Below are 56,534 nucleotides of genomic sequence, written 5' to 3'. Positions count from 1 at the left end.
AGTTGCCTTAGCATTTCCAGCTCCAACCAAGGATCCAGCACGGGTGTCGAGTCCCCATTCTGGGCCCTAAGTTCAGCTTTAACCCATCTTCGGAGCTGCCGTTCGGGAATCTCCAGCTCACGGGCCACGAGCTCGATGGACCGACTAGTGCCAATCACCAACTGCGCCGCCAAGCGACGGCTCTCCGGGGTAAATACTCCCCTGTCCACACCCATCCACATGTCCTTCCGCAGGACCCGAACTCCATGACAAGGAAAGCCTAACCGCGTGGACATGGACCAGGCCGGACAGAGTGGCTTGAAGGAACCACTCTCCCAGAGAAGGCGAAGATGACCGAACAAAGGGCGTCGTACACCGCACGATCGTCGGCCAGCTCAGGGAGGTCCGGAAAGCAACCGGTTGACCCTTGCCGACCTGCTCCCTTGGAGGTCACCAAGTGCGTATCGCTGGGATGGGTGAGCTGCGGTCGGGGAAGAGAGAGCTAGTGACGAAGCCCGAGAGGGCTACTCGGGGATAATTACGGTTTGGCATGATGAGATTCGGTCCGGGTTGGGCGGGGAGGGCCGAACCGGCGATGAGGCTTGTTAGCCCCGAAAGGGGTAATCCCGGGGCGTTGTCCCATTTGATGGACGGTGTCAGATCGGGTCCGGGGTCTGGATGGGCAGGTTTGTCCGCGTCCTCGTTTCTTAGCCGCTCCGGTTCCCAGTCAAGGATGTGGTTTCCCCGTGCTCGACCGTTGGTGTGGATGAAACTGTTAATGCTTACTTCAACGAGATCGGCGATAAGGGCCTGGTCTTCGTTTTCAGCGGCCATTTTCAGAACCCTGGACATCGTTCGCTGGATGGTGGTTTCCCACATGGATCGTTCTGCGACAGTGGCAAACTGGGACCGGCTCTGGTTCAGGTATCGAAATGCCGGGACGGCGAGTTCAAGTGCGACCCTGTAATGGTCTTTTATCCTTGTTTCTTCGCGTCCCATGCGAGTTATTTCGATTGCTGAGCTAATCGCAAACCGGGCTGCGTCCTCGTGTCTCTGAAACTGGATTAGGGCGGTCAGGGATTCGTTGATCAGAGCCAGGCCCTCGTTCGCACGGTCGAGCGCTATCAGGACGCTGGCGTGATTGGATCTGGAAATCGTCTGCAACAAAGAGCCCGGGTTTGCGTCCCCGCCGGATGCAGATACGAATCTTCTTAGAGCCTCGTCAAAGTTCTTATCGCGATACTCGACCAAGCCCATGTTGTTCGTCGTCATTTGACAAAGAGTGCGGAGTTCGGGATTGGACGCCGCTATTCCCTCGGCACGATTCAGGGTTTCCCGGGCCGCATCGGATCTACCGAGTTCAAGGTAAGTAAGGGCCAAAGCGTTCAAGGTTATGCCTTGCCGTCCGAAGTCGGCGCGCTCGATGGCGAGTTTGAGTCCCTGCCTGAGAGTGGATTCAGCGTCTAAGTAGTCGCCGGCATCGAATTGGACACGGGCAAGCCCAAGAGATGAGTCAAAAAGGCAATTTGCTGATACGTCCTCCGAAGCGAACTGTGTGACAGACTCCGCTGTGATCAATGCTTCATCATGCTGTCCAGCCTTCGAAAGAGCAAACGAAAGCAAGAAGGATGTTCCACGTAGGAGAGTGTCATTAGTTCCTTCAGAGGCTAATCTTTGCGCTTGGCTGCCAGCGGCAATCGCCTCTGGCCAGTCCTGGCGACTTATGCTGAAAGCTACAGAATGCATCAGGGAGAGCAGTCCCTCGTCCGGGTCGTTTTCCCGTTTCGCGAGATCGAACGCTTCCCGAAGGTCTTGCTCGCAGCGGTTTAGGTCTCCTACCGCAAAAAGGATCATAAAACGCACCTGCAGCGCCAAGCACAGCCCGGACGCGGAGTCGTCCGCTCGCGCAAGGTCCACAAGTTCATCAGCGTTCTCCAGTGCGTCGTCAATGTGGCCCGACGCAAGGTCCGTGAAAGCCAATCCTTGGTAGGAAACGGCTTTGAGCTCCGCAGAATCAAGCACAATACCTGCTGTACGTAAACACCGTGCAACCTGGCGCCGTGACGCCCTATCCTGAAGCGCTGAAGCTTTCAGACCCGATTCAAGGGCGTCCGCAGTAAGTTCAAGACCTTTGGCCCGGACTAAATCAACGACCTCTGCATGGCTTTCACCCAAGGAAGGATTGAGGAGCATAGGTTCGAAGTCTGCGACCCAGTCGACTGATACTGTGCCGGCCTCTTCCAGGCCGCGAAGAGCCTGAAGTGACTCTTCAACTTTCATGATTGCCCCGTGGAGAGCCACCCCGCTTAGATCCAGCAACTGCAAGGCTTCATGGAGTGTGTCCACGGGACGATTGTGAGCCTTCGAGAGCCAATATAGTTCCTTGTGCGCTCGCTTCTCGCCGGCGTAGTTACCGCTCCTGCGCCACAAATCCGCTGATCTCTGCAGCTGGGACCGGGCAACAGCGCCGCCCTTGGAATACTTGTTTGTCATCGCAAGTTCCAGATAACAGTCCGCCGCAGACCCAAGTTCTCCGGCTTTCTCAAACAATTCACCTGCCCTGTGCAAGCATTGACGAAGCGTTCTCCGCTGGTCGACGCGGAGGAAGATGTCGGCAAGCCTACGGTGGATCCGTGCTTGTTCGACGAGTAAGCTGTCCCGATCCACAATGCTAAGAACCTGCTCCCATCTACCGATTTCCTCCTTCGTGTCTTGACGGATTCGCAGCAACTCGTCCAATCCCCTGCAGGCCTCGCTAACCGCATCGGCGTCGTCGAGTTTGGCCCATATCTCCAACGCAGAGACCAGATAATCCAAGTTAGAAGGACTTTCTGATGAGTCAGCCAGAATCTCGAAGACCCTCCCTTGGCGCCTGTAGTCCTGCGCCTGACCGAACAACAAGCTCGCAGACTCCAGCGCGGCCGTGGACCGGGCACCTGGCCCGTAGAGGCGAGCCAGCCGACACTGTATTTCTGCCGCATCAAGCTGCCGGTCTTTGTCAACCAGGATGGACAGCGAGGACTCCAGCAAAAGGACGGCGGCCGAGCTATCGCCGCTTTGCTCCATCAGAGACGCTTGGCGAGACTGAATATCAGCGGTCTTAAGTCCATGGCCCAAGGCCCGGGTCCATTTCAACGCGGATCCCAGGTCTGCGAGGGCAGCCGACCGGTTTCCGTCGTTACAGTGAACCTCAGATGAGGCCATAGCCGAAGCGATTCGCCGATTTCCCATGTGTTGGACCAACGGCAAAGCAGTAATCCAGCTTTTCATCTACAACCCCGATTCCCTCATGACCTAAATCCTTCAAGTCGTCTTGAGGACCGCCTGCAGCAATACGGTCACCATCCTCCGCCCATGAAATCAGCAGCTCTGATAACGGAACCGCAATCGCATCCTAACTTTCCTTCACCATCCCTCGGTGAATGCCACAGGGAGCTACAACGAGAACGACGGCCGCAGCCTTAGCTCGGGACCGTCGCCAACATCGTTAGAGGTTCACGTGCCAGATCCAGCGGACAGCAGGATAGTCCTTGTGATTTCCCCAGAACCGTAGTAGCCGGTGTGGGCGTATGGGCGTCAGGAACCGGGAAAGAGGATCCAAGGAAGTTCCCACCCCTCCCGCACCGGGGCTTGGCTGAAAGGCAAATCCCCAAGGCCCTCGTTTACACCCGAGTCTCGAGGTGCCGGTCAACTTGTCATTGCAATTCGGGCAGCCTCCGAAGAGGTAACGCCTTGATCGAACAGGCTGGCAAAGTCGCAATCGGCATATTGTTCCCGGGCCAGTCCGGTGGTTTCCAAGCACTCACGATCCACCTGGGCCATCCACCAGGCGAACTCTATGCTGTTGCCCTTCGTGATGTCACGAGCTTCACTGACAAGCTGCTGGATCCGAGGCGTGGAAAGTCCGAGCGCCATTGAGGCCTCAGCTTGGCTGTACCCCTCCTCGTCAACAAGGCGCAGGGCAGCGAGTCTGCGGAAAGTTGCGCCGGCTACCGCCCAGGACAGGCTGGTCTTCATCATCATCTGAGATGCCACCCATCCTTCATAGATGGCATCGGGGAGCTGAACATCAAGATCCAGCTCAAAGTCGTCATCCTCAAGGTTGTAGGCGCCCATGACCAGCTCAATCGCTGCGTCCCGGATGTCAAGCTCGGTGACCGATTTCTTCCTTGGGAAAACGGTGACCTCTTTGTCGCCCAGGCTGACAATCCACGCTGGTCCACGCCTGGACACACTGACTTCATATCGTTCAACCGATCTAGCCGGCAGGATTTCTTCTTTCATGACTCAAAACTAGCCCCCCTTTTCCCAATAAACAAGGGGGGCTAGTTTACAATTCGAGACTCCAGGCATGCGCCTCTCGCCGACCTCGTGTCTATACAACCCGCGGCCGTCACCAGGTGGGGCCGCGGGTCTTTCTCCTGATCGCCTATTTCAGACCGCTGATGTGCAGGCAGCTCATTTCGCTGCCACAACGGCGGCTGCCTCTTTCAGTGGCAGACGGCCTCGGGGCCGGCAATGCCCTGGCGGGATTCACGTCGTCGCCACTCAGGCGTGCCTTGAACTATCCACAGCGTGCTCGCGAACGAACTCCTGGAAATCGGAGTCGGGATGGTACATGACGAATTTGCGCGCCTGAGCGACTTGGAGACGGTTCCACGCTTCGACTTCTTCGCTCATGAGAAGCCTGCGAAGAGCGGTATCACCTTGCCCGTCACGACAAATCTGAATCATGTAGCGCGGTGAAACTGGCATTGCCATCGACAGCAGCCCGAATAGCGCTAAATCCGGTGTATGTTGCCCGTCCATATCGTGAACTACGACGGGGTGGTCGCTCACGATGAAGCTGGTGGACTCAGGTGCTTCAAGTAGGTGGAAGCGGCCTAGCTGGGATGCCTGTAAGGCAACGCGGAATAGCCGGTCCAAGCTCAAGCGGAATAGAACACCCTCGTCGTATAGGTTCACAATCAGGTCGAGTCCCGAACGGACGGACTCGACTGTGTTACCAGCCGTTGGGATGCCCATGGCAGCGGCGACGTTCAGGATTCCCTCAATTGATTCCGGCTTTCTCGCCTCCTCCAGCGCCTCAAGGAAAGCATCCTTTGAGAGGTCCCGGGTACCTAGACGCCGCACCCAATGGAGAGCAACAGCGGCGCGCAGAACCCGCTCCGAATCCTTGTCAGGCAGTCCACTTTCGAGGCCGTGCATAGCCGCTGGAATCAAGTCCTCGACAACAGCCCAGAGCTTCTCCGCCCCGAGGGGATCGTACGTCACATAGTCATCGACTCTTCCCGCACCCTTGATGGCGTTCAAACTTGGCGAGTACCCATCTCTCGACACGTTATCCAGATCGACGCTGGCGAGCTTAACACCCTCCGCAGTGGTTCCAGTGAAGTTCTTCAAAACGCACCGAGAAACAACGTGCTGCCTTGAAGGCCCGCCCGCAGGGACACCACTTTCACGACTCTCGGCTATTTCCGACGAGATCTCTTCAATAACGGCCAGTAATGCCTTTGGATCCGGGGGTTGGTCCTCCGACAGTAGTGGCACCGGCGGTGCATTCAGTAGAGCTTCAAATTCCTCACGTGACCCCATGCCGGAAACCCTATACCTCGATGTCTGCACCCAAAGCACTTTCCCGGACCGCCCAGTCACCCGTGGGGATCCGGAACCAAAAACCAGACAGGAACCGTCAAATAGAATGTCTGTTCTAAGCTCTACTATCGAAGTAGAACAAAAATTCTATAGAAGGCGTGTCATGAGTCTTGCTTTGGACCCTCGCATGATAAATGCGGGGGCGCCTCCGGGGCACATCCTGGTGGCCCCGGGGGCCGTCCCCGCGGGCTACCCTTCTCCGAGCCAAGACTATTTTTTCTCCGAACTCGACCTGAACGAGCACCTGATCAAGGACAAGACCAGCACCTTCATCGTGAGGGTGTGCGGGGATTCCATGGAGCCGGGAGGCATCAGCGACGGCGACGAACTCATCGTGAACAGGGCATTGGAGCCCAAGGACGGGTCCGTGGTGGTGGCGATCCTCGACGGCGAAATGACCATCAAGCGGCTGCGGATCACCGTGGCCGGCGTGATCCTGCAGGCCGACAACCCCAAGTACCCGCCGATCCGCGTTCCCGAACTTTCGGATCTTCGGATCTGGGGCGTTGCGATCAGGTGCCTTCACTATGTCTAGGACCGCGGTGATGCGCCGCATGCAGGAAATCGCACACATCGACGTCAACTGCTTCTACGCCTCAGCCGAAAGGATCTTCGATCCTTCCCTGGAAAACCGCCCGCTGATCGTCCTTTCCAACAACGACGGCTGCGCGGTGACGCGCTCCGATGAGGCCAAGAAGCTCGGGATCGCGCTGGGAGAGCCCTGGTTCAAACTCGCCCCCAGGGCCAAGGAATGGGGACTCGTGGCGAGATCCAGCAACTACGAGCTTTACGGATCGATCAGCGCCCGTGTCATGGAGCTCCTGGCCCGGTACTCCGCCTGGCAAGAGATCTACAGCATCGATGAATGCTTCCTCGGGGTCAAGGGCTCCGGAGAGGATCTGCTCGCCCTGGGCCGGGCCATGAAAGACGCCTGCCGGACGCACGTCGGCGTGCCCGTCTGCGTGGGCATCGCCCCCACTAAGACCTTGGCCAAGCTCAGCAATAAATGGGCCAAACACAACCCTGTCTTCGAGGGCGTGTGCCGGTGGGAATCCGTGCCCGCGGCCGAACGCGAAGCACTCATGTCCCGACTGTCCGTGAGCGAGATCTGGGGCGTCGCCACCAGACTCACGAAACGCTTGGCGGGGATGGGGATCTACTCGATTCTTGACCTGTCCAAGACGAATCCCGTGGCCATCCGGGACAAGTTCTCGGTGGTAATGATGCGCACCGTCCTCGAGCTGCAGGGAACCCCCTGCATCCCCATGGAGGAAGAACGGATAGGCCGTGACCAGCTGATCTTCTCCCGGTCCTTCTCCAAACCGATCACGATGGCGGCAGACATGCGCCAAGTCATGAGCGTCTACGCGCAACAAGCCAGCGCCCGCCTGGCCAAACACGATCTGCAAGCCAAAGTGCTCACCGCCTTCGCCGGCACCTCCCACTACAGCCCCGGCGACACCTCATACCCCTCCGTATGCATCGCGCTGCCTATGCCCACCGCTGACCCGGTAATACTCACCAAAGCCGCCCACGCCCTCATTCCCAGAATCCACGATGGCGTGAAATACGTCCGGGCCGGAATCATGGTCACCGACCTAAGACCCAGTGGCAACCAAAAACCCCTGGAAATCTTCGAGAACGTTCACGAAGAACGCGGCATCGGCCCGCTATTGGAACAAGTGGCCGGCAGATACGGCAGAGGCTCCATCGGGCTCGGTCACGCCGGCATCAAGGGCGGCCCGGACTGGACCATGAAACGAGACATGCTCAGCCCGCGCTACACCACCCACTGGGACGAACTGCCCCTCGTGAAGGCCGCATAAGATGCTCTGGTGGAAGTTACATTGACAGTCGAAGACGGCGACGGCGCACAGAGCAAAGTCAGCGGCACCGCCGACACCTACGAAGATGCTTTTGCCATGGCCCGGACCCAGATTCCGCAGGGCAGCAGGGCGATCGTGATCCGGACAGACCACTACTAAACCAGGCTCATTCCTAAGCAAGCCGGGAGTTCGGAGCAATCCTCAGCATAGGCCTGGAAATTCTTTGGTTCCGCAGCCTCCTTTAATTCCGCGCGGACGTATCTGCGCGTACGAGGCCCGGGGCACGGAATCCGGAGACGCGCCCGGGTCCGGCGGCGCGCCGGGACTTTTCTGTGGACGCCCGGGCGCCGGTTGTACACAGTCAGCGGCAAGGTGGCCGAAGCGGTTGTGGTTATCAGGTGTACAACGCAGCTGGGCTGCGAACACGGGCCGGCTGGCCGTCCCTCCTGGCTTCTAGGATGGTTTCCCCACACTGATCGAGGGGAAGGGGAAGCATGGATGATCAACGTCGGCCGCGAGCCAGTGTCTGGCAGATTGCCGGGGTCTGGATCGCGGCTGCGGCGCTGGTACTGACGGCGGCGCGGATGGGTCTGGATCTATGGCAACTGTCCGGACATTGACCTGAAGCCATCGAACGGGGAGCCCGGCCTAGAACAGCGAGTGGGTCGGCTTCTCGTTCAGACCACAGCGGCAACCAACCTCTCGTGACTGTGAAATGTCATTCGCAGCTGATAGGGATCACTTATGGAAGAAAAGCGGCCCAACCTCGATCTGGAGCATTTCACCCCGCCCGCCCAGGAACTCGCCAAAGTGGTGATGAACAGCCCGTACCTGACCCTGGAGCTGTTCTTCGGGCTGGAGGGATTCATTGCCAGGGATCCCGAGGGCGTCCGCATTCTCACCACCGACGTCGGCGTGCGGACCAACAAAGAAACCGGGCAGCGCACCGGAGCACTGGAACGGCTGCGCTCAAAACGCACACATAGGGAATTGCCCCGGCCGTTGTCGGTGTTGGCAGCCAAGCATCTGGTTCGGGCCTATGACCGGGAACGGGCAGGACTGAACCTGGAGCCGTACTTCTTCGCCGAACGCCCTCGCCCGGAATAACAGGCACCCTGCAATTTGTCAGCGTGCCTTGTTATCGTTGGAGCGTCCCGTCTGGTCCCCCATCAGGCGGGACCTTCCTTTCAATTGGAGCCGTAAAGCTGCCAAAGGATCGGTGCAACGAAGTCCCTCCAGGAGGATCTGCATGTGCCGTCGCTACTCAAACGTCAATTTGAACCAGCTGGGCATCGAGTTCGGCGCGCAGCTGCGCGCCGGGGTCCGGGAGCCGGCGCCGAATCTGGACGTGCGCCCCACAACGCAGGTGCCTTTCCTGCAGGGCCGGCTCGGTGAGGATGGCACGGTGCGTCGGGAGTTGTCTGTTGGCCGCTGGGGCCTCATTCCCACCTTCGCGAAGGCTTTTGAATCCAAGTTCGCCACCTTCAACGCCCGCGGCGAGGATGTCACCGACAAACCGACATTCCGCGCCTCTGTTCCGCGGTGGCGTGCGGCTGTGCCGGCGGCCAGCTATGCGGAGTGGAAGAAGTCCGGGCCAAAAAAGTCCGACCCAAAGCAGCGCTACGAGATCGTTCCGGACGACGGCAGCACCATCGCGTTTGCCGGGCTGTATGCGCCCCGGCGCAACCCTGCCGTGGACGATGAGTCGCGCCCGGATGCTTGGTTTTTGTCCTGCACTATTCTGACCATGCCTGCTCCTCCGATGGATTCCGGGCAGGCCGCCCTGGCGCAGTTGGGAGCGCTGCATGACCGGCTGCCGATCCCTCTTGCCGCCGGCACGATCGACGCCTGGCTGGATCCGCGGGACAAAGACGGCCTTGGCCTGCTGGACCTGGTGCGCGGCGAGGCTTACGACGTCGCCGCAGACTGGGACCTCCGGCCCGTCGAGCTCGTCAAAGACGACGACGGCCGGCAACGCCTGGAAACAGTGGCCAATCCCGTCGTCTGAACTAGGAGCGAAGCAGCTGCACCAGGCAATCCTCGTAGGAAGCCATCACTTCATCGAAAAGACGGCGGCTTCTTCCAAGGCATCCGGGAGTTCCTCGTCGACCGAACACAGCAGGGGCTCGCAGCGCAGTCCGTCCCATTCAAGGGTGGCGACACCCCATGGATGCGCCGGGGCAGAGACCCTGATGCCGGCTGACTCCAAGGTGTCCGCGAGTAGGTTGCGTGTCACGGCCCGCCATCCCATCAGGAAAGGCTCCCGGAGCTTCTCGATCAGCTCGTCGTCTTTGCCGCCATAGGCCCGGAACAGCTCAAACGAGAGCGTGTCCCACTTCCGGCGAAACTGACGCTGATCCACAGGCCCGTCGCCTGGTCTTCAGTCAGCGGAAGCAGCCAATCTTCCAACTTTGCTTATGGCACGGAGTATGGCTTGGCTTATGGCACTATCTATCCGGTGTGATCCCGCTCGAAATCCAAAGACGGACCAGGGTCGAACAACCAGAAGGGGTATTCGTCGCCTTCACTGGCCAACGTTGCCGGCTTCGGAGTCAGCTTGGCCAGCCAACACCGCCAATCCGCCCGTTGGGCCTTGTGCAGCCGGTGTTGCTCTGCAGCTGCCTGATCCGCTCCAACCAGGACGGCCACCCTCACCAGAGACTGAGTTCCTTGTCTCCACCCTTTCCCAGGAGTGTGCGAGGCAAGTCCCCAGTTCGCGAGAGTCTCCAGTGCCTCGTGCGCGGATGTCCTGCTGATCCGGGCACGCAGGCTGACCTGCAGGACGCCGAGGCTCTCCCCCCGTAGTTCCTCGAGGACTTCGTATACAAGGGCCGCAGGGATGCCCAGTTCCCTGAAGGCCGGCCGTACTGCGAAGACGCGACGTGGCCGGAGCATGGTACTTCTGTGATCTTGTGATTCCGTGAGGGTCCAAGTGTCAGCCTCGGTACCGCGTCCGCGTTTTGTCCGGACGATCAGGGGATCCGGCATCGCCGCGAGGGTGATCAAATGATTGGCCACGGTGGAAGGGTGCATACCCGTGGACAGGGCAAGAGAACGTACACCGAAGCTGATCTCTGGGGAATCTTTCTTGGTGGCAGCTTCCTCAATCGCCCGCAGGACCATTCTTAGTACTTGAGACTCACGGGTAGTGGGGAGTTGCTCTTCCAGAGCGACCCTTCGCTGATACCAGGATTCCAGCCAGGAGGGCGCCCCCCGCTGTGACTTAATAAGGCTTGTGTCGGAATTACGAACACTTCTTGACCCCGTCGAATCCGGGGTCTTCTGAATGAGCTCACAGGCCTTGGCCCACTCTCTTGTGAGGGTCTTCTTCCTGGATCCTGGGGAGTACTTGGCATACAGGCCTGCAAGGCCCGCCCATGCTCCCGTGAGCATTCGCTCTTGGATTTGGGTCATACTGAACCCCGATCGGGCAGCGGCAACGATGACGGCCATACGGGCCTCAGATGCAGTGGGGTACCTCGAGGAATCCCACAGCCCTTCCCTGGCGATCAGGAGCATTCGAGCTCCCAACCCGCCCTTCACATCAGCGACGGCCGTCGCGTCTGGATCCACAGCAGTTACAGCTGACTCAGCCGCCTCAATCACAGCCCGGGTCTCTTCAGTAGAAGTCCACAACGCATCCCACACCCGGGGGGCGTTTCGAAGAGTGACCGCTTCGATGGCCTCGCCGAGAACCTGGGTTAAGGATTGGACGCCGCCGCTCTTGTGACGGCTACCAGGGACACGGCAACAACCGGAAGCGACGCTGCGGTGAGGGCTAGGGTCCAGGGAACGGCAGTGCGTGGCAATGGCCTCGACCAAGGCCCGGGCTTCAGTGAATGGAACAGGCTGAGTAAGAGGTACGTAAATGTGGCGGCCTCCCGAGGGTGAGACGTCCTCTACCCACACAGCGCTGTGCTTGTTGAGCCACTGGACAAGCCAGAGGTGGTCCTCCAAAACCTGGTCGCCTCCCCCGCGGGAAACGTCAAGGTCAAAGAAGATCGTTCGGGCCGTGCCGTCATACCCATAGACCATCACCGCGGCCGGTTTGACCGGACGGGATGCCGTCAACGAGGCTTCGACGCGGGAAGGGTAAGACTTGCCTCTATCCCTCGACACTCGGACCCTCGGGCGCCCCGCCAAGCCCTCGGCCAGGGCAGCCCAAACAGTGTCATCACGGGCGCCAGAAACCGTCGTATCGTCGACACGGTACGTCCCCACTGGCGGGGGGCAAGATGATTTGCCTATAATCAACGCAGGTCATCCTTCAATGGCATGACAAAAGGCACCTTTCGCGAGGGTCTGAAAAGCTGAATATTTGGCTGGGACCGACTGGTAATCGGTTCAGGCACCAGGAAACAAGTGCTGGTAACACTTCGGATCCTGAAGATTTCTCGAGGGACGCGCGCAAACGCGTCCCTCAGTTTTTAAGTGCCGGTGATGGGCAACGCCTCCTGGTGGCGGATGTCGGAGCCAGCATTGCGGTGCGTCCACGAAACAGGCACACCGTCGGGGGAAAGTTTGATCCTGCGGATATAGAAATCAACGACCTGGGCCATGCTCGTTCCTGCGCCGTTGAGCTTCTTCAGCCGGACGACTTTAGCCTTGGCACCCTCAGAGATGTTATTTGCCAGAGGAATCGGCTTCCCTCTGGTCTCACGGAACGACCGGGGGGATCCAAGCTCACCGACGCTGACCACATCAGGCAGATCGGCTAGGATTCTTTCCTCAACCATCGCTTGAGACATGCCCGTGGCATCAGAGATGATGTCCACTTTCCTTTTGACGGCTGGATCGAGCTCAACCAGGAACGGCACCAGGGTGCCGTTAGACCCACGCGCTCTCCGTTGCTTTTTTCCATCCATGGAGACAGCCTAGTATTCAAGCTCTCAGTTTTTAGTACTAAAGGTGTGGCGTGTCGCTAGCTCGCAGTTTCGCTGTTGCCGGCGCTGGGATCGTATCTCCGGTGGCGAAGTCAGAGTGAGTCTGTAGTGTCGCGCGTGATGCGAGGGAATAGGTATGGGGTGCGGAAGGCCTTTCGGCAGTTCCTGGCCCATGTAATCGGGTCTTCTTGGAAGAGGATCGTGCCGCCTGGGTGCACCCGGTCGAGAATGGGCGTGTCCAGAATGGCCTCGGTGAGTTGGCCGGCGAAGGTGTGGCGGCCGTCGTCATGGACGACGAGGACTGCCGCGGTTTCGGTTCCGTGCCTGTCCGCCGTCGGTTTCATGAATTGAACCTCGATCATTTCTGCACCTCCTTCGACTGGATAAAAATATGTTCATTCAATATTAACATATTAGACCTTGTAATCCAGGAGCCGTCCGGAGGCCAGCATCCGTGAGGCCCGTGACCTGAAGGCCTCGGACCGGGCCGACTCAAGAACACGCGAGAGTCCCAACAGATCCTTGGAGCGGAGAACGTTGCGCAGCGCCTTTGTCTCATAAGGCTTCAACACCATTCCTCCTCGCTGGATACGGAAGTACATCAGCATCGAAGCGTTGAGGTCATCGCCGGGCCTTGCGAAGGTGAATCCGTGGTCGATGAGGTGCAGTCTGCCTGAAGGGTTGTCGATGAGGAGATTACCGAGATGCCGGTCCTGCTGGCCGATCAGGCAGTCGAAGAAGGCCGCGTCGTCAGCTTCTTCGCGCAGATTCTTTACTGTCGGGTCTCCTAGCTCACCAGGCACACCCTGTGAGAGGGATCCCATTCGACCCTCTACAACGCGGATCACGCAGGGCGGCACAAGTTTCTCGTACCTTTGGCCGAGGCTGTTGGCCAGGTGCCATGCGGTGGCCTCGTGTACGGGTTGAAGGGCCGATGTGTGTCCGTAGTCTTCGGCACAGCTGTCATCCAACCCCGAGAAAGGTTTGTGGAACGCGATGTCTCCGTTCGCGAAGCAGGTTATCCGGGTTTCATTCACCGGCCCATCGATCCCTGAGTAGTCGGATCCGTCGCTGTGACCATCCAACCGCATTGTTCCTGTGAGTTCCCCTTCCAGAAGCGAGGATTCAGCTGCATGGCCGCCCTGTAACCCCTGCAGCGCCTCTATGCTCCGCGTTAGATCCTGACCGGCCCAGAACCGGTCTGTGAGAGCCAACTGCTCAAGGACAGGACCGCCTTCGTGCGGATTGATTTCGGGTGGGTTCAGCAACTCTGCGGGGGCGCCTTGCTGGCGTGCCCATTCCTGGGCCCTTTCAGGAGCGAGTCCTTTGAGCCACCCGACGAACTCCTGGTGGGCGGGCTGGCCAGCTGCCCAGGCAAGGATCTGCTTTTTGACTGCCCGGTTGTCTCGACGTCGTGCGTTGTGGGCGTTCCGTGCTTTCGAACCGTTGCACCCTGGACACCGGCGTGCACCGGTCCCCTTAGCTCGACACATGCCTTTCGCTCCCTTTCTGCCCAGGACCCCTGATCCGAAGGGCCTCTCAGGGTGTAGGTAAGACGAAGTGAGAATTTGCGATCGCGACGTTCCGGGCACACGGAAGGGCACCGGTGGCCACCAACTGCAGCCGCCGATGCCCTCGGTATGTCCCCCGGTTTACTCTGGGCGATCTCCTCTCCGGCGAACGATGAAGACGACACCTGCCATGATGCCGACGACGGCAGCGACAGCGATGACGATCCGTGGCAGGTCAAGGCCTGCGCCTGTGCCAGGGATTTCAATCATCGCCTGGGCAGCCGGTACCAGGACATGGCTGGAAAGCAGCCACGCCTTGACCGGTTCAAACATCGCCCCGAACGGGATGATTCCCATAGCAAGCGCGAGGAAGCCCAGACCAATAAGGGTCATCTGGTCCGGGGTCAGTTCGTCGCTGCTTCCGTTGTTGCTCATGTTTGTGCTCCTTAGTCGATCGGGGACGGACGTCGTGCGGTCAGGGCGGAATCGGAGCTCAGCATGATTGTTTCGGGTTCGCCGGATTCAAAGTCTCGGTAGTCGATGGTCATGACGGAGTCGTCTCTGTAGTCGGGCTCAACCGATTCGACGACACCCCACTGGCCGAGAGTCTCGTCAATGAGGAACAGATCCCCCGGGTTCAGGTCTTCGGGGCCGGTGTATGCCTCAGGGCCATATCCGTTGAAGGGATCCTCGGCATCGGATTCCTCTTCGGTTTCTGGTTCGGTTTCGTCGACCGCCAGGGCGAGAGGCTGAACCGTTGCCCTGGCACTTGGGCCCTTGCGGTTGTGGTCAGCGGACGGGATGTGCGCGTGGAGCTTCTCATACTCTGCGTCGTACTCAATGATTTCGGCCGCTGCGTAGTCGTCAAAGGTCAACGGTACGGTTTCGCCGTCGAGGTCTTCCTTGGGTTCGAGAACTTCAACCATCTTCCGGGAGTAGAAGGTGGTGTGCGGTCGTACGGAATCGACGAAGTCTTGGTCGAAGCCTGGTGAATTGGGGTCAGGGTTGGGAGAGAAGAATGTTTGTGCTTCCACCGGCCGCGATTTGTTGTCCAGACAGATGGCACGTCCCCTGGCGGTGCGCGGGATGGAAACGCCGATGGCTGCCGAGTCCCACATCATCATGGCGCCTTGTGGCGAGAGCCGGCCCATCGATACGCGGGCGCCGAAGTTGTCGCGCATTTCACCTCCGACGAATTCAACGTCCGGTCGTTGGAGGCCCACGATCATGTGGATCTTTGCGGATCGGCCAAGCCGGGCGATGTCCGCGATGAGCTCCAAGATCGGGGGCTTAACCGGGGCACCCTTTGGCTTGACCTTCTTCCACCACCGTTCAGTTCTCTTCAGGAACGTGGTCAGTTCGTCGATGACCAGAAGGAGAGGCTCGAAATCGGCAAGGCTGGCCTGCCCGACTTCAACCAGGCTGTACCGCTCTTCCATGAGCTCGTGAGCAGCAAGGATGGCCCGAACCTGATGCTCGACACGGGCTGCGACAAGCTCGACGTTCGGCCATCCGCGGAAGCCAATGAACTCAATGCGCTTGCCGTCAACGATCCATGTTCGCCATCCCGCCTGCGTTAGCCGCTGCGTAACCCCGTGAAGGAGGACGGTCTTACCCGACCCGGTACCACCGACGACCATAAGGTGGGCCTGGACTGCTACCCACCATTCGAGGAGCTCATCCTCCTCTGCCACGGCAAGAGGGACCTTGAAATCGGTGTACACCTTGTGGTCAAGGGCGAGCGGCGAGTGTTCCTCGGGCGGCCGGATCATGGTCGGCAGGGGGATACGGCGGTTGAATTCAACGCGTGAGTGTTGAAGATCCCACACTGCCTTGAGCCGTCCGGGCAGCGTTGCGGCGATGACTCGTTCGACCCCTGAACGTCGGGAGCCAATGGAAAGCTTTGCGCTGGGTATTCCGGTGACCTCGATGGACTTGATGCCTTCGTCGTCTTCAGTTGTGTCTATGCGGGTGTCTTTGCCGAAGAGTTCCTGGATGACGCTTTCGGCCCTGAGAGCGTCGGCTGTTTTGGAGGATTCCTTCTCCATTTCCGCGATGTCCAGGCGTAGCTTGAGGTGCTTGCGGTGGCGGTTGTGTGCCTCGACCTTGTAGGTTCCGTCGAAGTTCCTGTCGACAATGTCGACCAGCTTCGCGCGCCAAACCCCGTCGTGATCGTTGATGGTCCGTCCGTAGCGGATAGAGACCTTTTCCGGGTATCCGGTGAACCCTCCTTTCCATCTTGATGCTCTGACCAGGCTGCGAGACACAACCCTGACTCCAAGGTTTGGAGCGAGCGCTTCAACCGCGTTGTCGACGACGTACTGTCTGCGGGTGCACTTCATGGCCGCGACCGTTGAGGCTGCTGTCGCGAGCCCGGCAATAGCAGATGTGAGGATCGCGACGACGGTGTTTTCCTGGATCCAGAGAAGGCATGACCCAATTACGCCCAGGAGAACGCACAGGAGAATTACCGGTGTCCATGGATTGCGTGGTGCCGGCAGGTGGGCCCCGGGCGGTTCGCTCGTTTGCGGGCGCATAAATGTAGATGTCATTTGTTCCTCCCGAAGAAGGACACGGTTTTGCCTGGTCCAGCTTCGGTTCCGACAACCAACCGGTGGGGAACGGCATCAGGCCAGGTGGTGGCATCGAATTCACTCGCAAGTGCATCTACAGAACGTGTGGGCGGGATCTGTCGACGGGAGCTTTTTGCTGCGGATCGAATGGTCAAGCAGTCGCATTCCAGAAGACAGCGCGCAGCTCTTATCGGGATCCTGCTATTCCGCCTTAGCCACTGAAACGGGAGGCTCAGTTGTTCTGGGTAGAAGCTTTGCTGCCGTTGGTACTTGTACGGTGATTCAGTGTTGCCACTGGCCATGATGGCCTTCTCCTGTCGTGGTTGGTGAGTCTAGATGAGGGCGAGTGATCCACCACGTCTGGGCGTGTATCGGCTCCCGACTAGCTCCCCGAGCCATGCCTGAACGTGCTCGGGCTCGTCTGGATCGACTGTGATGGATGGCGTTGTTTGTCCCGTTTTGGGCGGGCGGAGCCTGGCAATGGTGTGACCGGTGAGGAAAAGGGTCGATCCGGGACCAGGGGTCAGTTCGTGGATACGCAGGGCACCGGTGATGAATGTTCCTGTGCCGACCGCGAGGATCTTTCCGGTACTGACTTCGTCATAAGGGAATCCGCGGTTGGGCCACGGCCCGAAATATTGCGATGCCCATCTTGCGTCGTCCAGTTGTTGAGAGTCCGGCAACGCCCGGGCAGGGGTTTGGGCCAGGGGCAGTTTGCCTTTGCAGGTGACCTTGGTGGCATTCAGCATCCACTGGATCTGGGCGAAGACGGTATGCCCCCTGGCAAAATAGCCTGCGCTCTCCAGCCGATCCACAAGACTGGGCCCAACGTCCAGAGCACGGGTTAGCTCACTCCGGGTGAGAGCCCACTCGTTGCCGGCTCCCGGCGCCTGGTGCTTGATGCTGGGCGTATTTCGCCGATGCTCCAGTTGGTCGACCAGTCCCATGATGCCTTCCCCTTGTACTCGCGGTTGCACGTGTACATGGGGTAGGTACGGACAGGAACAGGATTACAAAATAGGGGTTTGAACTACGGACGCAGACTTTCCACACATGACCAGCCCATGCTGCGCCCTGCTTCGGTGGTCACGGCTGCTTCCTTCGATTGCTGTCTGAGACGTAAGTGGCATGTTGCCCTGTAACGCGATGCACGTATCCCATGGCCCTGCATGACGGGTCGGGGCAGACGGTGACGGAGCAATGGGGCTGGGTTCCGTCGTATCCTTCTGGCTGGTTGGTTACGATCCCGGCTCGCTGGCCGTGCGGGCATGGTTCCTCATCCTCAAAGGCCAGCTGCTCACGTGTCTTGAATTTCGCGGTGCTGCTCGTGTTCATGTCCCGGTTTCCTTTCGTGCTGCAACAGCCATCTGAGGGGCGAGAGACTGATGAGGGTGTGCAAGGAAGGTAGGTGCTGGGCGAATCTGGATTGCAACCTGACGCCCGTGCGGAAAGCACGTGACAAGGTCTCCGTCCAGGATCTGTAGCCGGCCCTCAGAAGACGTTCTGCACCCAACCAGCAGGCTCCACGTGGGCCAGGTCGAAAAGCTCCTGCGCAAGGGACATACCGTCGCCGCGTGGGTAGCCGTTGGCGACCGCAGACGGCGAAAGGTGTTTCACGAGGCTTTCAGGACGTACCAGCCGGCCTTGGACGATGGCGTCGCGGACGACGTCGGCGACGAGGGATCTGTCCATCCAGGACTCCATTAGGTCAGCGATTGTGCGTTCGATGGTGAGAGTCGGGAGGGCCTCGACAAAGGTCACTTCCTCGGGAGAAAGTGACCTGATTTTGATTCTGACCCCGGGCAGCCGGGTCGCTTTGCGTGAAGGGGCGATGAGGTCGTGTCCTTCGGGAAAAAAGTCTCCGATGCCGTGCAGGATGGTCGCGTCGATGCCCGCGACAACGAGGCCTGGCGCGACTGCCGGTGTCTTCTGGGTTTTGTCCCCGCCTAGGGCAAGCCAAGTGGCGATTATGGGTTCGTGCTCGAGCTCTGGTGCTCCGGCCATCCGGTAGACACCCTGCATCACCCTGCTGAGAGCCCCGGCCGCTGCGAGGCGGGAGAGTTGCATACGTGAGATGCCTGCGTCATCGGCTTGGGCGGTCGTGACCAGGCCCCAGCGTTGCTCTGCGATTCGGCCTAGAGCGGCCATCGTTTCCGCACTCACTACAACGATTGTATCGACCGTAGATACAAATGTTGTTCTTCGTCAATCAGATCTCCCGCGCCTGTGTGTGGCCACTGCTTCAAAGAATGCCTTGTCGTTGTTTCGATATCCGGGCGATTCCATTTGGTCCCAAGTTTTACCCTCGACTGTATGACGGAGTCGTGCGGGCGAGGGTAAAACTCGAGACCCTGAATCAAGAGAAGTGATCCAGACTGTTGATCCCCACGTTTGCCTTCCAATGGGACGCCCCCGCTTTGCTTCCATCAGCTCTTCCCGTCTGATGTCAGGTCTGATTTCCTTCCAGCGATGTGGCATGGCTCCAAGCTCTGTTTCCAACCTTGCTTCCGGCATGGTCTACGGCTTGCCTTCCTGCTTACTTGTGGTTTGACGTATGGCACTAAAAAGGCGGGGCTTCAAGAGCCCCGCCTCGTCGTGCTTGTACAGATCCCCTTACGCCGTCGGTTCTCCCGAGAGGTTCGACATGGATGCGACCTTCCACTGGTCCCCGACCTTGATCAACTCGACGCTTCGCACATATGGGATGTCTGTGGCCGCGATCATCGGATCCTGGCTCTGGGTGGTGACGGTGTAGTCGACGATCATCGTGGCTTTTCCGGCGGCGTACTGGTCGGTCCGTTCAGGCTTCGTTCGCAGCACCCTCGCTTCGGTCAATGAGCGGCCCTCAACGAAACGGGTCCACTGTAATCCTCCGTCGCCGGAGAACCTCGCTTTCAGATCCCGGGCCATCTCCGGTGTGCAGTTGGTGACAGCTCCAGCCAGCCACGATGATGCGCCGGCATCCTCGAATGAACGCCGGTGGTAGGAAGCGACGAATGCCGTGGCCGCGGCGTCCAGCTCCGACACATGGGCCGGGCTCAGGCCACCGTCAGCTGCCGTGGATGGGTCTGGATCAGTGGCCGTTGTTCCTTGTGTTTCCGGTGATTCCGGCCGTCTTCCCGATGGTGAGGGGGAGGGTGTTGCCGATGGTTGTTCCAGACGGATGGAAGGCCGGTCGTGGCCGGGTTGGCTGGTCTGGATCAACCAGATACCCAACGCGGCGAGGGCCGCCGCGGCAGCGACAATGCAACCGGTGATGAGGCTGTGTTTGTTCATGGGTGGCCTTACTTGAGGAGCTTGAAGTACTCGGTGTCTTGTTCCCAGGTGGTGGTGTGCAGGAGGGTGCCGTCTCTTGGATTGAGCGCACTGTACATCTGTCCGTTGCCTGCGTAGATCCCGACGTGCTCCCAATGCTCGGGACCGCCCTTGCGCTGCACGACGAGATCGCCGGGCTGGGGGTTGGTGGTTTTGGTGCCGACGGTCCATTGGTTGACCCTGGGGAGTTTGATGCCGGCTTGGTCGTAGATCCATTGGACGTAACCGGAACAGTCCCAGGCCTTGAAAGTGGTTCCACCCCAGACGTAGCTTCCGCCGAGCCCTTGCTTGGCGGCTGCGATGATTTTGGTGCGGGTGTTGGTGTTGTCGGCGGCAGTGATGGGCTGGTCAGCCCCGGGGGTGCATTGGGTGGGGGTGGCGCCGCCGGCGGACTCCAGAAGCTGCTGTGCGGTGTTTTGCCATTTTCCGTAGGCGTCCGGGAAGGCGGAGACCTGGACCGTCTGGGCCGCTTCGGAGAGGCTCAGTTGTTCCCACCCGGGGATGTCCAGGAGGCCCCGGGGAGATCCGTTGTTGGGACCTTCCTTGCCGCCGTAGAACGCCTTTGCCGCATAGACGGGGTCCATGAGTTCTTTGACGGTCCCCCATCTTGCCTCTGGGCGTTGCTGGAAGGCGTTGATGGAGTCGTGGTCACTGCCGACTCTCATATGGGGGTAGTTCAGGGAGTCAGGGACGTTTGAGTTTGCATAGGTGTTGATGCCTGATTCCTGAAGGGCGACCATGAGCGCGATGAGGAGCCCGTTGTTCGGCACTCCGGCTTTCTTCCCTTCGGTGACGATGATGGACACCAGATTCATTTGATCTGAGCTGAACGTGATGGGCGCACCGCTGGGACCTTTGGCCGTGAGGGCGCCTACAGCCAGCGTCGCGGGCATCGTTTCGCCTGCAGTGGTGTTGCCTGAGGACCCGCCGACACCGACGGTGATGCCCCGGGCTTTCATGTAGGCGAGTGGGTCGACGGGTTTGCCGTTGACGTGGATTTCGAAATGAAGGTGGGGGGCTGTTGCGGCCCCTGTTTGTCCGACGCCGGCCAGCTCATCACCGGCTTTGACGGTCTGCCCGACTTTGACTTTGGAGGTGCCGTCGGCGGCATGCCAGTACCAGAATTCGGTGTTGTTTCCGGCATCGATGATGATGCCGTTGCCGCCGGCGCTTCCGCCGTAGTCGACCTTTCGGACGGTCCCGCCGCTGGCGGCGTAGAAGGGCGTCCGCTCGGGAACCCCGGCGATGTCCTGTCCGGCGTGGAAGGTGAGTTCGGATTCGCTCGTGAATCCGTCCGGGATGACCCCTGCACCGAAGGGGTTGGGGCGGGGGCCGAAACCTGAGGTCAGTTGCCCGACCAGAGGATTCGCGTACCCTCCGGACACGTCCGGGGATACACATTGTCCGCTACCGGTTCCGGATCCGCCTCGGGCGAGGATGGCGCCGGATCCGGACATGAAGAACGCTCCCCCGCTGAGGAAGGCAAGGCCAATGAATAGTGCGGCCGCAGCGGCTACCGCGGTCACGGCGACGGCTGCCCCTTTCACCTGCTGGGTACTGCTGTTGCCGAGCGCATCTGGGCGAGCTTTGCCGAGAGCTCGGCCGAGCGGATGCTGCGGGGTGCTGCAGGTGTCGGCGAGGCGTCGATGATGGTGCCTTCGAGAGGTCTGGTGACTGTTCCGTTGCCGCGTGAGTCCACAGCAATGCGTCGGGAACCTTTAGCCGGTTGGCCCGATGGAGCTTCGAGGGCTGCTTTGGTGCGGGCCGCTGCGGAGCCGATCTTGGCGGCTGTTCCGATGGCCTTGGCAGCCGGGTGGGGGATGAACTGGGACGCGGTGCTGATGAGATCGAGGCCTGCCGCCGTTTTCGCTGCAAAGGAACCGTTGCCGCCGGACCCGCTACCGTCTCCGCCGCCGGGCCCCGGGGGCAGAGCCGGGGGGCCTCCGGCCGGACCTGGGCCGGGACCGGCCGTCAGGGCCGGAATGACGCGGGATCCGAGCGCCGGCCTGCCGGGGACTTTCTCACCCAGGTCCGTGAACGTGCCCTGGCCCCCAGGACCCCACGGCATCCCGGACTGCGGTTGCGGCTGCGAGCCCTTGTTGAGTTTCTTGGCCAGGCGCGCGTCGCGCCAGGCATCACGGACCCATGGCTCGGCACGGTCGATGATCTTCTTGATCGGTTGGCTCCGGGGCTTTTCATCAGCGCTTCCGATGCCCAGCTTCCCGAGGCGCTGTGCCAGGCTCTCACCTGCCTTCTTGGCCCGGCGATGCATCCGCCACAAAGCGATGAGGAAAATCAGGACGGCGATATTGACGAAGGACATCTGCAGCACGATCCCGAACCGGCTCATGACGGCACTGATGTACACCAGTACTTTCAGGTAGCCGGCCAGAAGTACCAGAGCGGCGATGATCATGACAGAGCCGGTATACATTCCGATGATCGAACGCCAGAGCCCTGTTCTTGAGGTTGCGGGAAGGATCGCCCAGAGGGATCCGAACATGGCTTTGAGGCCGTTCCAGAGCGAGGAGAACACCGAGCTGATGATGTACAGGGACAGGCCAAGGATCAGTATGGTCATGAAGAAGCTGCCGGCCTGGATGTTGGCCATCACCCCGACCTTGGTGATCACCGGTGACTGGACGTATTCCTTGGCGTCCTTGTCGCACTCTCCGACCCTGTCCCGGACGTTGGTTTCGGAAACGTTGACGGGGTTGCGGTCGGCGAAGTTTTTGTCGAAGACGGTGTCACAGTTGCCGGTCAGGACGTGCCCGAAGGTCACGGTTTGAGCAGGAACCCTGACATAGGTGTCCATCAGCTGGGCGATGACGTTTTCTGCAAGCACTTTGTCCGGGGACATGGTTGTGTCGGTCTCGGGCCTTCTGCAGTTACCTCCGGGCAGGCAGGGTGGTTGATCTGTTGTGATGGCGACGGAGATCTCGCCGCCCCAGATTTTGGCTTTGTTCAGGAACCCGTCTGGGCCGGTGATGGTTGCGACGGGGTTGGCCAGGACGCCTGTGGCTGCGATGGCGATGACGACGGCCACGACACATTCGATCAGTCCTGAAGAGAATTTGCCCCTCAACATGTAGATGCCCGCGACGAAGGCGGTCACCATGAGGGCAAACGGGATCCAGTAGACCTGCGTGACCAGGGCCTGGAAGGAGACAGCTATTGCGTTCAGGGGCGTGGCGATGAAGTCGATCCATTCAAAGGCCAGCAGGAATTTCACCATGGCGAAGAGCAAGGCGATGTAGAAGATGTGCCCTACCCAGAGGGTGTCCAGGATGGAGGTGACCCACATCTTCTGAGGGGTCCAGACGTCGCCGCGGTCCAACGGCAGGGTCATGTACTTCTCGATCGGGATTCCGTGGGTGTCATGGATTCCTGTGGTGGGCATGAACAGGCCCGAAGATTGGCCGGTGCCGTCGGCCGCGAAGGCCGCGGTGGCGCCAGCATGGATGAGGACAGCCCAGAGGAAGAGCACGCTGCACGTTCGCCGGACTGCCGGGTGCTGGTAGAGCCAGAACCGGACCTCGGCACCGATCAGGACAAAGATGTTGACCCGGAACACTGCCGGGCGGTTGACGAGGGACAGGAGCCTGGTCACGCCACCATCTCCTCTTGTCGGATTACTTTCGGCGGGGTCGTCAGGACGGCTTTGGCCCGGCGCGCCTCGCGCGGCACCTGTACCTTGATCGTGGCGATCCGATTTCGGGCATCACGGAAGAGGCATTCACCCCGCCGCTCCATGGGCACCCCTTCCGCGCCCTGAGGCGAGAGATGCTTGGTGACGGTGTCGACCCACTCGTCGGTGTCCATGGAGGCAAACCATTTCAGGTTGTTCCTGGCCAGTTGCTCATCACGGTTCCTGAACACGAAGCGCTGAGGTATCAGGCCACGCAGTACTTCGGATCCGAAGTCATGGATTGCATCGTGGCTTCCCAAGCCAAGCCCCGCTTTGTGTTTGCGTCCGTAGCGGATGAAATCGATGAGCTCCCGCTCCCCTTCCGGGGACCCGGTCATGTGGTGGCATTCATCGACGATCATCAGGGCCTCGCGGGAATCGTCCGCGAAGCAGATGGTCTTGCCGATACCAGCCAGCAGCGCATACATGGCCCGCCCGAAGATCTTCTCCAGGCTCATTTCCTTCTTCAACGATTCGTTGAAGAGCTCGTCCTTGGTCGGTAAGTCCAGGCCGTGGGTGCAGAACACCACGGCCTGGGAGTCCATGGAGAGCGCCGGCAGATCCTCGTTGAAAAGGACGTCTCCCAGGTCGATGCTGGAGATGTTCTTCAGCCGCCTGGCCATCCGTTCGCACACATCCCGGTTTCGGGCGGGAATTCCCTCGTCGCCCTCCATGTGGGCCAGGAGCTTCGGGAGCGACGTAAGAGCATGTTCGATCATGTATGTGGGCTCAAGGAGGGAACCGACCAGGGATCCGTCGTCGCTCATGGTCTGGATGCCGAAAAGCTGCGCGAAGAGGGATTTCACCATACGCGATCCGACCTTGGGCCCGAAGATCCGCAGAGGATCCATGGAGTACTTTGGCGCCATCAGGTCAACGACGGAGGTCCTGTCTTGATTCAGTGACCGTGCAAACGTCGCCCATTCCTGGTTGTCTGAGCGGTCAACGACAACCAGCAGACCGTCCCGGTCAAAGGTGTGCCCGGCAACCGTTTTGAGGAACGTCGACTTGCCGGATCCGTTCTCTCCGGTGGCACCAAACGAACCGGACAGGTCACGTTCCATGTTCCCGCCGATGTTCATCAGCACCGGTGAACGACGCCCGGAAGAGATGTTGTAAGCGATCATGAATCCGTTGGCTTCGCCCACGGCGTTTGAGACGACCGGCACTCCCATGGCGAATTCCCGGCCGGTGGTGATCTGGGCGAGTTCGTTGACCAGTCTGGACGCGGGGATCCCGGGGAGCATGGCCCACCAGAGGTCCTCCTGTCCTCCGAGCGGAGCCTCGAATTTGAATTCTTTCCGCTTGTAGAAGTCCGTGATGAATTTGGCCTTCGCCTTCGCGTCGTCCGGGTTGTCCGCGCCGACGGCGATGATGGTTGTTGCCTGGACTTCGACCTCACTCTCGGACTGGTTGAGTGAGACCTGGTATTCGGCGAGTGTCCGGGCGATGTCGTCCAGGTCGTTGGTGCTGCCGGTAATCGGGTTGCTCTGTCCGCTTTGCTGGTCGTACTGGTCGTTGAGGGTCGATTCGGCCTGGGCATTGCGCTGCTTGGCTTTTTCGGCCTTCTGGATCGTCATCCGGATGGCGAAGTCGGCATCGACAGGCAGGTCATCGATGGTCTTGATGAACTCAACACCGGGGAACACGAATCCGCCCTGTGGCGTCCCCGTCATTGCCATCAGTACCTGGTAGGAGTCGGTCTCGCTTTCGAGGTGACCGACTTTCAGGTAGCGGCGTTTGAAAGGCACCACACGGGCCGCGGCCGATGCCTGGTCGGACTGCCCTCCTTCATCGATCCACGGCTCGGAGAGCAGCGTGCCGGAAACGATCCGCGGCGGTTGTGCCGCGGGCTTGGGTTCCGGGACGGCCACGTCGAGACTGAGTCCGCGACGCTGCATGTGGTCGTTGATCCAGTCCAGCTCCTCCGGTGTTGCCGGCTGTGCCTGGAATTCACGTGGGATGGCGTTCTTGATCTGCTGCGCAGCGGCGAAGGCATGAGCGATTTCCTTCCGTCGCGGGACCCTGCGTGGAAGGGCAAGCTGCCGTCGGATAGTGGCGTCGGCCGCGTGCAGTTTGGTCTCGATTGCCTGCTTGATGCCCAGATCCGCGACCGGGGCCGCAAGCCAGAAAGCGCGTGTGCCCACAGGCTCGTTTTCGAGTTCCTCCAGGGTCAGCTCCACCTCTGTGAGGTACTCAGGGCAGCGGTCCATTGGAACGCCGTCCATCATGTTCTCTATGACGACGGCAGGATCAAGGTTGGCGCTGAGTCCAAGAAGCAGTGACTCCCCGGTCAGAGACTGGTACATGGCCTGGTGTACGGCTTTGACGAGCATTTTGGAGTCGATTTTGCCGTACCCGTAGGCGAGTGGATCGAGGCGCCACATTGCCCAGATCACCCCATGCGTGGTCCACATCAGGTTGCCGGCCAGGGATGTGAATGGGATGCGGTGCATGCAGTTCCTCCTACTTGGTGTTCACCTGTGCCAGCAGCCGCTGAACGGCGGATCCACCCAGATGGAGGGGGTCCGGCTTCAGGGCATCGACGGGGGTCGAAGGTGAGGGCTCAACGGGTGAAGGTGGAATCGGATCAGCTATTCCAATGCCTTCCGTCACGGGTTTCTCACTGCGCCTTCGTGTCAAGGGGCGTGGACCGGGCTTCCTGATATCCAGCGCTTCGCCCCGGTAGCTGCCGGCGGCAGGCCTGAAGACGGCCCCGGAAGCATCAACAAGGACAAGGGCGGGGTTGCGGTTTGTCGAGGGCAGGCGTCCTGTCAGCCAGGCAACGCCCCACATGGCAAGGGCACCGAGGATGATGTCCACAATCGACATTCCGGTCGTCCAGAGCCGGTTGGTGTTGAGGATCAGGAATCCGGCAATCACCCCTACGGCACCCTGCGTCAAGGTGTAGGGGCCTCCCCAGATTTTGGACCCGTCATGGAGTCGTCCGAGCATCTTCTTGACCCTGCGGGCACGGGTGTAGAACCGCCCGACCTCGAAGATGTCAGCGGGAAGCAAGTCTCTACTCCAACGTCAGGTAGTCAGGTACCTCGGAGTCGCCGGGAAGGTGCACGCCGTGGGCCGGTCCCGACGCTGAAAGCTCGCCTTTCATTTGTCCTTCGAGCCAGCCGATGCCGCTGAAGACGCCCCATGCGAAGAGCCCGCCGGCGACAATGCCCGCAATGATGCCGGTGAGCTTGAACTTCTTAAGCAGGGCGATGGTGAAGGTAGCGGCAATGGAAACCAAAGCGGCGCCCGCCTTGAGCAAGTTGATCAGGTCCGTGATCTTCTGATTGGCCGTCCCGACTAGGCCCGTTGGGACGTGCGTGATTGCGGTCTGGTGGATGTGTGAGACGGTCCCCATGAGATCAAGGGAGACCTGAAGGTCGAGGGTCATGGTGTGGGCCTTTCTGTCGCTGTTGTGCTTGGTGAGGGTTTGCTGGGCTTCTCGATATCGGGGACCGGGTTGATCGCGCTGACTTCCCACCGGCCGGCACGGGCCATGAGGGTCATGACATATGTGGAGGTGCTGCCTTGGTCCTTGGTTGCGGTGAACGTCGCGGAAACGAGGACCCGCAGTGTTTCGTCGTCTTTCGGTGAAGCTGAAGGGGATTTGTCGGCGTTCAGGGACCGGATGGCCGCAGCGGTGAAGGGCGCCGGCGTGATGGGCGCGATCGTGCTCCCGGGGGCGGTGTATCGTTCGAGGCCCCCGCTGCCGGTGGCATAAGCGGCAAGGAATGACGTGACCGTCGTGGCCACGTCGGAGCTGGTAGAGACGGATTCCGGGTAGCGGAGGGCGACGTTCGAGCTTGCCGGGCCGGGACCGGACACCGGGGCGGGAAGGCCGACTGGGCTAAGACCGCCGTCGGTGTTGATCACTGCCCGGAAGTATCGACGCGGCCAGGAATCGACGGGCTTTCCGTTGACCGTCTTGGTTTCCTTGATGCTGGTCGCCACGGTGACGGCCGTCAGTTTGGATCCGTCCGGTGTTTCCGTATTTGCCAATGCAAGGTCCCGGTAGGTCCACCCCGTTTGGGGAAGCGCGCCGACATCTGAAGAGTCCAGGTAGGTATCCAGAGCGGCATGATCGGTGCTGGACGCCGCTAGCCAGGCCGCAACGAATCCCTCCGCGTAGGCGGCTGTTGCGTTGTCGGTTTGGGTCTGCTGCCCCGGGATGGCGCCGACTGCCGTCGGGATGTCTTTCGACAAGGCCATGACGAGCGCACTCAGGGACGTCAGCATCGTGAGAGCGATGACCAGGTAGAAGCCAACGACGAGGGCCCTCGCGCCGAGTGAATGGACCTTCGTCATAGACCCTGCGACATCGGGTGTTTCGACAACGTCCGGGTCCTTGGTGCGGGGTTGACGATTCCAAGGCAACTTCATGAGGGGCGTCCGTGATCCGGGGCGTGGAGCCGGGCAGCTGCTTGATTGGCTGCGGCCATGGCCGGCGAGGTCAGAACCTCCGCGAGCTCGCTTTGCTTGGAAGCGTCAAAGGGACGTTCCAGGAGATCCGCGATGCCCTGGAGCATCTTGTCCTCAGCGCTGATGGTGACAGCGGCGTCACCAATGAACCCGGCCAGGTTCTCGTCGGAAACGGCCTCAGGCAGTGCGGTGGAATCCTGCATCTCAGCGCCCATTGAAGCTCCTCGTGGATATCAAATCGGTGGTCCCCCACGGCTTTTGGGGGCGGTCACTGCGTGTAGGTGGCTGGATCAGCGGCTTTGCCAGAACTTTTTTCAACTTTTTTCAGCTGCACCGTTCCAGATACGCGAACACGCCTTTGACCTGCGGAAACACCCGCTCTTTCCAGAAGCCCGCAAACGACGCCCGTAGGAATTGGGGTCTCCGGGCCCGGATCTGATCCAGAAGCTCGTCCAGAGCTCCTGAGGAGCGTGGTTGGTACCCACTCGCCACCTCGTCAGGAGACGTCATGCACACGAGCGAACCCACAACCCGCCCCCGCCGGACCATCGGACTCATCGGCCAGATGAACCACGAATGGGACACAGTCATCGCACCGGCCCGTCAGAACTACGGGAGCTTCGGTTACATCACGGGAGCGGAATCTCTCTCCACGCTCACCACCGCCGGCGCCAAGGACCGGGACCGGATCTACTGGGGGATGCTCTCGGAAGTCCACGCCGGCAACAAAGACGCCGAACGGGTCCTCCTGCAGGCCATGCTCGCCAAAGCCGTGAACCTCAGCCGGAACTGCCGCGGACTCCTGGCACTGCCCAGCCAGGACGCACTGTGCGTAGCAGTCGGATCCATGTGGGAATCCATCCGCACCTTCCCCCTCCACAAGACCGAAAAGGTCGTAGGCAACCTCGCCATGAACGCCCTGCAGATCATCACGACCACACACCCGGCACCGGCCAACCTCCCCGACGCCCGCGAAGACTCAGACCTTGACCGGATCATCGCCTCGGCACGGGAAACCGACGAGCACGTCATCCAGTCCGCCACCCCCCTGGAAGAGCTCCTGAAAGTCATCCTCTGGGCTACCGAGACCGGGACCCTCACCCCGGACGAGGCAAAACTCCTGGGGCGGTTCACAGTCTCGACCCGCGAGGAAAAGTACGCGCTGGCGGATGAGCTCGGATTGGGCCGGTACAGCCTGACAACGTACGCGAGCCTCATGAAGGCCAAGCTCCGCAAGGCCTTGGCAGCGAACAACCTCGAGCGTGGATGCCTCTAGCAGGGAAAGGAACGCGAGGCGTTCTGGGCATCGAAATGACCGTGATTCGCCGGTTGTCCCCAAATCCACAGCTCGGCCCGAACCACTACATGGGGAGCTACATGTTTTTTAACCCTATATGGGGACCCCCCTGCTTCCCAGTGCTGGCGCGGCAAAACAGGGAATGCCCGTCACAAGATGCACGTGGTCAAGCGTCACAAGATGCACGTGGAAAACTCTTGGATTCATTCATCGGAGAACAACAAACCGTCACAAGATGCACGTGGCCTGACCTGCGGAAACACCCAAAAACGGTATGCCCAAGAACGCTAAAAACGGGTCAAAACACCCCCGTCACAAGATGCACGTGGATAACTCCCTCCATCCACAGCCAACTCCGCCTCTGTCCCGGTGATTGCAAAACGGTGCTCGAGGGTACCTGCTCCCGGGGAATGTCCGTCTCAGAAAGGGTTTCCAGTCCATGACAACGCCAGCGCAAGCCCCTTTGATCAGCGAACGAGAATTGAGGCTGCTCAATGTCGGGTCCGCTCTGGAGCTCTCCCCTGACGGCGCCGAACCTCTCAGCTATTCAGCACGGCTATGGGCCCAGCTCTCGCTGCCCTACAGAGACCCGGGCCCCGTCCCGGAGTGGATCCGCCGCAACAACTCGATCACCTTGAGCATCAGCCCTGGCATGGCCACGGCGCGGGACGGCTCCCGCCGGCCGGTGTATCCCTTCGGCGTCGTCCCGCGGTACCTCATGACCTGGATGACCACCGAGGCCGTCAAGACCCAAAGCCGCCAGCTGCACCTCGGCCCGTCCCTGTCGACGTTTCTGCGGGGCCTTGGCATGAATTCCTCCGGCGCATCCTCGGCCAGGGTCCTTGACCAGCTTCACCGGCTCGCCGTCGCCAACATGAACATCGAGGACATGCGGACCAGCGGCGACAGGTGGGGACTCGCCGGGGCAAACTTCAACGTGGCCAGCAGATACGAGCTGTGGTTCTCCAAAGACTCAGCCAAAAAGCCCGAAGACATTCTCGGCTCCACGATCACCCTGTCCGAGGACTTCTACCGATCGGTCCTGGAAGCACCTGTCCCCCTCCGCCCTGAAGCCCTCAGAGCCCTCTCAGGCTCTCCTATGCGCCTCGACCTCTACGCATGGCTCGTTTACCGCCTCAAGTACCTGGAACGGCCTACGACCGTGTCCTGGGGGCAGCTGGCAGGGCAATTCGGTGCCGACTACAAGGTCCGGCGCCAATTCAAGGCGGCTTTCGAGAAGAACCTCCGTGAAGTCCTGGTCCTCTACCCGCAGTCCAAGACCCTCGTCCTGGACTCCGGGCTTCGCTTGCTCCCCTCCCCCGCACACATCCCTGACAGGAAACTCCGCGCCATCTGAGCCCACAAAAAAGGGGCGGCACACGTTGGTGTGCCGCCCCCATGTTGTCTTTATTCAGGTCTCAGGAAGAGCTCAAAAACGTAGCTGACGAAAGCGCTCCGAGACGGGGCGCCGGTTTCTTCGACTTTGTTGGCAATCCACTTTTCCTGGACCTTATCCAGGCGAAGCTGGATCTGAATGGTCCCGGTCCCCCGTTTGCGGCGGACCCGCCGATGAATCCCGGACGACCCCACGTTCAGCTCGGGACGGAAGTGCTTCTCGACATCGTCAAAGTCGACCGCGTCCAAGGCATCGATCAACAAATCCGTGTAGCTGACCTCATCGCTGGTCCGGGCTTTGACGAGCTCCAGCAAGTCCGGAGGAAGGTAAGTGCCCTTGCTGCGGGCCGGCCCCGCAACCTGCTCCGAAGCAGGAGTGTCTTTCTCGACAGGCGCGGCCGTAACCGGGGCGACAACGGGTTCTACGGGGTCCTCGGCAACGCGAAGAACCGGCCCCGGTTCACGCCTGGTCCGTGGCTGCAGCAGCTTCGACTTATCGACTGATTTGGTGGGGGAAAAGATGTCCCCAAACCCCTTCTGGGCTTCCGGCATGGCTTACTCCCCCTCGGCTTCGAGCTCACTGATCCGAATCAGAATTTCCTGGGTCAGGTTTTCGTAGTCGGCAGCCAAACCCGAAGCGTTCGAGGTATGGAACTTCGCCGAGTGCTTGATTCCCCGCTTGAAGTCGGCGAAACGGGTCTTGTTCTCCAAATCGACCTCGCCCTCAAGCTCGTGAATCAACTTGCCGTGCTCCCGGGCGTCCCTGGCTGCGCCCTCGGAATGACGGATCCGGGTAGAAAACACCGGAGCCGCGGTCTCCAAAAGGTCCGACAGTTCATTCCGGAGGTTCCGTTCGATCTTCCTGCTGGTCGACCCAACATCGAACAGAACAGCGCCGGCGACGGCAAGACGCGGGTTGCGCTCACGGACCGCCTTGAATCGATCAGCCACACCCTCGACAGCGTCTGTTGATCCACCGTCCGACTTCGAAGGAATGACAACCGAAGACGCGACGGTAAAGGCACCCTGGACGATGCTTGCCTCGCCAGGGGAAGTATCGATGATGATCAGGTCGTAGTCTTCAGCGATCGGGGCCAGGCCCGCGTAGAGAAGGTCCGCGAACTCCCCGGCCTCCGGGTTGGACATCTGACGGACCAGAAGCATCCCGGCAATGTCCTGCATCGCGGCCCCACCCGGGACGACGTCCAGATTCCGGCGGACATCCTTGAGGATCGGAAGCGGCTTCAGATGCACCAGGGCGTTGAAAAGCGCCGTGCCGTCCTGCCGCTCGTAGCCCAGATCCCGGTGCAAGCTGCCGCGAGGATCCAAATCAATGACCAAGACCTTGAGTGCACCTGCCGCCTTACCGGCGACGTTGGCCGTAATTGACGTCTTACCGACTCCGCCCTTGGCACTAGCCATAACAACGACCCGGTCAAGGTACCTGGCCGTCCCCCGGGCCCCGGCCGAAACGGCCTTCGAAAGCGTGTTGGACATGGGAACTCCTACTGCTGGTTGTGCGTGAAGCACTGCTGACAATCGTGTAGGTCATCCTACGGGCCACATTGCAACAAAACACGTAGGCACGCTAGCAGGACTTACCGCGTTGCTTCCCGTAAGAAGGCTTATTGGAATCACAGTGTGAATGCACATGGGATATCAGGTGGGTAATACTGCAGCCCATCATGCAGCAAATCACGTACAAGACCACGTAGGCCGTTCAACGTGATAACACACAAGAACATCAATGGGGACGCCAATAAGAATTCAAGCGTGCCTACAGGCAGGTAAACATACGGTATGTATGGCGTGGCGTATGGCATGCATTCCTATTGGACGTATGGCATGTGTTCACGCCTTACCTCAAGAGCTGGGCAAGCGGGAGCGGAGGAGGTTCTCTCGGGCGCGTGAGCTGGTGGGGGCCTTCCACAAGTGTTGGGGAGGGCACACCCGGGGCATTGTAAAAACCGCAGCTTAGCCACCATCACTCTTCATGGACGCGAAAGTAACTGAAGGGTGGGGGGCGCGTGGGTTCGTTATGTGTTTGCCAAATGGAAGCCCAAATGGTGGATGAGCGATGCATTCTTAGGAAATATGAACGGAAGTTGCACACTTTGGCGTCACGAATGGCTGGCTCGAGTGCCAGTATTTATAGGACGCATGCACTTGGGGTGGGGCGGCGTACTTTAACGGAGAGTCCTCCGGGGGGCCAAGGTTCCTACCTCGAGCGAGATATCGAGAGGGGGGACTAGCTGATGTCCAATGCGCCACACAGCGCCTTCAGAAGCTCATCAATCCGGGATTTGTCAGCGCGGTACATGACGCGCTTCCCGTGGCGTTGGTCAATGGGGGAGTCGCCTGCGATTGCGCCAAGCTCTTCCAGGGCGAGCAGGGCTTTCGCCACCGTGACCCGCGTAAGGCTGAGATCGTCTGCTATCGCTCCGGTCTGGGCCGGGCCGTGCTGGACCAGGTGCTTCAGAATGCCTACTCGCGTGGTCGTGCCGAAGACAGCAACGGCAGCCTCGAGCTGCTCGCTAAGTCCTGCGTTGATCACCTTAACCACGCTCCCATCATGCCGTATCAACTAACTCAGTACTTGACGTATCGAGTTGGATTATGTTCAGATTACCCCATCGATTAGCTATGAGCACACCCCACCAAGGAGGCGCTCCTGTGAGCACCGTCAGTACCCGATCAAGCCGTAAGGCCAGCAGCGCCAAATCGGCGGCGTTGGAGCCCCAAGGCTTTCAAGCACCCTCAAAGCTGGCCCGCAGAAGGCCGGCTCTTATGGCGCTCTGTATCGCACTCGCCCTGGTCGGTGGACTCATCACCTATTTCGGGTTGTCCGGAAACGGCCAGCAGACCGTTCTCGTAGCGAAGGACGGCCTTGTACGGGGCCAGGAGATCACCTCCGGAAGCCTGACGACGATCAATATCGCCTCGGACGCTGGGAACGGTGCGGTGCCGGCAGAGCAGTCCGCGACAGTCATAGGGCAGAAAGCCACGGTGGACCTGCCAAAGGGCTCGCTCATCACCACAAACAACGTCGGCCCGAGCCTCGGCATCAAGGATGGGACCTCAGTCGTGGGTGTGGGACTGACCACCGCACAGGCACCTTCGCGCCAGCTCCAGGCCGGCGACAAGGTCCGCATCATCCGTACACCCACGCAGGGCGGCCAGATCGACACAAAGTCGGTACCGGTGGCCGGTGTCGTCGATTCGACCAGGCCTGATGACGTCAAGGGCTTGATCATTGTCGACATCGTCGTCCCGTCCGCTGACGCGGCCAATGTCGTGGCATGGTCAGCCTCCGGGAACGCGGGCCTGATCCTTGATCCTCTCCAAACCAGCGGGACGGGGAAGTAATGGCAGCGATATTCCTTTGCAGCGTCGCCGGATCCCCTGGAGTCACAACGACCGCCGTCGGTCTCGCCGAAGTGTGGCCCAGGCCCGTGATTGTTGTCGAGGCCGACTCTTCCAAGCCGAGCAGCATCATCCCCGGATACATGCAGGGCCAGCTCGACAACAGCCGCGGCCTGCTGCCTCTAGCCGTTCAGACCCAACGGGGTGGGCTGACCAACGAGGCCATGTGGGACCAACTCGTGCCACTGGCAGCGGACCTCGATAAGAGCGACCCGGCGTCCGGGAAGTACCTACTGTCCGCGGTTTCGAGCGCCGCAGCGGCACGTAACATGGTCGGCCTGTGGTCCGACCTGGCTGTGGTCCTATCCCAGCAATCCGACAGCGGCGTGGACGTCATCATCGACGCCGGCCGCTACACCCCTGAAGACGGACGGACCCCGCTGCTGCAAATGGCAGACACGGCCCTTGTGCTGGCGCGTCCGGTGCTCCCGGACCTTGCAGCCCTCGTGGACCCGCTCTCTTCACTCCGCGAGGTGCTCTCACGCGTCGGTCATGAGGACTACCTCGGCCTGGTGCTGATGAAGAGCGTTACCGGGAACTACGGTGCCGGTGACATTGAAAAGAACCTGAAAACCTCGGCTGTCGGAAAGATCGGCTGGGATCCGGAACACGCGGCCGTGTTCTCCCAAGGGGTGTCGAGGCCCCGGTCTTTCAAACGCTCTGAAATTTTGTCTGGCCTGGTCGCGCTTGCGGCTGCAGCTGACACCCAGATCCGTGACCGGGCCCAGCGGCTAGGAAGTCGCCCCGTCCACTCCGAGGAGGTCCGCCCGTGAATAACTTTGATGACACCAGCAGCTTTGACCCCGCAGCGATCCCGTTCTTCCAATCCAGCGCACCCACTCCGCCTGCCCCGACCCCGGGATCCTTCGGCATTTCCGACGCTGCCCGGGCGCATCTTGCCCGGCTGTCCCCGCAAACCTCCACGCCGGACCTCCCCGTTGAGGAGGTCAACCGTCGGGTGGCCGCCTTTGAGGATGAGGTCCGGGACATCGGCACTCCCTCGATCGGTGACGAGGTTTTCTGGCTTGTCGTGGCCGACATGCGGCGCAAAGCCGCTGACCGTCAGGTCCAGTCCCTCGACGGCAGGCACGGGCTCGATGATGAAGCTCGTGAGGAAATGGGCAGGCAGCACATCATCGACGTCGTCACCGAGCACGTTGCCGAGCAGCTGCGCTCTGATGGTCAGCGCAGTGTGTGGTCCGACAGCTACCGTCAGCAGGTCATCAAGGCGACGTTCGACCAGATGTTCCGGCTGGGCCGGTACCAGGAGCTCCTGGATGACGCCCGTGTGGAGAACGTCCACATTCACGGCTGCGACCAGATTTTTGTTGAGTACAGCGACGGGACGATGGTCAAGGTCGGACCCGTGGCAGCCTCAGACGAACAACTCATGGAAGACCTGCAGTTCTTCGCCAACCGCAACGGAGACGAGGCCCGACCGTTCTCTACCGCCCAGCCGGACCTGGATATGGACCTCCTCGGCTACGTGCGTCTCGCCGCTGTTGCGATGCCGATCGCCGAGAGGCCGTCAGCTGTTCTTCGTATCCACCGGTATATCAACATCACTCTGGAACAACTGGTTGGGTTCGGGACCCTCAGCATGGACCTGGCGCACCTCTGCGAGATGATCGTCAAGGCCAAGAAGACCGTGGTGATTGCCGGTGAAGGCGGCGACGGGAAGACCACTCTCATGAGGGCCATGGCCGGGAAAATCGGGCCGATGGAGCAGATCGTCACTATCGAGAAAGAGCGCGAGCTCCACCTCAAAAAGCTGCACGGACGCGTTCTACCGCCTTTCGCGCTGCAATACCGCCCGGGTAACGGAGAGCGCGACGCGTACGGTCACTCACCGGGGGAGTACACCCTCGAAAAATGCATGGAAAAAGCGCTGCGCCTGAACTCCCGCCGCATCATGGTCGGTGAGGTCCGCGGTCCCGAGATCGTCTCGATGATCCATGCGATGCAGGCCGGTGCCGGCACCATGTCCACTACGCACGCCGACGGCCCTGATGACTGCATTGACCGCCTCGCTGGCCTCGGCATTGAGCGTTACGGCAAGTCGTACATGATGGAGCAGCTCGGCCGGCACATCGACTTCGTGATCCAGATGGGCAAGGGCGTCGACCGCGACGGGAAGTCCGTGCGGCGAGTGACCCACATCAGTGAGGTCCTGCCCGCCGAAGGCGAACGAGGAGTAGCAACCCAGGACATCTTCCGCTTGGAACCAGGCGAACATCAGGCACGGTTTCTTCGCATGCCATCGAACGATCGGCTGCGGCAGGACCTGATCCGTGCAGGCCTCGACGAAGCCCGGTTCAAAGGAGGCCACCTGTGACACCGGCCATCCTCACTTCCCTTGGCGTTGTCATCGTCCTGGGCGGGATCTTCGCAGCTTTGCTCTCACTGATCCCTTCCGCGGAGAACGCGGCCGCGAAGGCACCCAACAGGATCCAGGTCCGTCTCCAGTCGATGCGGGCAGGGTTCTCCCGCCGGACCCAGATCCTCCTCCTCGTGGGAGCCATGGCAGGTCTCCTGTTCTGGTTTGCTACCGGGTGGGTCATCTTCATCATCGCCATCCCTTTGGCGATCCTGGGCATGCCCGCCATCTTCTCCGACCAGGGAGAGAAGTCGCAGACGGACAAGCTTGATGCCATCGAGACGTGGACACGGAGCCTGTCCGGGCTGATCGTCACCGGAACACCGCTCGAGCGGGCGCTGACGTCGTCCTTGTCGAATGCAAAGCCTGAAATTTATCGCGAGGTATCGCGGCTGGTAGCCAGGCTCGAGGGCCGTTGGTCCACGATGGACGCTCTGCAGGCTTTCGCTGATGATCTGAAGGATCCCACCGGGGATCTGGTGGTCATGCACATGATGCTGGCGTCAAAGGAACAGGGGACGGGGTTGGTGAACGCCCTGAACGACCTGGCCCAGACCGTCTTTGATGAGGTCCGTGTCCGCCGGCAGGTCACGTCCGACCGGTCCAAGCCCCGTTGGAACGCCCGGGTCGTTACAGGCATGACGATCGGCCTTCTGCTGGCTATCCCGCTCATGTCCTCGTTCTCCGAGCCGTACAAATCGCCGATCGGTCAGATCATGTTCGCCGGGTGGCTGGGCATCATCGCCCTGATCCTCGTCGCCATGAAACGAGTGGTGGCGGCGCGGCCAATCCCTCGGATGCTCGTCAACACCGGGAGGAGGTCCTGATGACGATCTTCATCGGAGGCGCGTTGATTGGCCTCGCCCTTGCCCTGCTGGTTTCCCGGGCTCTTCCGTCCCGCCCGAAACTAGGCGCGGCCCTGGACAGGTTGGGGACCACCACACCAGCAGATGGCGGGCGCCGTTCACTCGAAACACGCGTCGCGTCCTGGGTAATTCAGCGCATGCCGGCCATCCCGGGATTCAGCATCCCGGAAAAAGACCTGGCATTGGTCGGTACCACCACCCACAAGTTCATCTTCACCAAAGCCTCGTGGTCCGTCGGCGGATTCACCTTCATGATCCTCATGGGACTGTACGTCCAGGTCCTGGGAATCCTGCCCTTCATGATCCCGGCAGGGTTCGGGATCGCCGCGGCCGCCGCCGCTTGGTTCCTCCCTGATCTGTTCCTCAAAGACAAAGCTGCCGCGGCCCGCAAGGAATTCGTGCGCTGTGTGGCCGTCTACCTCGAGCTCGTCGCCGCAGAGCGTCGCAAAGGAAAAGCCCCGGCCAAAGCCTTGGAGAACGCGGCCGCCATCGGCAGGGCCTGGCCGTTTGTCCGAATCAACCAGGAGCTCACCCGGTCCCGGTATGACCACACCCAACCCTGGGACGCGCTTCTCACTCTGTCCAAGGACATCTCCGTTCCCGAGCTGGGTGAAGCAGCAAAGATTGTCAGCCTCTCAGGCGACGATGGGGCATCCGTGTATGAGGCGCTGCGGTCCGCCGGCCAAGGCCTCAGAGTGAAGCTTCTCAACGAGGAACACACCCGCGCGAACAAAGCATCCGAAAAGGTCACCGTCCTCATCACCGTCTTGGCACTCATCTTCGCCGGCGTTCTGTTGACACCACTAATCCTCAAAATCATGTAACCCTTGGCCTCTGGAAGATCCGGAGGCCTGACACCCACAAAACAAGGAGCACACCGCATCATGAACGTCATCAAGATTTACCTTCTCGCCCAAACCCTGATCCTGGGCCTGCGCAACAGGGCAGTGGCCAGGGTCGACGGGCTGCGTCTCCGTGCGGAGGCCGGCAGCGGATCTTCAGAGTGGGTGCTGATCATCATCGGCGTTATCGCCCTCGCGGCCATTGTCATCGGCGCCGTCACCGCCTACGTCCAGACCCAGACCGGCAAACTCAAGTAGAAGCTCCCAGTGAAGACAAGAATGATGCGGCAAGACGATCGAGAGCGCGGAAGCGGATCCGTCGACTTCGTTCTGGTCTTCCCTGTCCTGCTCTTGATCTTCTTCGGGATCATCCAAGGATCGATGTGGTACCAAGCCGAGAACGTCGCCCATGCTTCGGCTACGGCCGCGTACAACAACGCCCGGGCCGACAATGGGACCCCCGGGAGCGGGCAAGCCGCCGGCAACCAGGTCATCGCCGACCAAGGAACCACCTTGAATGGCGGATCTGTGATGGTCAGCCGCACAGCCAGTCAGGTCAGCGTGACGGTCACGGGGAGCGCTCCTACTCTCGTGCCCGGGTGGGGCGGACCATCGGTGAGCCAGACGGTCTCAGGACCCACGGAAAGGTGGGTGAACCGGTGAAAAAAATCCTCAGGCTGCTCCAAGGCGAGGACGGGAGCTCGTCGGTGTCTTTCGTGATGATCGCCCCCGCACTGGTACTGGTCATCGGGTTCCTGATCTTCGCCGGGAGGATCTCAGTCGCCGGGAACGTTGTCGAGAGCTCGGCCGCAGCCGCGGCCCGCGACGCTTCCCTCGCCCGGACTGAGGCAGGATCCATAGCGAACGCAACCGACGCGGCACGCCGGGTCATGACCCAGCAAGGCGTCAATTGCTCCAGCCTTAACGTGGCCATCGACACCTCCGGGCTCCGTGTACCGCTTGGCCAGATCGGGACCATGCGCGCCACAGTGACCTGCCAAGCGAACCTCAGCGACATCGGCATACCCGGCATCCCCGGGACCAAGACCCTGACCAGCACCGCGTCATCGCCCGTCGACGCGTACAGGCAGAAATGAGGCGCGGGATGATCTCCAGAATCAGGTCGAAGCTCCTGCAGGTCAGGGAACGGGGTGACGCCGCGGTAGCCTTCGTGCTCCTTGTACCGGTCCTCGTCCTCGTTGTCGGGCTCGTCGTCGACGGCGCCGGACAGATCCAGGCATCCGAGCAGGCCACCACGATCGCTCAAAGCGCGGCCCGGGCAGGAGCCAACGGCGGTGTCAGCGCCAAGCTTCCCAGCAGCGGGGCGGCCAACATCTCCGCAGGCCAGGCCATCGCCGCAGCCAACAACTACCTTGCGGCTGCCGGCGTCACCGGAACCGTCCAAGTCAACGGCCAGACCGTCACCGTGACCGCCCAGAAGGATTACCCGACCAAATTCTTATCGATGTTCGTCGGTACGCTTCACGGGAAAGGGACAGGGTCGGCTCAATTACTGAGCGGTCCGTGAAACTCATGAAAACAGAGTGCTTCAAAACCCCAGACATCCCCTCCAACGACGTCGTTGTGCCAAGTGGAGTGGTACTCCGACGTCCTTCCCAAGAGTGTCTGCCCCTTCAACGGGCGTTGACTTCATGAGCATCCGGCAGCGCCTCTATCCGTGCCCGGCCCAGGACCCGGGTCTGGTCGAACACTGCCACCATCACCGGTTCGTATACAACATCGGCCTGGAGCAGCGAGCGATGTGGCGAAGGGATAAGCACCTCCGGGGGGAGCTGTCGCCACCGAAGATCACGACGATGACGCAGATGCGGGAGCTCGCTCAGCTGCGAGCGGATCTGGACTGGCTCCGTGCCGGGTCTTCGAGCGTGCAGCAGGCCGCGCTGCGGGACTTGGAACGTGCGTTCCAAGCTTTCTTCGCTGGTCGGGCGAAGTACCCCTCATTCAAGCGTCGCACCGAGCGCGAAGGGTCGTTTGTCGTCCGGGATCTCACCGTGAAGCGGCTCAACCGTCAGTGGGGTGTGGTCACAGTCCCCAAGGTCGGGCGGGTCCGGTTCCGCGTCTCCCGGCCCTGGGCCTGTATCGAAGCAGCAACCAGTGCACGGGTCACCATGCGCAACGGCCGCTGGCACATCACCTTCACCACCCCGCCTGCCGAGAAGATTGAAGCCCGTAGGAATGCCGTGGTCGGAATCGACCGCGGCGTGAAGAACACCCTCGCCACCTCGGACGGGCAGATGGTGCAGGCACCGGCCCTCACGGAGAGGGAGCGTCGGAGGTTCCTCGCGCTCCAGCAGCAGCTGGCCCGGCAGCAGAAGGGCTCCAACCGCCGTGGGCGTACGCTCGACAGCCTGGGTGTTCTGCGGCGCCGTCTTGAGCAGCGCCGCGGCAACTGGGTGGAGCAGACCACCACAGCCCTCGCTTTCTCTTACGAGTTCATCGCCGTTGAAGACCTGCGGATCCGCAACATGGTCAGGCGGCCGGCACCGAAGCCCGACCCTGATGGCGGCAGCATGGGCGCGTTCCTCCCCAACGGGGCGCGGGCCAAGGCTGCTCTCAACAGGGCGATCCTTGCTTCCTGCTGGGGCCGCTTCCTAGATCGGCTTGGAAACAAGATGCCCGAAGGGGCCGTGGTCCGTGTGGACCCAAAGAACACGAGTCGAACATGTGCCGTCTGCGGCCACTGTGCACCTGGAAACCGTGAGAGCCAAGCGGTCTTCGAGTGCACATCCTGCGGACACACCGCGCACGCCGACACCAACGCGGCGGCAGTCATCCTCGATCGCGCGCTAGCAAATCTGGCCCCGGGACACGGGGTGTCAGGGCGCAGAAGCCCAGCGGTTCCCGCTGGCAGCGCCAACCAACCGGCTGCATTGCAGCCGAGAATCCCCGGACTTTCAGGTCGGGGAGGATGTCAAAGGAAAAGGAACTGGGTCAGCACAGAGCGGGCCATGAGAGAGGAACAGACACCTATGAACACGAAGAGCTTCAAAGCCTCAGCGATTGCCGTGGCAGCCCTTACGGTCGGCGGACTGCTGCTCACCGGCTGCACACCATCATCGCCAACCCCCACACCAACAGGCTCACGGACCTCCACGACGACGTCGTCACCGACGGCGAGCGCCGTAGCGACCGTCGGGGCGCCGAAGGACTCAGCAGAGGCTATTGCGGCCGCCACTGCGGCGACCAAGAGTTACTGGGCGATCGCGGATACGATCCTCAACGACGGCGGGAAGAACCCGGAGCGAATCGACGCGGTTTCAACCGGCCCTGCACGCTCTGGAATACACGATGCAGCTGCGCTGGCCCTGAAAAAGGGTGTCACCGTAAGTGGAAGCCGGTCGATCACTGTCACTCAGTCTTACACGTCAGATGCGACCCCCGCCGGAAAGCCCCCGATTAAGAACGGCTTCGTGGGCCTCACCGTCTGCAACGACGTGACGGCAACCAAGTCACTGAACGCCGATGGTACTCCAGGCGACAAAGGGTCTGTCCTCCGATCCATCCTCTCTGTCGAGGTCACGTACGATCCTGCCGCCAGCAAGTGGATGGTTACCAACTACATACGACCAGGGAGCACGATCTCATGTTGAAAAAGATGATCGCTGTTGCGTTGGCCGGTCTTGTGGCTCTTGGTGTATCAACCGGTTCCGCAATGCCAGTACTAGCCGCTGGCGCTGATTGCGGGCTTTTCGGACAATGCTCTGTCGAGCCTCCGCCGACGCCGGGGACGCCTAGCGGCGGTGGTGTGGTGGCGGCGGATCCTGTGACGGGGTTTACGCCTGGGCCGACGTCGTGCTTCCGGCAGGGGATGGAGCCTACCAAGGAGAACGAAATCCCCTGCAGTGATCCGGCTCTTGGGGCGTATCAGCCTGATCGTGGCTGTTACATGAAGCTGGCTGATCCTCAGCCTTCCCCGCCTCCGGGTAATGCGGATGGGGATGGTGCCTGGTATGTGTGCGCGGACCCACCCTGTAAAGCTGCCCCCGTCAGTGGCGGCGACCCGCTGGCCTGCGTCACCACCGTGTCAGCTCCGAGGTGGTTGACGACACCGCCCCCGGGCTTGAATGTGCTCACCCCAGGTCAGGCCGCGGCCGCGTTGATCAAGACCTTCCAGCTGAAGGGTGTCGAGATCGGCTCGACGACTGAGGATTCTGGCAAGGGCGCCGTCGGGCTTCCCGTTTGGTTGTGGGTGAAGAACCAAGGCGATCCGTTGGCTTGGGGTCCGTACGTGAAGTCCGCGACGCTGGGTGGTGTGACGGTGACGGCGACAGCCCGCGTCGCCAACGTCGCCTATTCGATGGGGGACGGGCAGACCGTTGTCTGCACTAACCCGGGCACCGTGTACTTGGAGGGCAACGGGAATACCGACAGCCCCAACTGTGGGTACCGGTACGCGACGATGTCGCCCTCCAACGGGGCACAGCCCTACACGATCACTGCGACGTCGAACTGGGAAGTGGCCTGGACGGCCACTGGCGGTGCCAGTGGTGCGATCGGCACGACCACCCAGGGACAGCTCCAGGCACGCATCGGCGAGCTCCAATCGGTCAACGTCAACCGCTGAGTAGAAGGTCCCTGGCCCAAAGCGGGCCGGGGACCTCTTCTCCCATTCCTCAAAGCCGACACCTAGGGAAAGAAGAACCACAATGCTGATAGTTGTCCTAGTGGGTGTTGTGTCCGCTCTGTGCTTTACCGGTGGGACGATTTTCCTCGTCTCTCCGGCGATGCGCCCACGGCTCGGAATCGGGCTCATCGCCATAGGGGCCTTTGGGGCGGTCATGCTGACCTTGTCCTGGGCGCAATTCAGCGGAATGGCATGAATGACCAAGCAAGGCGAAGTTCAGGCAGGGGCTAAATTGTCGGACCCCAGATCTAAGGTCCAGAGCATCAACCATTGAGGGGGGATTGTGGCGGTAGAGGAAGTACTCAGGGCGTATAAGTTCGCGCTGGACCCTGCCCCCGCCCAGAGCTCCCTTCTGCAGCAATACGCGGGGGCAGCGCGGTTCGCGTTCAATCACTCCATCGCTGCCAAGCGCCAGGCACACAGGACCTGGCTGCAGGAAGTCGCGTTCCGCACCTACGAGCACCAGGAAACCGAGACTGAGGCACGGGCAAGGTCAAAACCCCGATCCCGAACGCTTTCAGCCATAACGCCTGGCTGACCGCCGCAGTAGGCGAACACCGGGCGATGGCCAAGGACGATCCTGATGCTGAGGGTGCCTGGATGCACAGCATCAACCGCTTCGCGTTCACTACCGCAATGCAGGACGCGGACAGGGCGTGGAAGAACTGGATCGAGTCTTTCAAAGGGCAGCGGGCCGGTGCGCGGGTCGGGTACCCGAGGTTCAAGAAACGCGGCCGCGCCGTGGACTCGTTCCGGATCCATCACGACGTCAAGCAACCCGGGATCAGGTTCACCACCAGCCGGCGCCTGCGCGTCCCCATTTTCGGGGAAATACGAACCCACCAAAACGCCCGCCACCTCATGCGGAAAATCGCCGCCGGGCTGGTCATCGTGCAATCAGTGACGGTATCGCGTGCCGGGGACCGCTGGTACGCCAGCCTCCTCGTCAAACAACAACAAGCCATCCCCGCGGCCACCAGGCGTCAACAGGCCAACGGGGTCGTTGGGGTGGATCTCGGCGTCCTCAACCGAGCCGCCTTCTCCACCGGAGAAATCCTCCCCAACCCCAAAATCAAAGCCAGCCACAAGCGGAAACTGACCAAGCTTTCCCGGGCTTACGCCCGCACCCGGCCCGGATCCGCGAACAGGGCGAAACTCGCCAGGAAGATCGCGGCCCTTCACCACCTCGAAGCCCGACAACGCCAAGGCCACACCCACGAGCTCACCAACCAGCTCGCCCGCAACTACGCCGTCGTTGGGCTTGAAGACCTCAACGTCGCCAGCATGACACGATCGGCAAAAGGAACCACCGAAACCCCAGGTAAGAACGTCCGGCAAAAGTCCGGGCTTAACCGCAACATACTCGACGCGGCCTTCGGAGAAATCCGCCGGCAGCTCGAATACAAAACCCGCTGGACCGGATCCCGCCTCGTCCTCACCAACAGATGGGCACCGACCAGCAAAACCTGCTCAAACTGCGGCCACGCGAAAACCAAGCTGCCCCTGAACGAGCGGACCTACAACTGCGACAACTGCGGCCTCCAAATAGACCGCGACCTCAACGCAGCCCGCAATATCGCCGCACTCGCGGCACAAATTGTCGCCCCCAGCACGGAGGAGACACAAAACGCCAGCCGAGGCATCCGCTCTGCCCTGAACCGCAAGGCCAAGGATAGGACGACGCCGACGAAGCTGGAAGACCCGACAGGGTCATCCCTTCGGAGCAATTCGAAGGCATCCCCTCACAATCCCATTCAGGAAGAAGGGATTGGCTTGGTCATCCCCTCGGAGCAACAATCCGAGGGCGAACCCGCACCGGAACTGGTCTTGTTGACTGCATGACCGCATGTCAACAAGCCTCCGGCCCGTACGCGTAGGGGATGGGCTCGCCACCTCCACGGCCGCCATCACGGTGGCCTTCTCCGGCCCGTACGTGTAGGGGATGGCTCATAAGTTAGGTCTAGTCACGAACGGGGACGGCTCAATGGTCAATGGACACAGCGCCACGGGGCTTGAGAAGCGACATGGGCTGGCACTTTCGGTCGGCTGCGGGTGGAGGGCCTCGACTGGAAGGCCCTCTGGAACCAGGAATACTGGCTGACCAATTCACCAGGGCTTTCCCGAAGCCGGGTGGCCCGTGCCCGTGAACACGGGCATCTCGTAAATCTTCCGGCGAACGCAGGTAGTGCGACTTCAGGTATGGAGACCATGCGCGATGGCCCGGAAGGACGACTCAAACCCAATACTGGGGAAAAGTCAGCTGCAGTCGGTACAGCGTCCGGCGACTACGAGATGCGATGGGTACATGATGTAGCAGCCTTCGCACAGCGTCTGGGTTTTCATGATTCGGTCACAACGGCAATGACCACATTCAGGACAATGCGGTTCTTTGCAGACGGAACACGGAAAGGCTCGCACAGTGATCGTCTTCCCGCAGCACCGGGTTTCTCGCAAAAGACGCTTGTCCACTTCGAAGGGAGCGTCGCTGTGAAATTGCTCCGCCATCCAAATGTCCGTAGCCGAAAGTACGGCATAAATACGGCGATCGTCGGCGACAGCATCCAGGTAGTAGGCCTGTTCCGTCCCCCACGGAGCCCGCCAAAACGACTTTCGAGCCATTGTGGCTCCTGGTTGAAGTGTGCGAAGCGGATGTCCCGGTGGCACATCCGTTCCGGGCCAGGGATACACCGCTGGCCAACTGTCATCGTTGCCAGTTCTGATGCTTGCATAGTGAACCTTTTTGGCGTCCAGATCAGTGATCAAGACTGCTCCGTGGCCCGGCAGCCGTGCAGCCAAGGCAATTGCGCAGGCCGGTTCACTTGCCGCGGAAGCTTCGTACAGTTCACGGATGAATGCCGCGCGCACGGGCTTACCATCAAGAACTGAATCAACGAGTGCGTCGGGCAGGAGAAGCGCTTGTGCGATGCGGTCACACAACAGCTCCAGCATCCGGTCAGGGTCATTCTGATCTGAGAGCCAGTCAATCGCATCCGAGTCGTGGTTTACGAGCCAGTGCCCGAGCTCGTGCGTGAGCGTGAAGTTCTCTCGACGACTCCAGGGCGATGGTGCGTAGAGGACGACGCGGTCCCTGAGAAACGAGACCCCGTCGCAGACCCCGCCGCTGTCACGCTGCAGCCCTAGGTGCGGTTCCGCCTGGACGGTTAGGCCGAAATGAGCCTGCAAAGCTTCCGCTGGATTGGATGCGACGGCCGTCCGAATTGACTCCTTGATGGATCCGACCATCCGCGCCACGAGGGCTTCGATCATGACGTTGCACCTTTGGGCTTTTCCTTCGCTTCCACCAGAGCTTCAAGGACCCCGAACCACTGATTGGCGGTGAGGTGATCGCCTCGGCGAACAGTCGCGAGCATTTTCGTTTTAAGGGAAGAACGCGCAGAGACCGGAGCCATGCCGGACAGTTGTCCCCAGCGGGCAACAAGAGCTTCAAATCTGCTGTCCTCGAGAACTTCGTTGATTGCCGGCTGCATTATGGTTTCCTCGTACGAGGAGGTTAGGGCTTCCGGAGAGGTTCCTAGTACGTCAGCTAAAGCATCGATGAGTGCAGGAGGAACGTCCGGGTGGGCGTGCCTTTGCCAATCAAAAACCTCGGATGGCGTTATCTCCCATCCTCGAGCGTTGAGCTTGTCGGCAATTGCGCTTGGTTTAAGATGAGTTCTTTTCCGTACCCTTTCCACCTTCTTGGGATCGAGAGCCAGGCTGGCGTCTGGAACCAGTCCGAGCATCGCTGCCACTGGATCGTCCTCAATAGGTGGTGCGGCGTCGGCAAGCCAAAGAAGTTCGGCCGCGTGGAAGAGCGCACCTATTTCTGCGGCGTCGGCTTCAGGAAGACCGGCGAGGTCTGGGGGGCTCTGGGCACGGCCTGCTAGATAGTCAAGGTAGCGTTCCACCGTCGAGTCGGCACGATCGTCGGTCACAGGTCCACTCCCTTCTCGGTTAGTCGGTCTCTCATGGTTTGGAGGGCCTCTTTTTGCAGTTGAGATACCCGAGGCCCAGATACCCCCAGTGCCTTGGCTGTTTCGGCCAGGCTGATGCCCTCCATTACTCGTCGTCGGAGGACGACCTGGTGCTGATCGGGGAGATCGCGCATCAAGGCTAAGGCTGTAGCCGCGCTACGGGAAAGGTCGACGGCTTCAGCGGCATCTTCGGCCGTGTTCTGGAGAGGGTCGGCCAGGTCAACGTCGGGCAGAGGTTGACCCGCCGCGTGTTTGACATGGCCTGTCTTAAAGTGGTCCAGCGCCCGTCGCTTGACGACGGTTACGAGAAAGGCTTCCCAGTTCTGGATGCGGCGGGGAGGGGACGTCATCACTGATTTCATGGCATCCATGACGATATCGTGAGGTTGGACCACACCGTTTTCGCCCTTCAGCATGTACTTGGCGGTTGCGTACATCGCGTCCTTGTGCCGGAGGTACAGGGCCGCCCAGTCTGGGGCTTCAGAAGTAGGTGCTTCCACGGTCTAAGTGTGCCCTGTCAGGAACCATCAATCCCTTTCACGCGGCGTGTCGCCACAACCTGTCCATCCAACGTTTTCGGTGACCGCTCCCGCAGGCACAGCGCCCAGAAGTGTCTTGTGGGCGGCAAGTCGTGAATCCCTGGGGGAGACCGACAAGGTCGATGTCGATCCGTCGCTCAAGCCTTGGCAGCCCGGCTGCTGCCTTTGCAACTTCCACAGCGCCCAGAGCTCCCGCAAGCCAGGAAACATGAGGTGCGGCGACCGCGACTGAGCCAGTCGCGCCCGTACCCGAGACTGTGGCCGGAGATTCCGCATATACGCGGGCAATTATGTCGTCTAGCCGTCGGCCGATCAACGAGGCAGAGTCTGATTCCTTGACCCTTCCGGCTGCGACAACCTGGCCGACGTCTTCGCCGGTCAGGAACGCCCCGGGTTGCTGGAGCTCGATAACGCGGGCTACCCCGCCCTGTAGTCCAAGATGTGCCGCGATGACGTCCGCTTGGGACAGGGCAGGCTCAAGGGACACGAAATCGCAGTATGGGCATGCCAGACCGTCGCCGAGGGTCTCGATCTGTGCGTGAAGGGCGAGCCCGGCAACGCCGATGGAGCAAGTGGTTCGGGCGAATACGTCAGCAACATCAAAGCGCGCCTTCGTGGTGTCGACACTCGACAACAGTATGCCGTCGAATCCGGGGGAGGCTTGGTCGGCACACCATCGTCCCAACTCACCGCAATAGGCTGTGGTGCTCCAGCCCGCCTCCCGAAGAAATTCAGAAACCCAATCTGATTTGTGTCCCGTCTCCACGCCGGTGAGGGCAGGATATCTGAAGGGATTACGCAAGGGATCAAGCGTGTCCAGATCCACGACTACGGCGGTGCCCCTAACCCCCGGACTGGTCGCCAAGATGGCAGCGGCCGAGGAGCCAACTGAGCCTGCAGCCGCCAAAAGGACATTAACGGGATCGAAAGTACGTTCCGGGAACTCCGGGGCCACCGTTAGGCGGTAATCGATGAGGTTGCAGACGAAGGTTTCCGGTAGACGCACATACGGCCGGCCGAGAGGCGCTAGTGCGATCTTTGCCAAGTCTGCGGCCACCAAGCAGGCTCCGACATGAACGCCTATGGCGTGGCTGTAGGTCGAGATCTCATCGTGATCCAGTTGCTGTGGGGAGGTTCCGGCACGGACAGTGAAAGCACCACCTCCGAGATACAAATCGGCAGGGCCATTGCCAGAACCAATGCCAACACGGAGAGTTCTCTCAGGTTGCCTTGACGACGTCGGCCGCACACTTTCGGAAGCCCTCAGTACTCCGGCCACCGTTTCTGCTCCCCAAGGGTTGGGTCCCAGGTCTGCGTCACCTAGGACCGTTACGTTGGGAAACAGGCGCATAATCATTGCAACAAGTGCTGCCACTGCGGAAGCAGTGGGCACAGTAAGATTCCGGGGAACAACGATTTCTACCGCGACGGCCTCTAGCGCGGCCAGTGCGGGCCTCGGGTCGCCGGAAGGGTCCAAGAGCCGAACACGTGGATCACTCATCGCTGCACCACCCATACGTCCCGTTCGACCCCCGGCGGTAATTCCAGCCACCTTCCGCTTGTGAGCCGATAAATCGCGCAAGTATCGAGACCCCGCTGCAGACCCAATCCAAAGAAAGGGACCACAATGGACAACGCGCCATTATGGGTGAGCGCTGGGTTACGATCATCAGTTTTGGAATGGAACGCCTCGCCTGGATGACTATGCACGCGAAGCAGATAGCGTTCACCCCCATCCAGAGAAGTCAGCAGTTCGTCCTTGCCCTTTTGAGTGACTTCGACCGAACATCCCCCCATCTGACGTGTCGCCAGCTGGTCCGGCACTACGAGCTTCGCGGAAATCCAGCCAGAGCCATTAGGAGTACAGGCGATCAAACCGGTCCCCTCGTAGCCGTAGGCTCCACGCTCGGTGAGGAAGCTGGAGACGTCGTTTAACACTTGATCAGTTAGTACTACCGTTCCGCCGTTCATCGGCCTGCCTTCCGTAGGAGGTGGTCAAGGACGGGGGAAATCCGGTGCGTAGCCCGAACGGTGTCCCAGCGATCCTTGTGGTGTGACGGGTGGATGTAGTACTCGTAAACGCCCTGTATGCAGACAAAGGGCTGCCCAGTTACCGGATGGATGCTGTGCAGCAGCCCGTTCGGCCACATAGGGGCCGGCAGCGGTGTTCCCTTCAGATCACAGATGTCCACGCGGACAGGTTCCGCGTCGTACTGTGCTGCATCGAGGCGCAGCAGCAGGGGCGTTCCGTCCGGCGCCGTCATCGGGCAAGTCACGTAGCGACCATCGTGGGCGACGCCTGGGGCACGTTGCCCCAGGCGCTGGCTGGCAAGCAAAACTTCGTCGTCGAGCATCTCGGAGAGGAAGCTGGGGTGCAACACTTAGCCGTCCACCTGCGGGTCGGTTGACTGCAAGGACAGTACCGAACCTTCCCTGACGCCGGACTCACCGAGCCTTGCAGTGTCGGTCAACGCCCGCGCAGTGCCATCGGTGATGTCCACGAGACGGTAGCCGCCCGGCTGGAGCTGCTGGCTCTTGATGAATTCCCGGACTGTCTCGTCCAGCAGAACGTGAACCTTCTGCTTCGGGTTGATCTTGAATTGTTCGGCAAATCCAGCGGGGGTGCGGACCGTAACTTCAAACGGGCCGTTCACGAACTTGTCGGCAATCTCGGCGGTGTTCTGTGACTGTGTCATGGGAGGATCCTCTTTTCTAAGTGTTTGTCTCCACCTAGTAGTCGAGGCGAAGCTGTTCGACTTAAGCGCAGAAGCCGCCGACCCAATTGTTCGGCGTGTTCCATCGCGCGGTTCGAGGTGGAGCTGGGATGGATGTTCCCTGGCGCGGCCGGCAAGACAATCGTGGAGCCTTAAGATATCGGTCGTTATCGAACCTTCATGAAGGTCTTTAGCCCACGAGGGAGGGCTCGCTACCCCCTATTCGGGACACTCGCGGCACAATCTGTCGCCCCCAGCACGGAGGAGACACAAAACGCCAGCTGAAGATCCTTCCCGCGCCTCAGTTAGCGAGTTTCTTCAAGATCAACTTGAGCGGTTTCGTCGGGTAAGGCCGTCTTTTGGGTTAGCCGATGATTTGATGAAAGCGGTAGAGGCTGGACCATTCCGAGTGTTGTTGGAGTTGGGTTAGTACGGTGGTCATGTTTTTGTCTGAGGTCATGACGATCTTCGCGGCTGCTGCGGAAGCGATATGGTTGTCGGGGACCACCCACACCGGGCCGATGCCATCATGCACGTAACGCTGGGACCGGTAGACGTACTCGTCCTCGCTCTGCGCCGACAGCTGGACCTCGAATGCGAGCCGCCTGCCGGAGGTGTGAATGGCCATGACATCAGCGATCCATGCCCGTTGCGGATGCGCGTGCTCAACTTCCGCACGCCAGCCAGGCACGGCGTTGATTCTGTCCTGCAGCGCCCGCTTCATTGCCAAGCGCTGATCCGACTCAGACTTGTGCTCGACGGAGCATTCGACGTCGGGATAGTGCTTGAAGAACTGTCGGCCACTGCGCGTGACCCGGCTCGCCCGCAGCCCGCACTCCAGTAGCACCAAGTCCATGTAGAGAGGGTGATTGACCAGCGCCCGCCACGGATCGTGGGCCATCTGTGTCGCGTCGACCCGATCACCGTTCAGGTACGCCACCAACTGCACCAAAGCATCCCCATCTCCGCCGCACGGCCCTGGCGGTCAATCTACCGCTCGCCCCCGCCGCCGCTATCAACAGACACCTGAAATACTTCGGTCAGACGCTGATCTGCGCTCTCAAGCAGGACCGGCTGACTCGATGCGGTGGCGGATGTCATCGACCACTAAACTAGGACTATTGGGAGGTCTGCTTGGTAACGGGGGCATCCATAAAAGGGTGTGCTTGCTTGCGTTTCGTAAGGTTCGTAAGATTGATGTATGACGACTACTACTTCAAATGAGGCCAGAACGCACTGGGCGGAGCTGATTGACGGTGTGCGTGTCGAGCCCGTGCACATCACCCGGCGGGGACGCCCTGTTGCGGTGATGGTGGACCCTGAATTTTATGAGCGGGCCGTGCAGGCTCTTGAAGATGCTGAGGATGTCGCGGCTGCGCGCGCTGCCAGGTCCGAGGACGAGCCGACCGTCACCCATGAGGAATTGTTGCGTGAGCTTGGAATCGAGGCGTGACGGCCCGTTTCGGTATCCGCTATACCTCGGCTGCAGCGAAGCAGATCCGCAAACTGGACAAAGCAGCCCAGGTACGGGTGCTGAAGGCTGTGGAAATCCTCAGTGATACCCCGCGGCCCCCTTTGGGCAAGCAGCTAGTGGGCGGCGAGGGGGAATGGCGCATCAGGACCGGGGATTACCGCATTATTTATGAGATACACGACCAGGAACTACTGGTCCTGGTGGTCAAGGTAGGCCACCGCAAGGAAATCTACCGGCATTGAAGGCCGGAGGCCCGGCCTTAAACAACTCGGCGGATCCGCTGCAGGCTGGGGCGGCTGGATTTGGCGCCGGCGGGTAACGCTTGGATATCGCCTATTCTCAACTCATGACTGATGCCCCGGGTTGATCCCAAATCAGCGCTTAGGCGCTCAAGAGATTTACGGCCCGGCAAGGGCAAAAAACGCGGGTCCGCTGACCCGCGTGCACAACAAAGGAAGGGCAACCTATGGGGAAGGGCAAGCGGCTGAAAAATGCCGCACCAACCAGGCTGACGACTGCGCGACAGCCCAAACCGTCAAAGCGAGCCAATGCGGAGAAGCTGAAAGAGCTCGGCGTGACATTCCGCAGCGTCAAACCAGAGGAATACCCGGCAGCACAACGGCTGATCCAAGCGCACATCATCGGAAATTCAGGCGCAAACATGGAGCGGCAAAACGTTGGGACGTTGGGCGCTTTTGATGACCAGCAAACCCTTATCGGCTGCTGCACATTCGAAATCCAGAACGCCCCAAATGGAGAGCTGAGAGCACACTTGGTAACCCTTGCAGTTGCGCAGGAGTGGCGGCGGCATGGGATCGGGGGATTCCTGGTGACCATGATCCCCGCTTATATCGAGATGGCCATTCCCGATCTCTACCAAGCGGCGGGCGCGCTCACCGTTTACGGCGGCTGCTCCAAGGCGTCGGCTTCCTTCTACCGCAACAACGGATACACCGTCTTTGACCCAGGGATGCCCATGCCAATGCCGGAAGGCGAAGTTCGCAGCAATAACGCCACGTACCCCTACCTGTTCAAATCGGCATTCCGCCCGCGCCTAGAGAGTTTCGCCAAATGAGGCTAGAGCTTTTTTCGCCGTAAGGGGCAGTGGTATGTCCTGACGGTAGGATGAGCGCAATATCAGCATGGGGAGGAAACAATGGACACCGCTTTTTGCCTAAAGGACTCTAAGGCGTGGGACGCGAAATTGCTCCAAAAAGAGGCAGAAAAACAGCCGGATCAATGGCTAATTGACCGACGCCAAACCTTTATATGTCGAGGGTGCGAGCAAAAAGCAAGATTCATAAACTTCAAAGAAAAAAGAAACCCCCATTTCGGGGTTGTGCGGGGCAGTGAGCACGACGACGATTGCGACTTCCGCGCGGACCCTACCGGCGGACTAGGGAGCAACGGAGCGGCCGGTCCCTTGCCGGGCCGGCCCCCGGCGACTGGAACCAAAGAAGTCCGCTACGACGCGCCCGGCCCGCTCAACCCGACCAACAAGGACGGAACTAACGGCGGCAACAATCAAGGCCCCCGCAACCAGGCCGCAGGCGACGTGCCCCTGCATGAAAAAACGGGGTTGCGCACTCTCCTCAAGAACCTCCGAAATGGCGACGACTACCCGCCTGAGAACCTTTTTCTGGACGTGAGCGCCAGAGGTGTGGTTGTCCCCGCAACTGACTACTTCCGAAAGCTCGCGAACGTCACCCAGGACACGGCGGCGGATGGCGTCACCCGCGCATACTGGGGGCACATCAGCAGCGCCCAGGAGGGATGGGAGGATAAAGGCAAGGAAACGCTCTGGATCAATTGTGATGGCTTCGGAAGCTTAATATCCATCAGACTTGAATATGCCGTGAAAGATGAATTATTCAACGCTCTCGGCATAACAAAGCCCCATGAGCTTAACCACTCACACGTAATTGTTGAAGGAATAACGAAGCAAGGCCCTAAGAAGCTCACCATCCCCGTCACGGACATTAACAAGATGGGTTTCCTTCCATCCCGTTAGCGACATAGCGTGAGCGCATGAGCGAGGACGTGCCCGCAACGCTACGCCCGCCCGTGGAGCTGGCCCTGGCTAAAGCCGTCCCCGCCGTACCGGCAGAGGACGCCTGGCCCGGCGGGTGCCTGTACGAACCCAAGTGGGACGGCTATATTCACTGGACTCCGTCAACCCCCGATGCGAAACTCGCGTCGCAGATCTAATGACGATGGCGAGCCTATGTTGATGGCATCTCCCGGTTCAGTGAGAAGATTCCCTCTGGGGCTTCACCCGCCGCTGGCAGTCGCGCTGGCGAAGTCCGTGAGGGGAATTCGGACAACCGTAGCGTTGCCCGGGCAAATGTGTTTGAACCCAAGTGAGACGGGATTTTCCGGCAGGATCGACAACGAGCCTCTGGTCGGGCTAGGACAAGGACCAGACCGATGCTTCGCGGATCCGGAGGCCCTGCCAACAAAAATGGTTCCCGATCGCCCTGAACTGGAACCTGCAGACATCGAAGTTCCAGCGAAACTGCCGAATCAATGACTCCCTGATCTCGCGCCCCGAGGGGCCAGCGGCGTCTGGGCTCCAGGACGGTCCCGCCGCTGGCCCCGTCTGACAGCCGGCAACAAAGCCGACTGGACCAACCCAAACCACGTTCCTTGGCACAAGTAAACACCCCTGCGCGTTCGCGCGCACGGGTGGTGGGCACTTCTCTTCGGCAGCAATTTCACCCGCCGCCGTTTCCAACATGTTCCAAGCGGTGATCAGCCGGAGCTGGCCGTCGCACTGTCGGGCCTCATCCATGGCCCAGTTCAGGGCATTACGGGCGTGTTCGGAACCACCACAATCACGAACGAACCGGTGCCGGTCATCTGCTATTCCGTTCGCTGACGCATGAAGAGCAATCCCGGCTTCACTGGACCCCGTCAAGTCCCGAGGCCATACCAATGGGTGGCCAAGCTGATCTCAAGTTCCGTGGGTCACGGACAGCTAGGTGTTAATCTCTTCTCGCATACGCCATAGGTTCCACGTCATGCGTGGGCCACAGCGTCTTCTGCAGGTCGCAGTCTGACCGGAGCGCGATACGGCGGCCCGAACGGTGCCGATCTGAGGAACGTACCCACCTTCCCTCATGACGGCCCGTATGGCATTATCCGGAATTCCGGATAATTTTCGATAGTCCGCGATGCACCGTGCGCCCGGTGCTATTCCCTGCAGGCTTTACCGGTGTTGTTTGAAGAGTCGCGCGAGCCCGGTTTCTGAATCCGAGAGAGCCAGGACGACGTCACCGGCACGCAGCGTTGTATCGCCGCGGACTTGGATGAGTTGGCCATCTCGTCGGACCATGCTGATCCACCCCGACTCGCCGAGGGCCATGTCCGCTACCGTAGAGCCATCCGCCGGAGATCCTGGCTCAACGACGTGCCGGTGCAATCCGTGCGGCTCGTCCGTGAACCGCAGGCCGATCCCCCAGGGTTCCGGGTCGATGCGGTGCATCGGCACGTGCAGGAGTGCGGCGAGGTAGGGCACGAGTGTGCCTTGAACAATAACCGAGGCCAGGACGACGACAAAAACAATGGAGTAGATGCGTGACGCATCGGCCGGTCCGGCGCTGAGGATGAACATGCCCAGCAGGATCGGGACGGCTCCTTTGAGGCCGGCGAGCAGGATGAATGCGCGTTCGCCCCGGCGCAACCGGATGGGAGTTATCAGCAATCCGACAAGGGCGGGGCGGATGATGACGATGAGCAGGCCGGCAAAGACCAGCCCGATCCCCAGCTCGCCGGAGCGGAAGACATCTCGTAGCGAGACGCCGAGACCGAGAACTGTGAACGCAACGATTTCGGCCAGGCTGGCGATGCCAGCGCTGAAACGTTCGATGTCGCGTTTGTGAGGAGCGCGCTGGTCACCGATGATGATTCCTGCCAGAAACACTGCCAAAAACCCTGAACCGTGGAGCAAGGTCGTTGCGGCATAGATGAAGGCAACAGCCGCCATCGTTCCCACCGAGTGCAGGGCTTCGTTCGGCAGGGCAACCTTGCGCATCAGCGCCAAAAGGCCATGTCCGAGGCCGCTCCTGCCGCCGCCGGCGAACCGGGCCTAACACGTCTGACACCCCAAGGAGAGCGGACTAGTTGCCGCGGGGGTTTCGGCACTGATGGCCGGTGCCGTGCTGCCAGGATCTCCACCGCCATTCCTTCTGATCCCAGTCTCAAACGGCGGTCAGCGAATAGCGCTGGATTTCTGGCATCGACAATCAAGATATCCGCGCCTGGACCGCGGAGCACAGCCGGTAGCCACTTGGTAACCCTGCCCGGAGTGGCGGGCGCCGGGGAAGCAATTCCCGTATCGTTACGCGATTCGCAGGCCTAGACTATCCAGGACAACAGTGACGGGGACTAAGGTCGGGCCAGCGGAAGGGCGTACCGGTGACAGAGCCCAGCGCAGGCGGTCAGGCAGAGGCCCTCATCCGAGGGCTGGAGAACCTCCTCGTCAGGTTCAACCAAGGATCCGCGGAACCTGGAGCGGTGCTGGGGTTCCTTCGGCACCGGGCGCCAGTGCCCGGGAGCCTTCCCGTTTTCTGGCCCGATCCTGGGAGTCAGGCCTACGCCTTGCAGCTGTGCGCGGTCCTGTACGAACGGGCCGGGGCAAGGGAAGAAGCGGTGGATTTCTACCGGCACGCCCTGGAACTGTACGAAACCCAGGAGCTGCCCGAGAAGCAGGCTCTGGTGCACAGCGCCCTCGGTGTCCTGCACCGGGGCGCCGGGCGTTGGGAGGAGTCCGCCGCGTCTTTGGCCCGGGCGCTGGACCTCTACGAGTCGCTGGGCCTGCCGGCGAAGCAGGCTCTGGTGCACAGCGCCCTCGGGGTCCTGCACCGGGCTGCCGGCCGTTGGGAGGAGTCCGCCGGATCCTACGCCCGGGCGCTGGACCTCTACGAGGTCCTGGACCTCCCGGAGAAGCAGGCTCTGGTGCACAGCGCCCTCGGGGCCCTGCATCAGGATGCCGGCCGTTGGGAGGAGTCCGCCGGATCCTACGCCCGGGCGCTGGACCTCTACGAGGTCCTGGACCTCCCGGAGAAGCAGGCTCTGGTGCACAGCAACCTCGGGGCCCTGCATCAGGATGCCGGCCGTTGGGAGGAGTCCGCC

Annotated in this window: 59 protein-coding genes and 1 pseudogene; 27 read left to right on the top strand and 33 right to left on the bottom strand. The window is 60.7% G+C overall.

The features are described 5' to 3' along the window. Positions 1 to 71 precede the first annotated feature (71 nt). From AC1DJW_RS19355 to AC1DJW_RS19340, 4 genes and pseudogenes are all read right to left on the bottom strand, one after another. Positions 72 to 215, bottom strand: a pseudogene (locus AC1DJW_RS19355) (transposase); the annotation flags it as partial. Positions 216 to 429: 214 nt separating this feature from the next. Next, positions 430 to 3,045 carry a tetratricopeptide repeat protein gene (locus AC1DJW_RS19350; protein ID WP_476902240.1) on the bottom strand — a complete coding sequence of 872 codons (2,616 nt, stop codon included), beginning with the start codon at positions 3,043 to 3,045 and terminating at the stop codon, positions 430 to 432. Between the two features lie 621 nt (positions 3,046 to 3,666). Further along, a complete protein-coding gene (locus AC1DJW_RS19345) occupies positions 3,667 to 4,263 on the bottom strand; it encodes a helix-turn-helix domain-containing protein (RefSeq protein WP_476902239.1) in 597 nt (198 codons plus the stop codon). A gap of 264 nt (positions 4,264 to 4,527) precedes the next feature. After that, positions 4,528 to 5,574, bottom strand: a complete 1,047-nt coding sequence (locus tag AC1DJW_RS19340) for a DUF4238 domain-containing protein (protein ID WP_476902238.1) — start codon at positions 5,572 to 5,574, stop codon at positions 4,528 to 4,530. Positions 5,575 to 5,737: 163 nt separating this feature from the next. Here AC1DJW_RS19340 and AC1DJW_RS19335 point away from each other — a divergent pair, with 163 nt between their 5' ends. From AC1DJW_RS19335 to AC1DJW_RS19310, 6 genes are all read left to right on the top strand, one after another. Further along, the gene (locus tag AC1DJW_RS19335) at positions 5,738 to 6,169 is read left to right on the top strand and encodes a LexA family protein (protein WP_476902237.1); all 432 of its coding nucleotides are present in this window, start codon (positions 5,738 to 5,740) and stop codon (positions 6,167 to 6,169) included. Beyond that, positions 6,162 to 7,460: a Y-family DNA polymerase gene (locus AC1DJW_RS19330; RefSeq protein WP_476902236.1), complete on the top strand. Its 1,299-nt coding sequence runs from the start codon at positions 6,162 to 6,164 to the stop codon at positions 7,458 to 7,460. Before AC1DJW_RS19335 ends, AC1DJW_RS19330 begins: the two co-directional genes overlap by 8 nt. A 9-nt stretch (positions 7,461 to 7,469) precedes the next feature. Beyond that, the gene (locus AC1DJW_RS19325; protein WP_476902235.1) at positions 7,470 to 7,619 is read left to right on the top strand and encodes a hypothetical protein; all 150 of its coding nucleotides are present in this window, start codon (positions 7,470 to 7,472) and stop codon (positions 7,617 to 7,619) included. A 335-nt stretch (positions 7,620 to 7,954) separates the two neighbouring features. After that, complete coding sequence (locus AC1DJW_RS19320; RefSeq protein WP_476902234.1) at positions 7,955 to 8,080, top strand: hypothetical protein; 126 nt, start codon at positions 7,955 to 7,957, stop codon at positions 8,078 to 8,080. A gap of 124 nt (positions 8,081 to 8,204) precedes the next feature. After that, positions 8,205 to 8,567 carry a hypothetical protein gene (locus AC1DJW_RS19315; RefSeq protein WP_476902233.1) on the top strand — a complete coding sequence of 121 codons (363 nt, stop codon included), beginning with the start codon at positions 8,205 to 8,207 and terminating at the stop codon, positions 8,565 to 8,567. A gap of 142 nt (positions 8,568 to 8,709) precedes the next feature. Next, on the top strand, positions 8,710 to 9,468 hold the full coding sequence (locus AC1DJW_RS19310; RefSeq protein WP_476902232.1) for an SOS response-associated peptidase: 759 nt from the start codon (positions 8,710 to 8,712) through the stop codon (positions 9,466 to 9,468). A gap of 45 nt (positions 9,469 to 9,513) precedes the next feature. On the opposite strand, the gene AC1DJW_RS19305 is transcribed toward AC1DJW_RS19310, so the two are convergent. The 17 genes from AC1DJW_RS19305 to AC1DJW_RS19225 all read right to left on the bottom strand — a co-directional run bounded on the left by AC1DJW_RS19305 (position 9,514) and on the right by AC1DJW_RS19225 (position 28,070). After that, entirely contained in the window at positions 9,514 to 9,822 is a 309-nt protein-coding gene (locus AC1DJW_RS19305) for a hypothetical protein (RefSeq protein WP_476902231.1), read from the bottom strand. A gap of 89 nt (positions 9,823 to 9,911) precedes the next feature. After that, complete coding sequence (locus AC1DJW_RS19300) at positions 9,912 to 10,478, bottom strand: hypothetical protein (protein ID WP_476902230.1); 567 nt, start codon at positions 10,476 to 10,478, stop codon at positions 9,912 to 9,914. A 1,409-nt stretch (positions 10,479 to 11,887) separates the two neighbouring features. Then, positions 11,888 to 12,325, bottom strand: a complete 438-nt coding sequence (locus AC1DJW_RS19295) for a hypothetical protein (protein WP_476902229.1) — start codon at positions 12,323 to 12,325, stop codon at positions 11,888 to 11,890. 110 nt (positions 12,326 to 12,435) lie between these two features. After that, on the bottom strand, positions 12,436 to 12,705 hold the full coding sequence (locus tag AC1DJW_RS19290) for a hypothetical protein (protein ID WP_476902228.1): 270 nt from the start codon (positions 12,703 to 12,705) through the stop codon (positions 12,436 to 12,438). A gap of 51 nt (positions 12,706 to 12,756) precedes the next feature. Further along, positions 12,757 to 13,167 (bottom strand): hypothetical protein, encoded by a 411-nt coding sequence (locus AC1DJW_RS19285; RefSeq protein WP_476902227.1) that lies wholly within the window; start codon positions 13,165 to 13,167, stop codon positions 12,757 to 12,759. Between the two features lie 828 nt (positions 13,168 to 13,995). Continuing rightward, positions 13,996 to 14,289, bottom strand: coding sequence for a hypothetical protein (locus AC1DJW_RS19280; RefSeq protein WP_476902226.1), 294 nt, complete (start codon positions 14,287 to 14,289; stop codon positions 13,996 to 13,998). Between the two features lie 11 nt (positions 14,290 to 14,300). Further along, entirely contained in the window at positions 14,301 to 16,406 is a 2,106-nt protein-coding gene (locus AC1DJW_RS19275) for a type IV secretory system conjugative DNA transfer family protein (RefSeq protein ID WP_476902225.1), read from the bottom strand. A gap of 353 nt (positions 16,407 to 16,759) precedes the next feature. Beyond that, entirely contained in the window at positions 16,760 to 17,374 is a 615-nt protein-coding gene (locus AC1DJW_RS19270; protein ID WP_476902224.1) for a hypothetical protein, read from the bottom strand. Between the two features lie 544 nt (positions 17,375 to 17,918). After that, positions 17,919 to 18,590 (bottom strand): type IV toxin-antitoxin system AbiEi family antitoxin domain-containing protein, encoded by a 672-nt coding sequence (locus tag AC1DJW_RS19265; protein ID WP_476902223.1) that lies wholly within the window; start codon positions 18,588 to 18,590, stop codon positions 17,919 to 17,921. Between the two features lie 450 nt (positions 18,591 to 19,040). Further along, entirely contained in the window at positions 19,041 to 19,703 is a 663-nt protein-coding gene (locus AC1DJW_RS19260; RefSeq protein WP_476902222.1) for a hypothetical protein, read from the bottom strand. Between the two features lie 8 nt (positions 19,704 to 19,711). Next, a complete protein-coding gene (locus AC1DJW_RS19255) occupies positions 19,712 to 21,268 on the bottom strand; it encodes a peptidoglycan DD-metalloendopeptidase family protein (protein WP_476902221.1) in 1,557 nt (518 codons plus the stop codon). 17 nt (positions 21,269 to 21,285) lie between these two features. Further along, complete coding sequence (locus tag AC1DJW_RS19250; RefSeq protein WP_476902220.1) at positions 21,286 to 23,352, bottom strand: hypothetical protein; 2,067 nt, start codon at positions 23,350 to 23,352, stop codon at positions 21,286 to 21,288. Further along, positions 23,349 to 25,886 carry an ATP-binding protein gene (locus AC1DJW_RS19245; protein ID WP_476902219.1) on the bottom strand — a complete coding sequence of 846 codons (2,538 nt, stop codon included), beginning with the start codon at positions 25,884 to 25,886 and terminating at the stop codon, positions 23,349 to 23,351. The genes AC1DJW_RS19250 and AC1DJW_RS19245 overlap by 4 nt, the downstream gene beginning before the upstream one ends. 10 nt (positions 25,887 to 25,896) lie before the next feature. Then, positions 25,897 to 26,448: a hypothetical protein gene (locus tag AC1DJW_RS19240; RefSeq protein ID WP_476902218.1), complete on the bottom strand. Its 552-nt coding sequence runs from the start codon at positions 26,446 to 26,448 to the stop codon at positions 25,897 to 25,899. A 4-nt stretch (positions 26,449 to 26,452) separates the two neighbouring features. Continuing rightward, positions 26,453 to 26,827, bottom strand: coding sequence for a hypothetical protein (locus AC1DJW_RS19235; protein ID WP_476902217.1), 375 nt, complete (start codon positions 26,825 to 26,827; stop codon positions 26,453 to 26,455). Further along, positions 26,824 to 27,816, bottom strand: a complete 993-nt coding sequence (locus AC1DJW_RS19230; RefSeq protein WP_476902216.1) for a conjugal transfer protein — start codon at positions 27,814 to 27,816, stop codon at positions 26,824 to 26,826. Before AC1DJW_RS19230 ends, AC1DJW_RS19235 begins: the two co-directional genes overlap by 4 nt. Then, complete coding sequence (locus AC1DJW_RS19225; RefSeq protein ID WP_476902215.1) at positions 27,813 to 28,070, bottom strand: hypothetical protein; 258 nt, start codon at positions 28,068 to 28,070, stop codon at positions 27,813 to 27,815. The genes AC1DJW_RS19230 and AC1DJW_RS19225 overlap by 4 nt, the downstream gene beginning before the upstream one ends. Before the next feature lie 293 nt (positions 28,071 to 28,363). On the opposite strand from AC1DJW_RS19225, the gene AC1DJW_RS19220 reads away from it, so the two are divergent. Then, complete coding sequence (locus tag AC1DJW_RS19220; protein ID WP_476902214.1) at positions 28,364 to 29,131, top strand: hypothetical protein; 768 nt, start codon at positions 28,364 to 28,366, stop codon at positions 29,129 to 29,131. A 460-nt stretch (positions 29,132 to 29,591) separates the two neighbouring features. Next, entirely contained in the window at positions 29,592 to 30,509 is a 918-nt protein-coding gene (locus tag AC1DJW_RS19215) for a replication protein RepA (protein WP_476902213.1), read from the top strand. Between the two features lie 50 nt (positions 30,510 to 30,559). Here the strand turns inward: AC1DJW_RS19215 and AC1DJW_RS19210 are convergent, their stop codons facing one another. The 3 genes from AC1DJW_RS19210 to AC1DJW_RS19200 form a co-directional block, all read right to left on the bottom strand. Then, complete coding sequence (locus AC1DJW_RS19210; protein WP_476902212.1) at positions 30,560 to 31,099, bottom strand: hypothetical protein; 540 nt, start codon at positions 31,097 to 31,099, stop codon at positions 30,560 to 30,562. 3 nt (positions 31,100 to 31,102) lie between these two features. Then, positions 31,103 to 32,044: a ParA family protein gene (locus tag AC1DJW_RS19205; protein ID WP_476902211.1), complete on the bottom strand. Its 942-nt coding sequence runs from the start codon at positions 32,042 to 32,044 to the stop codon at positions 31,103 to 31,105. A 751-nt stretch (positions 32,045 to 32,795) separates the two neighbouring features. Next, entirely contained in the window at positions 32,796 to 33,110 is a 315-nt protein-coding gene (locus AC1DJW_RS19200) for an ArsR/SmtB family transcription factor (RefSeq protein WP_476902210.1), read from the bottom strand. A gap of 110 nt (positions 33,111 to 33,220) precedes the next feature. Between AC1DJW_RS19200 and AC1DJW_RS19195 the strand changes: the two genes are divergently transcribed. The 13 genes from AC1DJW_RS19195 (at position 33,221) to AC1DJW_RS19135 (ending at position 44,542) form a co-directional block, all read left to right on the top strand. Continuing rightward, complete coding sequence (locus tag AC1DJW_RS19195) at positions 33,221 to 33,913, top strand: flagella basal body P-ring formation protein FlgA (protein ID WP_476902209.1); 693 nt, start codon at positions 33,221 to 33,223, stop codon at positions 33,911 to 33,913. Beyond that, positions 33,913 to 34,743 (top strand): hypothetical protein, encoded by an 831-nt coding sequence (locus AC1DJW_RS19190; protein WP_476902208.1) that lies wholly within the window; start codon positions 33,913 to 33,915, stop codon positions 34,741 to 34,743. Before AC1DJW_RS19195 ends, AC1DJW_RS19190 begins: the two co-directional genes overlap by 1 nt. After that, a complete protein-coding gene (locus tag AC1DJW_RS19185; RefSeq protein ID WP_476902207.1) occupies positions 34,740 to 36,305 on the top strand; it encodes a CpaF family protein in 1,566 nt (521 codons plus the stop codon). The genes AC1DJW_RS19190 and AC1DJW_RS19185 overlap by 4 nt, the downstream gene beginning before the upstream one ends. Further along, positions 36,302 to 37,174 carry a type II secretion system F family protein gene (locus AC1DJW_RS19180; protein ID WP_476902206.1) on the top strand — a complete coding sequence of 291 codons (873 nt, stop codon included), beginning with the start codon at positions 36,302 to 36,304 and terminating at the stop codon, positions 37,172 to 37,174. The genes AC1DJW_RS19185 and AC1DJW_RS19180 overlap by 4 nt, the downstream gene beginning before the upstream one ends. Continuing rightward, positions 37,174 to 38,037 (top strand): hypothetical protein, encoded by an 864-nt coding sequence (locus AC1DJW_RS19175; RefSeq protein WP_476902205.1) that lies wholly within the window; start codon positions 37,174 to 37,176, stop codon positions 38,035 to 38,037. The genes AC1DJW_RS19180 and AC1DJW_RS19175 overlap by 1 nt, the downstream gene beginning before the upstream one ends. A 60-nt stretch (positions 38,038 to 38,097) precedes the next feature. Next, positions 38,098 to 38,313 carry a hypothetical protein gene (locus AC1DJW_RS19170; protein ID WP_476902204.1) on the top strand — a complete coding sequence of 72 codons (216 nt, stop codon included), beginning with the start codon at positions 38,098 to 38,100 and terminating at the stop codon, positions 38,311 to 38,313. A gap of 9 nt (positions 38,314 to 38,322) precedes the next feature. Further along, a complete protein-coding gene (locus AC1DJW_RS19165; RefSeq protein ID WP_476902203.1) occupies positions 38,323 to 38,718 on the top strand; it encodes a TadE/TadG family type IV pilus assembly protein in 396 nt (131 codons plus the stop codon). After that, on the top strand, positions 38,715 to 39,152 hold the full coding sequence (locus tag AC1DJW_RS19160) for a TadE/TadG family type IV pilus assembly protein (RefSeq protein WP_476902202.1): 438 nt from the start codon (positions 38,715 to 38,717) through the stop codon (positions 39,150 to 39,152). Before AC1DJW_RS19165 ends, AC1DJW_RS19160 begins: the two co-directional genes overlap by 4 nt. An 8-nt stretch (positions 39,153 to 39,160) precedes the next feature. Continuing rightward, entirely contained in the window at positions 39,161 to 39,583 is a 423-nt protein-coding gene (locus AC1DJW_RS19155; protein WP_476902201.1) for a pilus assembly protein TadG-related protein, read from the top strand. A gap of 124 nt (positions 39,584 to 39,707) precedes the next feature. Next, a complete protein-coding gene (locus AC1DJW_RS19150; protein ID WP_476902200.1) occupies positions 39,708 to 41,666 on the top strand; it encodes an RNA-guided endonuclease InsQ/TnpB family protein in 1,959 nt (652 codons plus the stop codon). Between the two features lie 476 nt (positions 41,667 to 42,142). After that, the gene (locus AC1DJW_RS19145) at positions 42,143 to 42,640 is read left to right on the top strand and encodes a hypothetical protein (protein ID WP_476902199.1); all 498 of its coding nucleotides are present in this window, start codon (positions 42,143 to 42,145) and stop codon (positions 42,638 to 42,640) included. Positions 42,641 to 42,983: 343 nt separating this feature from the next. Beyond that, a complete protein-coding gene (locus AC1DJW_RS19140; protein WP_476902198.1) occupies positions 42,984 to 43,238 on the top strand; it encodes a helix-turn-helix domain-containing protein in 255 nt (84 codons plus the stop codon). Between the two features lie 26 nt (positions 43,239 to 43,264). Beyond that, positions 43,265 to 44,542, top strand: a complete 1,278-nt coding sequence (locus tag AC1DJW_RS19135; RefSeq protein ID WP_476902197.1) for an RNA-guided endonuclease InsQ/TnpB family protein — start codon at positions 43,265 to 43,267, stop codon at positions 44,540 to 44,542. A 414-nt stretch (positions 44,543 to 44,956) separates the two neighbouring features. Here the strand turns inward: AC1DJW_RS19135 and AC1DJW_RS19130 are convergent, their stop codons facing one another. The 8 genes from AC1DJW_RS19130 to AC1DJW_RS19095 all read right to left on the bottom strand — a co-directional run bounded on the left by AC1DJW_RS19130 (position 44,957) and on the right by AC1DJW_RS19095 (position 50,867). Further along, positions 44,957 to 45,967 carry an ImmA/IrrE family metallo-endopeptidase gene (locus tag AC1DJW_RS19130; RefSeq protein WP_476902196.1) on the bottom strand — a complete coding sequence of 337 codons (1,011 nt, stop codon included), beginning with the start codon at positions 45,965 to 45,967 and terminating at the stop codon, positions 44,957 to 44,959. Then, a complete protein-coding gene (locus tag AC1DJW_RS19125) occupies positions 45,964 to 46,635 on the bottom strand; it encodes a hypothetical protein (RefSeq protein ID WP_476902195.1) in 672 nt (223 codons plus the stop codon). Before AC1DJW_RS19125 ends, AC1DJW_RS19130 begins: the two co-directional genes overlap by 4 nt. Continuing rightward, a complete protein-coding gene (locus AC1DJW_RS19120) occupies positions 46,632 to 47,174 on the bottom strand; it encodes a sigma-70 family RNA polymerase sigma factor (protein WP_476902194.1) in 543 nt (180 codons plus the stop codon). Before AC1DJW_RS19120 ends, AC1DJW_RS19125 begins: the two co-directional genes overlap by 4 nt. Before the next feature lie 37 nt (positions 47,175 to 47,211). Beyond that, positions 47,212 to 48,270, bottom strand: a complete 1,059-nt coding sequence (locus AC1DJW_RS19115) for a hypothetical protein (protein WP_476902193.1) — start codon at positions 48,268 to 48,270, stop codon at positions 47,212 to 47,214. 440 nt (positions 48,271 to 48,710) lie between these two features. Next, on the bottom strand, positions 48,711 to 49,184 hold the full coding sequence (locus AC1DJW_RS19110; RefSeq protein ID WP_476902192.1) for a Mov34/MPN/PAD-1 family protein: 474 nt from the start codon (positions 49,182 to 49,184) through the stop codon (positions 48,711 to 48,713). Next, positions 49,181 to 49,594 carry a hypothetical protein gene (locus AC1DJW_RS19105; protein ID WP_476902191.1) on the bottom strand — a complete coding sequence of 138 codons (414 nt, stop codon included), beginning with the start codon at positions 49,592 to 49,594 and terminating at the stop codon, positions 49,181 to 49,183. The genes AC1DJW_RS19110 and AC1DJW_RS19105 overlap by 4 nt, the downstream gene beginning before the upstream one ends. After that, complete coding sequence (locus AC1DJW_RS19100; RefSeq protein WP_476902190.1) at positions 49,595 to 49,909, bottom strand: hypothetical protein; 315 nt, start codon at positions 49,907 to 49,909, stop codon at positions 49,595 to 49,597. Between the two features lie 382 nt (positions 49,910 to 50,291). Next, positions 50,292 to 50,867, bottom strand: a complete 576-nt coding sequence (locus tag AC1DJW_RS19095) for a competence protein CoiA family protein (protein ID WP_476902189.1) — start codon at positions 50,865 to 50,867, stop codon at positions 50,292 to 50,294. Positions 50,868 to 51,128: 261 nt separating this feature from the next. Between AC1DJW_RS19095 and AC1DJW_RS19090 the strand changes: the two genes are divergently transcribed. The 5 genes from AC1DJW_RS19090 (at position 51,129) to AC1DJW_RS19070 (ending at position 53,609) form a co-directional block, all read left to right on the top strand. Further along, positions 51,129 to 51,380, top strand: coding sequence for a type II toxin-antitoxin system Phd/YefM family antitoxin (locus tag AC1DJW_RS19090; protein WP_268024993.1), 252 nt, complete (start codon positions 51,129 to 51,131; stop codon positions 51,378 to 51,380). Beyond that, positions 51,377 to 51,643 (top strand): type II toxin-antitoxin system RelE family toxin, encoded by a 267-nt coding sequence (locus tag AC1DJW_RS19085; RefSeq protein WP_476902188.1) that lies wholly within the window; start codon positions 51,377 to 51,379, stop codon positions 51,641 to 51,643. The genes AC1DJW_RS19090 and AC1DJW_RS19085 overlap by 4 nt, the downstream gene beginning before the upstream one ends. 224 nt (positions 51,644 to 51,867) lie before the next feature. After that, entirely contained in the window at positions 51,868 to 52,476 is a 609-nt protein-coding gene (locus AC1DJW_RS19080) for a GNAT family N-acetyltransferase (RefSeq protein ID WP_476902187.1), read from the top strand. An 81-nt stretch (positions 52,477 to 52,557) separates the two neighbouring features. Beyond that, positions 52,558 to 53,412: a hypothetical protein gene (locus AC1DJW_RS19075; protein ID WP_476902186.1), complete on the top strand. Its 855-nt coding sequence runs from the start codon at positions 52,558 to 52,560 to the stop codon at positions 53,410 to 53,412. Positions 53,413 to 53,429: 17 nt separating this feature from the next. After that, the gene (locus tag AC1DJW_RS19070) at positions 53,430 to 53,609 is read left to right on the top strand and encodes a hypothetical protein (RefSeq protein ID WP_476902185.1); all 180 of its coding nucleotides are present in this window, start codon (positions 53,430 to 53,432) and stop codon (positions 53,607 to 53,609) included. Positions 53,610 to 54,609: 1,000 nt separating this feature from the next. On the opposite strand, the gene AC1DJW_RS19065 is transcribed toward AC1DJW_RS19070, so the two are convergent. Further along, on the bottom strand, positions 54,610 to 55,443 hold the full coding sequence (locus tag AC1DJW_RS19065) for a cation:proton antiporter domain-containing protein (protein WP_476902184.1): 834 nt from the start codon (positions 55,441 to 55,443) through the stop codon (positions 54,610 to 54,612). Between the two features lie 374 nt (positions 55,444 to 55,817). On the opposite strand from AC1DJW_RS19065, the gene AC1DJW_RS19060 reads away from it, so the two are divergent. Further along, positions 55,818 to 56,534 (top strand): tetratricopeptide repeat protein (locus AC1DJW_RS19060; RefSeq protein ID WP_476902183.1); only part of this gene is annotated, 717 nt, incomplete at its 3' end.

The organism is Arthrobacter sp. 05L417 (genome assembly GCF_056397865.1).
This window is presented reverse-complemented; position numbering and strand designations above follow the sequence as displayed.

Bases quoted from the DNA above. Each gene is read 5' to 3' on its own strand.
- AC1DJW_RS19320 (WP_476902234.1), top strand. From the start codon at position 7,955: ATGGATGATCAACGTCGGCCGCGAGCCAGTGTCTGGCAGATTGCCGGG.
- AC1DJW_RS19235 (WP_476902217.1), bottom strand. From the start codon at position 26,827: ATGACCCTCGACCTTCAGGTCTCCCTTGATCTCATGGGGACCGTCTCA.
- AC1DJW_RS19100 (WP_476902190.1), bottom strand. From the start codon at position 49,909: ATGACACAGTCACAGAACACCGCCGAGATTGCCGACAAGTTCGTGAAC.
- AC1DJW_RS19210 (WP_476902212.1), bottom strand. From the start codon at position 31,099: ATGCCGGAAGCCCAGAAGGGGTTTGGGGACATCTTTTCCCCCACCAAA.
- AC1DJW_RS19315 (WP_476902233.1), top strand. From the start codon at position 8,205: ATGGAAGAAAAGCGGCCCAACCTCGATCTGGAGCATTTCACCCCGCCC.
- AC1DJW_RS19350 (WP_476902240.1), bottom strand. From the start codon at position 3,045: ATGGAGCAAAGCGGCGATAGCTCGGCCGCCGTCCTTTTGCTGGAGTCC.
- AC1DJW_RS19215 (WP_476902213.1), top strand. From the start codon at position 29,592: ATGACAACGCCAGCGCAAGCCCCTTTGATCAGCGAACGAGAATTGAGG.
- AC1DJW_RS19330 (WP_476902236.1), top strand. From the start codon at position 6,162: ATGTCTAGGACCGCGGTGATGCGCCGCATGCAGGAAATCGCACACATC.
- AC1DJW_RS19070 (WP_476902185.1), top strand. From the start codon at position 53,430: ATGAGCGAGGACGTGCCCGCAACGCTACGCCCGCCCGTGGAGCTGGCC.
- AC1DJW_RS19205 (WP_476902211.1), bottom strand. From the start codon at position 32,044: ATGTCCAACACGCTTTCGAAGGCCGTTTCGGCCGGGGCCCGGGGGACG.
- AC1DJW_RS19260 (WP_476902222.1), bottom strand. From the start codon at position 19,703: ATGAACAAACACAGCCTCATCACCGGTTGCATTGTCGCTGCCGCGGCG.
- AC1DJW_RS19075 (WP_476902186.1), top strand. From the start codon at position 52,558: ATGGACACCGCTTTTTGCCTAAAGGACTCTAAGGCGTGGGACGCGAAA.
- AC1DJW_RS19280 (WP_476902226.1), bottom strand. From the start codon at position 14,289: ATGAGCAACAACGGAAGCAGCGACGAACTGACCCCGGACCAGATGACC.
- AC1DJW_RS19295 (WP_476902229.1), bottom strand. From the start codon at position 12,325: ATGGATGGAAAAAAGCAACGGAGAGCGCGTGGGTCTAACGGCACCCTG.
- AC1DJW_RS19150 (WP_476902200.1), top strand. From the start codon at position 39,708: ATGAGCATCCGGCAGCGCCTCTATCCGTGCCCGGCCCAGGACCCGGGT.
- AC1DJW_RS19220 (WP_476902214.1), top strand. From the start codon at position 28,364: ATGCACACGAGCGAACCCACAACCCGCCCCCGCCGGACCATCGGACTC.
- AC1DJW_RS19155 (WP_476902201.1), top strand. From the start codon at position 39,161: ATGATCTCCAGAATCAGGTCGAAGCTCCTGCAGGTCAGGGAACGGGGT.
- AC1DJW_RS19340 (WP_476902238.1), bottom strand. From the start codon at position 5,574: ATGGGGTCACGTGAGGAATTTGAAGCTCTACTGAATGCACCGCCGGTG.
- AC1DJW_RS19135 (WP_476902197.1), top strand. From the start codon at position 43,265: ATGGCCAAGGACGATCCTGATGCTGAGGGTGCCTGGATGCACAGCATC.
- AC1DJW_RS19080 (WP_476902187.1), top strand. From the start codon at position 51,868: ATGGGGAAGGGCAAGCGGCTGAAAAATGCCGCACCAACCAGGCTGACG.
- AC1DJW_RS19190 (WP_476902208.1), top strand. From the start codon at position 33,913: ATGGCAGCGATATTCCTTTGCAGCGTCGCCGGATCCCCTGGAGTCACA.
- AC1DJW_RS19110 (WP_476902192.1), bottom strand. From the start codon at position 49,184: ATGAACGGCGGAACGGTAGTACTAACTGATCAAGTGTTAAACGACGTC.
- AC1DJW_RS19230 (WP_476902216.1), bottom strand. From the start codon at position 27,816: ATGAAGTTGCCTTGGAATCGTCAACCCCGCACCAAGGACCCGGACGTT.
- AC1DJW_RS19130 (WP_476902196.1), bottom strand. From the start codon at position 45,967: ATGATCGAAGCCCTCGTGGCGCGGATGGTCGGATCCATCAAGGAGTCA.
- AC1DJW_RS19170 (WP_476902204.1), top strand. From the start codon at position 38,098: ATGAACGTCATCAAGATTTACCTTCTCGCCCAAACCCTGATCCTGGGC.
- AC1DJW_RS19335 (WP_476902237.1), top strand. From the start codon at position 5,738: ATGAGTCTTGCTTTGGACCCTCGCATGATAAATGCGGGGGCGCCTCCG.
- AC1DJW_RS19175 (WP_476902205.1), top strand. From the start codon at position 37,174: ATGACGATCTTCATCGGAGGCGCGTTGATTGGCCTCGCCCTTGCCCTG.
- AC1DJW_RS19275 (WP_476902225.1), bottom strand. From the start codon at position 16,406: ATGACATCTACATTTATGCGCCCGCAAACGAGCGAACCGCCCGGGGCC.
- AC1DJW_RS19345 (WP_476902239.1), bottom strand. From the start codon at position 4,263: ATGAAAGAAGAAATCCTGCCGGCTAGATCGGTTGAACGATATGAAGTC.
- AC1DJW_RS19090 (WP_268024993.1), top strand. From the start codon at position 51,129: ATGACGACTACTACTTCAAATGAGGCCAGAACGCACTGGGCGGAGCTG.
- AC1DJW_RS19245 (WP_476902219.1), bottom strand. From the start codon at position 25,886: ATGCACCGCATCCCATTCACATCCCTGGCCGGCAACCTGATGTGGACC.
- AC1DJW_RS19310 (WP_476902232.1), top strand. From the start codon at position 8,710: ATGTGCCGTCGCTACTCAAACGTCAATTTGAACCAGCTGGGCATCGAG.
- AC1DJW_RS19290 (WP_476902228.1), bottom strand. From the start codon at position 12,705: ATGATCGAGGTTCAATTCATGAAACCGACGGCGGACAGGCACGGAACC.
- AC1DJW_RS19270 (WP_476902224.1), bottom strand. From the start codon at position 17,374: ATGGGACTGGTCGACCAACTGGAGCATCGGCGAAATACGCCCAGCATC.
- AC1DJW_RS19285 (WP_476902227.1), bottom strand. From the start codon at position 13,167: ATGGGATCCCTCTCACAGGGTGTGCCTGGTGAGCTAGGAGACCCGACA.
- AC1DJW_RS19225 (WP_476902215.1), bottom strand. From the start codon at position 28,070: ATGGGCGCTGAGATGCAGGATTCCACCGCACTGCCTGAGGCCGTTTCC.